Below are 57,671 nucleotides of genomic sequence, written 5' to 3'. Positions count from 1 at the left end.
CGGCGTCCCCGGGTCGGCCTTCGCCACGCCCAGGGCGGCCGGCACGGTCCAGCCGAGAGGGCCGGCCTGGCCGCAGTTGATCCAGTGGCGCGGCCGGTAGACGTGCAGCATCTGCGCGCCCGCGATCTGGGAGAGGCCGATCGTGGTGACGTAGCGGGTGTCGGGGCCGAAGGCGCGGTTCATCTCCTCGTACACGCGCTGCGGCTTGATCGGGATGTCGTCGAAGTGCGTGCGGCGGTGCAGCGTCGCCTTGCGTTCCCGGGCGGACGCCGCCCAGGCCGAGCGGTCCGGCAGCTCGCCCGCGGCCCGCAGCTCCCGGGCCACCTCGACGAACAGCTCGAGCGCGGCGCCGGCGTCGGAGGTGATCCCGTAGTCGGGGGCGAAGATCTTGCCGATCTGGGTGGGCTCGATGTCGACGTGCACAAAGGCGCGGCCCTTGGTGTAGACGTTGATCCGGCCGGTGTGGCGGTTGGCCCAGCGGTTGCCGATGCCGAGGACGAAGTCCGACTCCAGGAAGGTCGCGTTGCCGTAGCGGTGCGAGGTCTGGAGGCCCACCATGCCCGCGTTGAGCTCGTGGTCGTCCGGGATGGCGCCCCAGCCCATCAGGGTCGGCACCACCGGGGTGCCGGTGAGTTCGGCGAACTCCACCAGCAGACCGGCCGCGTCGGCGTTGATCACCCCGCCGCCGGCCACGATCAGCGGCCGCTGGGCGGCGGTCATCATGGCGAGGGCCTTCTCGATCTGCCGGCGGGTGGCGGCGGGCTTCCAGACCGGCAGCGGCTCGTACGTCTCGGGGTCGAACTCGATCTCGGTGAGCTGGACGTCGACCGGCAGGTCGATCAGGACCGGCCCGGGGCGTCCGGAGCGCATGAGGTGGAAGGCCTTCTGGAAGACGCCGGGCACCTGGGCCGCCTCGAGGACGGTGGTGGCGGCCTTGGTCACGGGCGCGGCGATGGCCGCGATGTCCACGGCCTGGAAGTCCTCCTTGTGGATCACCGAGGTGGGCGCCTGGCCGGTGATGCAGAGGATCGGGATCGAGTCCCCGGTCGCCGAGTAGAGGCCGGTGATCATGTCGGTGCCGGCGGGACCGGAGGTGCCGATGCAGACGCCGATGTTGCCGTGGGCGGTGCGCGTGTAGCCCTCGGCCATGTGGGAGGCGCCCTCCACGTGGCGGGCCAGCGTGTGCTGGATGCCGCCCGACTCCTTGAGGGCGGCGTAGAAGGGGTTGATCGCGGCACCGGGCACGCCGAAGGCGGTGTCCACGCCCTCGCGCTTGAGGATCTCCACTGCCGCTCGGGCGGCGGTCATTCGAGGCATTCGGTCACTCCTGCGTCGTCCTGCGGTCCAGGTGGTCGCGCCCGGGGCTCACATTTCACATTGCGGAAGAGTTCTTTTGCCATGCGGAACTACTGTGAACATAAGGTGCCTTGGCAGGCGGGTCAAGAAGCAGATGCGAAAGCGGTGGGGCAAGCGGCCGATCGCTGCCTCCGCTGAGCGGCTCGCCGACGGTCTTCGGACTGGGTCAGCACCGCCTGTTCCCACCGCCGTCCTCCCGTCCGGCTGCCTCGCCGCGCGCACGGGTTCCGTGGTCGGATGGGGTGGTCGGCCGGGCCGTGACCGGTTGGGGTGCACGGCAGAGCAGGCACGGCACTCGCACTTCCGGGCATCACCGACCCCGGCCCTCTCGGAACGTGATCACGCCCTGTACTGCAGGCGGGCTGGGGCTCGCGGCTCGCCAGGCAGAACTGCGGCGAGGCGGCCGAGCGCTTCTCGCACTCGAAGTGCGACTTTCTTGCTCTCGCAGGTGAAGAGGTGTGCGGAAGTCGGCCGCCTCCGGCACCACCGAGGCCGGCCAGGGGTGGGCGGTCGCCGGCGGATTCTCCGTCGGCTGCTGGTACACCTGCCCACGTGTCCCTGACCGGCACGAACGGGGATTCGGAAGTCCGGCATGGCGATCACTGGTCCGTGCCTGGTCCCGACCGTTCCATCAGGGAATCAGCTGGACCCGCCCAGCACGATCTTCCACACTCGGGTCGCCACCTGGAGGTTCAGCCGGTCCTCGACGTTCGCGAGGTCGTTGCCGCTGATGTCGCGGATGCGCTTGAGCCGGTAGCGCAGCGTGCTGCGGTGGATCGCGAGGGACTCGGCGGTCTCGTCGTAGTTGCCGCCGCAGTCGAAGTAGCGGGACAGGGTCTCCGCCATGGTCGTGTGGTGCCGGGAGTCGTAGTCGATGAGCTGCCCGAGCCACTCGTTGACGAACGTCTCCAGTTCCCTGTGATCGTTGCCGGGTCCGAGGATGCGGTAGAGGCCGAGCTCGTCGAAGAACGTCGTGCCGTAGTGCTCGCGCGAGTGGCGGCGCACGTCCAGGGCGCGCTGCGCCTCCTGGTAGCGGTGGGGGATGTCGTCCAGGGAGTCGCAACGGGCGCTCACCCCGATCGTCGCGGACCGTGTCCCGGTCTCCTGGGCGAGCGCCTCGTACAGCGCGCGGGCGTGCGGCCTGTCGTCGGCGATGAGGACGACATGGTCGGAACGTGGGGTCAGCAGCGAGCGTATGCCCACGCCGGAGGCCGCCCGACCCACGGTCTGCGCGAAGGAGTCGTCCGCAGTCCGGTCCGACCGCTGCACCACGACGACGTAGTGACTGCGGTGCAGGTCGTACCCGGCTGCCTCGGACCGGGCGTAGGCGCTCGCCTCGTCCGCCCCTGCCAGGAGGTCGTCGACCAGCTCGCGGTGCAGCCTCAGCTCCACTTCGGCCAGGTCGCGCAGGTGCGCCAGCTCCAGGGCGAGCGACGTGGCGGCGTATTCCAGCGCGAGCACGGTGTGCTCGTCGGCCTCGTTCCGGGCATCGACCAGGGCCAGCACGCCCAGGATCTCGCCGTGCGGGCGGACCAGGGTGACCAGTCGGTCCTTTATCCGCACCGGCCCGGCCTCCCGGGCGACAGCGCGCAGCATTTCGTCCTGGCGCAAGGGGTCCGGTTCCGGATAGGGGTCGGGTCGGCTGGGCCCGGTCCAGGACCTCAGTCGACCGAAGCGGTCCTCGACCAGCGCGGAGAGTCCAGTGAGCCCATGCAGTGCGCGGGTGACGGCTTCCTCGCCGCCGCCCGAGGCGGCGACGTCGGCCATGAGCGCGTGAACGACGCGCTGATACCCCAGCTCGGCCGCGACCGAGATCAGCTGCCGCTGGAGGGCTGTGCGTTCCTCCCTCAGCCGGTGCAGTTCCAGCGCGTCCTCGCGTCGGCGGCGGTGTGCGAAGGCGACCGACAGTGCGGCGGCGGTGTGCCGGACGAGCGTGACGAGCAGGGAGTACTCGGCCTCGGTGGGCCGGGAGCGGGAGGTCACCACGAGGTAGCCGTGGAGCCTGTCGAGTCCGCGTAGCCCCAGGGCCCGGCCCCAGGGCCGGCCGGGTACGGTCACAGGGCCGTCCTGCCCGGCCAGCTCCCGCACCCTGCAGTCCACGGCCGCGGCATGGATCTCCCCGTTCCCCGTGCTGGGGACCAGCTCGCCGTCCACCTCGAGGTATCCGGCCTCGGCGCTGTACGGCCCGGCGGCGGCTACATGGCTCATGGCCAGGCGCAGGATCTCGCCTTCGTCCGGGGTGTCGAACAGGGCGTGGGAGAGCGCCATCAGTTCGTGAGGGGCATGGCCGGCTGGGACGGGAGCGGGTGGGCGGGGCTCTTTCCCCGCGGTCCTGGGGGGCCGCCTGGTACTGCCCCGCGGAGGGCTGCCCTCCCGGTCGGAGCGCCGGCGGTACAGGTTGTGCGCCTGGCTGCTGACCATGGGATCACTCCGTTCTCTCCAACCCTACAGGGAGGCGAGCGGTGTTTCGCGTGCCCGCTCACGGGCCGGCTCCTCAGATCCGGATGGTTCTTTTCGTACTCGTGGGGCAACCGGACCCGTGCATATCCGACTCGTGAGGCGCAGGCGTGGAGCCACTCGGCGCGCCACCCTGGAAGTGTTCGAGACTCTCCGTCCGGACTGTCAGGAAGGCTGGGCGATGAGCGGGAAGCATCGCGGGTCGGTTGCGTCGCACCCGAGGCACCCGGAAGCCGCACGTGCCGTTGACCACCTCCCTGACCACGGATTTCCCGTACAGAGTGGCGTCACCGGCCAGGACCCGCCGTGGTCGGGCGCGTGATCGGCCGGGATGGGCCACGGCAGGGCCGCCCTTCGCAAAGCTGCGAGCGGTGCGCTCCCCGGCGTCCTGATCGGCTCGCTGTCTCCGAAGAGGCTGTAGGGCGGATCGGCGGGCTGCAGATGACCGGCGGAGGTCCCACCCGAACCTGAACGAACGTGATCCGGAGAGTCGGCGCAGGCGCCGGAACGGGAGGAGTCCCTCATGGCCAAGGCAGTGGGCATCGACCTGGGCACCACCAACTCGGTGATCGCCGTGTGGGAGGGCGGCGAGCCGCACGTCGTGCCGAACAGCGAGGGCAACCGCACGACACCGTCCGTGGTGGCCTTCACCGATACCGGCGAGCGCCTGGTGGGCCAGCTGGCCCGGCGCCAGGCGATCCTCAACCCGAAGGGCACCATCTACTCGGCCAAGCGGTTCATCGGCCGGCGTTTCGACGAGGTCTCCGACGAGGCCAGGGCGGTGGCGTACGACGTCGTCGAGGGCGAAGGCGGGGCCGCGCGATTCAAGGTGCGCGACAAGCTGTACGCGCCTGAGGAGATCAGCGCCCAGGTGCTGCGGAAACTCGCCGACGACGCTTCCAAGCAACTGGGGGAGCGGGTCACGGAGGCGGTCATCACGGTGCCCGCCTACTTCAACGACGCTCAGCGGACCGCCACCAAGGACGCCGGACGGATCGCGGGTCTGGAGGTCCTGCGGATCATCAACGAGCCGACCGCGGCGGCCCTCGCGTACGGAATGGACAAGAAGCAGCACGAGACCGTCCTCGTCTTCGACCTGGGCGGCGGCACCTTCGACGTGAGCATCCTCGACGTCGGCGACGGCGTGGTGGAGGTGCGCTCCACCGCCGGCGACAGCCACCTGGGCGGCGACGACTTCGACCGCCGTCTGGTGGATCACCTCGCGGACGACTTCCAGAAGGAGAACGGAATCGACCTGCGCAAGGACCCGCAGGCCCTGCAACGCCTGTTCGAGGCGGCCGAGAAGGCCAAGACCGAGCTCAGTTCGGTGACGCAGACGCAGGTGAGCCTGCCGTTCATCACCGCCGACGCCTCGGGCCCCAAGCATCTCACCGACACGATCATGCGGTCCACGTTCGACCAGATCACCAGCGACCTGGTGGAGCGGTGCCTGGGACCCGTCCAGCAGGCCATGGCCGACGCCAAGGTCGGCGAGAGCGACATCGACGAGGTCATCCTCGTCGGCGGTTCCACACGGATCCCGGCCGTCCAGTCCCTCGTGCGCCGGCTGACCGGCGGCAAGGAACCCAACATGAGCGTCAACCCCGATGAGGTCGTCGCCCTGGGCGCCGCAATCCAGGCCGGGGTGCTCAAGGGCGAGGTCAAGGACGTCCTGCTGCTCGACGTCACACCCCTGTCGCTGGGTGTCGAGACACGCGGTGGCGTGATGACGAAGATCATCGAGCGGAACACCACCATCCCCGTCCGTCGCACCGAAACCTTCTCCACCGCCGAGGACAACCAGCCCGCCGTCGACATCGTCGTCCTCCAGGGCGAGCGCGAACGGGCCGCCGACAACCGGGTGCTCGGCCGGTTCCAGCTCACCGACATCCGCCCGGCGCCGCGGGGCGAACCGCAGGTCGAGGTCACCTTCGACATCGACGCCAACGGCATCCTCAACGTCAAGGCACGTGACCGGGACACCGGCAAGGAACAGGGCATCACCATCAGCGAGAGCTCCAACCTGGACCGCAGCGAGGTCGAACGCATGGTCCAGGAGGCCGAGCGCAACCGGGGCCAGGATCAGGCACTCCGCGAGGCCGTCGACGCCCGCAACGAGCTCGACGCCGTCGCCTACCAGGTCGAGAAGCGCCTCGCCGAACTGGGCGACGCAGCGCCCGCGCACGAGAAGGCACGCGCCGAGATGCTCGTGTCCGACGCCCGGGCGGCGGTCAAGGAAGAGGCGGGTGTGGAGCGCGCGCGGCCCCTGACCTCCGAACTCCAGCAGGTGCTCGCCGGGCTGGCGGCCCATCAGGGCGCCGCTGCCACGGGCGGTCCCGGCCAGGACACCACCGGGGGCGGCGCGGCCGGTGGCCCGGGCGGCGGTGGCGGTGACGACGACGTCATCGATGCCGAGTTCGACAAGGACTGAGGCGTGCCATGCCCAGCCGCGCCCAGGAACCCCACCAGGCCGCGTCGGAGTCGGTCGAACCGGTCCGGGAAGGCGCCGTACGCCCTCCGCGCGGGGATGTGCCGCAACCGGACCCGTCGCCCCGGCCGGTAGCGGCGAACGACGAACCGGGACCCGACGCCGCCGGCCCCACGCCTGACGAGGACGAGTACACGACCGCGATCCAGGAACTGGAGGACCGCTGGCGGCGCGCGCTCGCCGACCTCGACAACCTTCGCAAGCGCCACGCCCGGGAACTGGAGCGGGAGCGGAGGGTCGAGCGTTCCCGCACGGCGGCCGCCTTCCTGCCCGTCCTCGACAACCTCGAGCTCGCCCTGACCCATGCCGGCGCCGATCCGGATGCGATCGTGGAGGGCGTCCGGGCCGTTCGCGACCAGGCGGTGAACGTCCTCGAACTGCTCGGCTACCCGCGGCACGCGGAGACCGGCGTCGCCTTCGACCCGGCCCGGCACGAGGTGGTCGGCGTCGTCCAGGACTCCGACGCCCCACCGGGCACCGTCGTCGAGATGCTGCGCCCCGGCTACGGGGACGGCGAGCAGCAGCTCAGGCCCGCCGCCGTGACGGTCGCGAAGCGGGAGTGACCGGTCATGGCACGGGACTTCTACGAAGTGCTGGGCGTGTCGCGGACCGCGAGCCAGGACGAGATCCAGCAGGCATACCGCAAGCTCGCCCGCACGTCACACCCCGACGTCAACAAGGACCCCGGGGCGGAGGAACGTTTCAAGGACCTCAACGAGGCATACAGCGTGCTGTCGGACCCGAAGACCCGTGCCCGTTACGACCGCTTCGGCGAGGACTTCCGCAAGATCCCCGAGGACTTCGACGAACGGGTCGCGGCCGGAGCGGGCGGCGGCTTCCGCGCTCCGAGGACCGCGGGCGCGGGCGGCCCCCGCGTCCGGTACGCCACCGGCTTCGGCGACGACTTCGGAGCGGAGGGCATCGACATCGAGGATCTGCTCGGCTCCATGTTCGGAGCCGGCACCGCCCGAGGCGGCGTCCCCGGAGCCGACCAGGAGGCAGAACTGCCGCTCACCGTCGAGGAGGCGTACCGGGGCGGCCGTCGCACCGTCACGCTCGCCGGTCCCCAGGGGCAGCCGCGGCGGTACGGGATCGACGTGCCACCCGGTGTCACCGACGGGCAGCGCATCCGGCTGTCGGGCGAGGGCGGCCGCAGCAGTGGTGACGCCCCCGCGGGCGACCTGTACCTGCGGGTACGCATCCAGCCCCACCCCCGGTTCCGGCTGGACGGCCGCGACGTCCACGTACAGCTCCCGGTCGCCCCCTGGGAGGCGGCCCTGGGCGCGACCGTGCCGGTGCCCACCCCCGGCGGCGGCACGGCCAAGGTCACGGTGCCCGCGGGCTCTTCCAGTGGCCGGCGGCTGCGGCTGCGCGGCGAGGGCATGCCGAACCTGCGAGGCGCGAACGGCGACCTGTACGCCGAACTCCGTGTCATGGTGCCGCCCGCCCTCGGTGACCGGGAGCGCGAACTCTTCGAGGAGCTCGCCGCCACCTCCTCGTACGACCCCAGGAGGACGCGATGAACGACCGACCCGTGGCAGCGGCAGGCATCGGCCGGGCCGAAGTGGGTGCCCGCCCGGTGCGAGCGGGAACCGACATCACCGCCTCGACGGCTGTCCGGTACGAGCTCGTGCCCGTCCCCAGGCTCTCCCTGGACGCCGTGGCCCGTCGCTCGGGCCTCCACCCCGATCTGATCCGCCGGTTCGTCGCCCTCGGCCTCGTCGACGCCGAACGCGATGCCTCGGAGCACCTGGTGTTCGACCCCGCGGCCCCGGCGGTCCTCGCCCGCATCCAGCGGCTGCGCACCGGACTCTGCCTCAACTACGCATCCATCGGCCTGGTGCTCGACCTGCTGGACCGCATCAGCCTGCTCGAAGCCGCCCTGCGCCGCGCCGGCACGAGGAGTGAAACACGCTCATGGACATGAACAGTCTCACCCAGAAGTCCCAGGAAGCCCTGCAGGAGGCTCAGACCGCGGCCGTCCGCATGGGGCAGACCGAGGTCGACGGGGAGCACCTGCTGCTCGCGCTTCTCGACCAGGAGGACGGTCTGATCCCGCGGTTGCTGCAGCGGGCCGGGATGGAGCCGAAGGAGCTGCTCGCCGCCGTGCGCGGGGAACTCTCCCGCCGTCCGAAGGTCACCGGCCCCGGCGCGGCACCTGGCCAGGTCTTCGTCACCCAGCGCCTCGCCCGCCTGCTCGATGCAGCCGAACGGGAGGCCGAACGTCTCAAGGACGAGTACGTGTCCGTGGAGCACCTGCTGCTCGCCCTGGCCGAGGAGGGCTCTTCAACCGCCGCCGGGCGACTGCTCAAAGGGGCCGGCATCACCAGGGACTCGTTCCTGAGCGCGCTCACCCAGGTCCGCGGCAGCCAGCGCGTCACCTCCGCCAACCCCGAAACGGCCTACGAGGCTCTCGAGAAGTACGGCCGCGATCTCGTCGCCGAGGCCAGGGACGGCAGGCTCGACCCGGTCATCGGCCGGGACGCCGAGATCCGCCGCGTCACCCAGATCCTCAGCCGCAAGACCAAGAACAACCCCGTCCTCATCGGCGACCCCGGCGTCGGCAAGACCGCCATCGTCGAGGGCCTCGCCCAGCGCATCGTCCGCGGTGACGTTCCCGAAGGACTCAGCGACAAGACGGTGTTCGCCCTCGACATGGGCTCCCTGGTCGCGGGCGCCAAGTACCGCGGTGAGTTCGAGGAACGCCTCAAGGCCGTGCTCAGCGAGGTCAAGGCAGCCCAAGGACGCATCCTGCTCTTCGTCGACGAACTGCACACCGTCGTCGGCGCGGGCGCCGCCGAAGGGGCCATGGACGCGGGCAACATGCTCAAGCCGATGCTCGCCCGCGGTGAACTCCACATGATCGGCGCCACCACCCTCGACGAGTACCGCAAGTACATCGAGAAGGACGCGGCCCTCGAACGCCGCTTCCAGCAGGTGCTGGTCGACGAGCCGAGCGTGGAGGACACCATCTCCATCCTGCGCGGACTGCGCGAACGCCTGGAGGTCTTCCACGGCGTGAAGATCCAGGACACCGCGCTGGTCTCCGCGGCCACCCTCAGCCACCGCTACATCACCGACCGGTTCCTGCCCGACAAGGCCATCGACCTCGTCGACGAGGCGTGCGCCCGGCTGCGCACCGAGATCGACTCGATGCCCGCCGAACTCGACGAGATCACCCGCCGCGTCACCCGCCTGGAGATCGAGGATGCGGCCCTGTCCAAGGAGACCGACCCCGCCAGCAGAGCCCGCCTCGAGGAACTGCGCAGGGAACTGGCCGACCTGCGCGGCGAGGCCGACGCCAAGCGCGCCCAGTGGGAGGCCGAGCGGCAGGCCATCCGCCGTGTGCAGGAGCTGCGCCAGGAACTGGAGCAGGTCCGCCACGAAGCCGAGGAGGCCGAACGCGCCTACGACCTCAACCGAGCCGCCGAACTGCGCTACGGCCGCCTTCAGGACCTGGAGCGCCGGCTCGCCGCAGAGGAGGAGCAACTGGCCGCCAAACAAGGGAGGAACCGGCTGCTGCGCGAGGTCGTCACCGAGGAGGAGATCGCTGAGATCGTCGCCGCCTGGACCGGCATCCCCGTCGCCCGTCTCCAGGAGGGCGAACGCGAGAAACTGCTGCGCCTCGACGAGATCCTGAGCGAGCGGGTCATCGGCCAGGACGAGGCCGTCAAGCTCGTCGCCGACGCCATCATCCGCGCCCGCTCCGGCATCCGCGACCCACGCCGCCCCATCGGCTCGTTCATCTTCCTCGGCCCCACCGGCGTCGGGAAGACCGAGCTGGCCAAGACCCTCGCCCGGGCCCTTTTCGACTCCGAGGAGAACATGGTCCGCCTCGACATGAGCGAGTACCAGGAGCGTCACACCGTCAGCCGGCTCATGGGCGCCCCACCCGGATACGTCGGCTACGAGGAAGGCGGCCAGCTCACCGAGGCCGTACGCCGCAAGCCGTACTCGGTTGTGCTGTTCGACGAGATCGAGAAGGCGCACACCGATGTCTTCAACACCCTGCTGCAGATCCTCGACGACGGCCGCATCACCGACGCTCAGGGCCGCACGGTCGACTTCCGCAACACCGTGATCATCATGACGTCCAACATCGGCTCCGAGTACCTGCTCGACGGCGCCACCGCCGAGGGCGAGATCAAGCCCGACGCCCGCGCCCTGGTGATGGGCGAGCTGCGCGGGCACTTCCGCCCGGAGTTCCTCAACCGCGTCGACGACATCGTGCTGTTCAAGCCGCTCGGTGAGCGGCAGATCGAGCGCATCGTAGAGCTGCAGTTCGACGAACTGCGCCGCCGTCTCGCCGAACGCCGCATCACCGTCGAGCTCACCGACGCTGCACGGCAAGTGATCGCCCACCAGGGCTACGACCCGGTGTACGGGGCCCGCCCGCTGCGCCGCTATATCTCCCACGAGGTCGAGACGCTGGTCGGGCGGTCCCTGCTGCGCGGCGACGTCCAGGACGGCGCGACGATCCGTGTCGACGCCGAACACGGAGAGCTGGTGGTCACCTACGCCCAGCCCGAGGCCGTGGAGGGCGCGCGGGCGGCATGATCACCGTGCAAGCCGGCGACGGCACCTGCCCGCACTGCGGTGCACCAACCGGGTGCCGGCGGCCGCCGAGGGTGCCCCAGGTGCGGCAACCGCAAGCGGCTGCCGCCGTGGATGGCCGACACGGGCGACGACGACCTCACCGACGTCGCCGAACAGGCCCCCGTGCCCGTCGCCGTGGACCTACGGGCCACCTGGTACGGCCTCTGCCGCATGGTCTCCCCTCACTGGAGAAGGTCGACCTGCGGTCCCCCGCCTCCATCCCGAGGCCGCGCAGCCGGTTCGCGACGCGGGCGGAGCGCTCCGACATCGCGGCGGACGGGACGGCGGACTCGGAGCTGTCCTCCGGGGCGATGTGCGGAGCGGGGCGGTCGTTGCCGCGGGCGATGACGTCGAACCAGTCCAACGCCCAGTCGGAGTGCTCCGGCCACGGCCGGCGGAAGCCCTCGCAGGCCGCCTGGCAGTCCTCGCGGTGGCGCAGCCGGAAGTCCCGCGCCGTCCGGAACTCCTCGGTCCGGCTGGTGGCCTTCGTGTGCCCTCCTCGCGGCCGGCCTCTCTGGAAGCATCCTGCGGCAGTGCGGGGGCTTTCACCACCTCCGTTCGGGAGTCTGGGAAAGCGGCACCGGCGCGGCGGCCCGGACAGGCACACCGGGTCGGGCGGGCGGCCACCCCCGGCACCCGCCGAAGCCTCACGCCGGCGCGCTGAGGGCAGCCGGGAAGCTCCCTCACGCCCTCCGGACCCGCCGGCCCCGGCATCCCGGCGGATGCGCATTCCCCAGGGCCCTTCCACTTCCGCATCGGGGACTTGCGAAGCTTCTTGCATAAGAGGTCGCGCGGATAGGCGGGGTGGAGAATGGAGCGGGTCGAGGGCCGAGCCCGGCAAGGCCAAGAAGGGAGACGCAGCGGAGCTGCGGCGACCGACGACAACGCCGCCGGGCGAGAGCCATCGACCCGCGACGCCGGCCCGCCTATCCGCGCGGCCTCTAACATGGCCCCGGACACGACATGAGGGGAGCGGCGACCGTGGTGCAGGTCTTCGACGTGCCGGCCAGACCCCGACCCGATCAGGTGATCGGGCGAGGGGATGTGCTGGAGCGGGCCCGCGGGCAGCTCGGTCGAGGGGGCAGTCTCCTGTTGTGCGGACCGGCCGGTATCGGGAAGTCCACCCTGCTGCGGACCCTCGCCGAGGAATGCGGCGGCGAGCCCACGGTGCTGCGCTGTTCCGCGACCGAATCCGAATCGCACCTTCCCTTCCTCGCCCTGGTCGACCTGCTCGGCCTGGTCGCCGGCCAGGTCTCCGACCGCCTGCCCGGACCTCAGCGGGCCGTGCTGGAGGCGGCGCTCACCGGGCGCGGGGAGACCTCGCTGCAGGGGGACGGGCTCGCGCTGCGGCTGGCCGTGCTGTCGGTGCTGCGGGCGCTGGCCGCCGAGGGCCCGGTACTGATCGTCGTGGACGACCTGCAGTGGATGGACCCCGCCAGCGCCGAGCTCCTGGCCTTCGCGGCGCGCCGGGTCGGCGAACTGCCCGTGCGGGTGCTGGGCGCCGTCCGCGTCACCGACCCGCAGGACCAGCACGACCGCCATCTGCGCGCCTTCCCGCAGGACGTGCTCGCGCTGCGGGTGCCGCCGCTGTCCCGGCCGGCCGTCTCCGAACTCCTCGACGCGCGCGGGCACGGAGGGCTGTCCCGCGCGGTCGTCAGGGACATCCACCGCACCAGCGGCGGAAATCCGCTGTTCGCCCTGGAACTCGCCCGCGCCCTCGCGGAGAGCGGCACACCGCCGCGCCCGGGGGAGCCGCTGCCCGTGCCGACCTCGCTGCGCGCCCTGGTGCTCAACCGGCTGGAGATGCTCTCCGCGGAGACCCGCCGGACGCTGCTCGTCGCCAGCGCGGGAGCCCGCCCGACCCTCGCGACCCTGCACAGCGCCGGGCGTGTCAACGCCAAGAGCGAGACGGGGGTGGCCGCCTCCCTCGGCTTGGTGGAGATGGACGACCGGGACGGCGCCGGGCTGGTGCGTTTCGCGCATCCGCTGATATCCGCGGCGCTGTACGCGGAGGCGACCCCGGAGGACCGGCGCAGCGCCCATGCCGCGCTGGCCGGGGCCGCGGGCGACCCGATCGAGCGGGCGCGGCATCTGGCGCTGGCGACGACCGGCAAGGACGAACGGGTCGCGGCGAGCCTGGCAGAGGCCGCGGACGACGCCCGGGCCCGCGGCGCCCCCTCGATGGCCGCGCAACTCGGCCTGCTGGCCGCCCGGCACACCCCCGAGGACGCGGCGCCCACCGCGAACGAGCGGCGGTTGCGGGCCGCCGAGGACGCGCTGACCGCCGCGGAGCCCGAACTCGCCCGTGCCACGGCCCACGAGGTGCTGGCGCGGGCCACGGTCCCCGCGGACCGGGTGCGGGCGTGGAGTGTGGTGATCGACTCGGCCGGACAGGCCATGTGCGAGGTGGACGACGTCTTCCCGCAGGCCCTGGCCGACGCGGGGGACGACCCGCGGCTGCAGGGGCGGGTGCGCTACCAGCTCGCCTGGCGGGCCCTGATGGACGGCCGCGTCCTCGAGGCCCGCTGTGAGGCCGCCCGGTCGGCGGAGCTCGCCGCGCAGGCGGGCGACCGCCGCACGGAGTTGCTGGCGCTGTCCTTCAAGGCGCTCAACGAGACCTTGATGGGGCACCCCGACGCCCCCGGAACGCTGGCTCTGGCCTCCGCCGCGCCGCAGGACCCGGACGTCGCCACGGATCACAACGGCCCGGTCTACATCCGCTCCCGCTACCTGGTGATGAACGACCAACTCGACGCGGCACGAGCCGCGTTGGCGCGGCTGGCCGGGGAGGCACGGCAGCGGGGCGCGGTGGAGACCGAGGTCCACTCCGTGCGGGGCCTCGCCGAGATCGAGCTGCGCTCCGGCCGCTGCGGCGCGGCGCTGGACCTGGCCCGCGAAAGCCTCCGGCTGGCCGAGGACACCGGCATCGGCGAGGGCTTCGCGCTGCAGATCACGGCTGACCGGCGGGCTCGGTGAGGCGCGCGAGGTCATCGACGAGACACGCCGGCACGCGCTGCGGCTCGGCCGGCGCGGCATCCTCGCCGTCCTGGACCGCGCCGAGGGGATGCTGCTCGCCGCCCAAGGTGACGCCGACGGCGCGGTGGCGGTGCTGACCGGGGCCCGGCAGCGGCTGGCCGCGCTCGGCTACGGCCTGGAGGAGGCCCGCGCCGTCCTCGCGCTGGCCCGGGTCGAGGCGGACCGGCGCAACCTCAGGGCGGCGCATGCGGGACGGGAGGAGGCGGACCGGCTGTTCCGGCGGGCCAGGGCCCTGCCGTGGCTGGAACGGCTCGGACCGACCCCGGGGGGCCGGGAGGCACCGGAGGGCCGAGAGGCACCGGAAGCGGCGCTGCCCGAGTTGGAAGGGCTCGCCCGGATGGAACGCCAGGTGGCGGCGCTCGTTCTGGAGGGCGCCACCAACCGGGAGATCGCCGCGACGCTCTTCGTCAGCGTCAAGACGGTCGAGGCGACCCTGACCCGGGTCTACCGCAAACTGGGCATCCGCTCACGGGTGGACATCGTGCGGCTCGCCGCGGGCCGCCGGGCCGGCTGAGGGCCCTGCCCCCGCGGCGTCGCGCATCCCCCGCACGAACGGAACCACCCCACGGGCCGCCCACGGGCCGTTCGCGCTGATCCCGTGGCCTCGGCCCGTCGCCGGTCACGCTCCCTCGTCGTGGATCGCCGCGCAGCCGCGGCACCGCCTCAGCGGCCGCCGCGTTCCTCGGCTTCGACGGCCGCGTGGATCCGGTCGAGGACGGGGCGCAGGGCCTCCAGCTCCCCCGGCTCCAGCGGGTCCAGGACCATCCGGCGGACGGCCTCGACATGCGCGGGCGCGGAGGCCACCAGCTTCTCGTACCCCTCCGGCGTGAGGATCGCCAGCGTGTAGCGGCCGTCCTCGGGATCCGGCTCGCGGCGGACGAAGCCCTGGTGCTCCAGACGCCTCACCACGTGGGACAGCCGCGACAGGGACGAGCTCGCCCGGTCCGCGAGGACGCTCATTCTGATGGTGTGCCGCACCTGCTCGGAGAGCATCGCGAGGACGTGGTACTCCATCCAGTTCAACTGGGCGTCGCGCTCCAGCTCGCGCTCCAGTGCCGGCAGGAGCCGGGACATCACCCGGGCCATCGACATCCACGCGGTCAGCTCGCCGCCCCGCAGCCAGCGCGGCTCCCCCGCGGCGGTCGCTTCCCGTGCCGGTGTGTTCTTCGTCATGCCTCCCAGGCTATCGAATAGCTTGAAGCTTCAAGTCGATCTGTTACAGTCCACTTGAAGCTTCAAGTTGAAGCTTCAATTCATACCCTTGCATCGACAGATCGGGAGTCACGCCACATGACCAGGATCGGCATCATCCTCGGCAGCACCCGCCCCGGCCGCAACGGCGAGAAGGTCGCCCACTGGGTCCTCGAGCAGGCCGGAAAGCACACCGGCGACGCCACCTTCGAGCTCGTGGACCTCGCCGACTACCCGCTCCCCCACCTCGACGAGCCCATCCCGCCGGCGATGGGCCAGTACCAGAACGCCCACACCAAGGAGTGGGCCGCCAAGATCGCCAGCTTCGACGGCTTCATCTTCGTCACCCCGGAGTACAACCACTCCACCTCGGGCGTGCTGAAGAACGCCATCGACTACCTGCACGCCGAGTGGAACCACAAGGCGCTGGGCGTCGTGTCCTACGGCTCCGTGGGCGGCGCCCGCGCCGCCGAGCACCTGCGGCTGATCGCCGGTGAGCTGAAGATGGCCGACGTGCGCTCCCAGGTCGCGCTCTCGCTCTTCACCGACTTCGTCAACTTCAGCGAGTTCGCCCCCGGCGAGCACCAGGCCGCGAGCCTGTCGACCCTGATCGACGAGGTCATCGAGTGGAGCAGCGCCCTCGCGCCGCTGCGCGGCTGATCCCACGCGGCTGATCCACAGCACACCGGGGCCGGGCGGAGTGATCCTCCACCCGGCCCCGACGTGCACCCGCGTGTCGGGCGGCGCCGCGCGGACGCCTCCTCACGTGCCGGTCAGATGCTCCGGCCGCACGGGGACGCGGACGAGGGCGCGCCCGGTCGCCGCGCGGATGGCCGCGACGACGGCCGGGGTCGAGGACAGGGTCGGGGCCTCGCCGACGCCGCGCAGCCCGTACGGGGCGTGGTCGTCGGCGAGTTCGAGCACGTCGACGGGGATGGGCGGCGTGTCGAGGATGGTGGGGATCAGATAGTCGGTGAAGGACGGGTTCCGGACCGTGCCCCGCTCTCCGACCAGGATCTCCTCCATGACGGCCAGCCCCAGGCCCTGGGTCGTGCCCCCCTGGATCTGCCCGACGACCGACAGCGGGTTGAGCGCCTTGCCGACGTCCTGGGCGCAGGCGAGTTCGACGACCTTGACCAGACCCAGTTCGGTGTCGACGTCCACGACGGCACGGTGCGCCGCGAAGGAGTACTGGACGTGCCCGCGGCCCTGCCCGGTGCGCAGGTCGAAGGGCTCGGTGGGGCGGTGCCGCCACTCCCGTTCGATGTCGATCACCTCGTCGCCCAGCACCTCGGCGAGCCCCGCCAGCACCTCCCCGCTCTCGGTGACGACCTTCCCGCCCTCCAGCCGCAGCCCGGCGGTGGCCCAGGCAGGGTGGCTCGCGCCGAACACGGCGCGGCCCAGCTCCAGGACGCGTGCGCGCACCGCCTCGCAGGTGTGCCGCACCGCGCCGCCGGTGACGTACGTCTGCCGGGACGCGGAGGTGGAGCCGGCCGAACCGACCTGGGTGTCGGCGGGATTGATGGTCACCTGGGCGACGCCGAGCTCGGTGCGGGCGATCTGGGCGTGGACGGTGACGCCGCCCTGGCCGACCTCGGCCATCGCGGTGTGGACGGTCGCCACCGGCTCGCCGGCGATCACCTCCAGCCGGACGCGGGCCGTGGAGTAGTCGTCGAAGCCCTCGGAGAAGCCGACGTTCTTGATTCCGACGGCGTAGCCGACGCCGCGCACGACGCCTTCGCCGTGGGTGGTGTTGGACGCTCCGCCGGGCAGCTCGCGGATGTCCACGCGCCCGCCGGCGCTCTCCCACTCCCGCTCGGGCGGCATCGGCATCGCCTTGACGCGGCGCAGCAGTTCGGCGACGGGCGCGGGGGCGTCCACGACCTGTCCGGTGGGCATGACGCTGCCCTGGGACATCGCGTTGATCTGACGGAACTCCACCGGGTCCATGCCGAGTGCGGCGGCGAGCCTGTCCATCTGCGCCTCGTAGGCGAAGCAGGCCTGGACCGCGCCGAAGCCGCGCATGGCGCCGCAGGGCGGGTTGTTGGTGTAGAGCGCGAGCGCCTCGATGTCGACGTCGTCGATCACGTACGGGCCGGCGCCCAGGGAGGCGGCGTTGCCGACGACGGCCGGGGAGGAGGAGGCGTAGGCGCCACCGTCGAGCACGATGCGGCAGCGCATGTGGGTGATCTTCCCGTCGCGGGTGGCTCCGTGCTCGTAGTGGAGCCGGGCGGGGTGCCGGTGGACGTGCCCGAAGAAGGACTCGAAGCGGTTGTAGACCATCTTGACGGGCTTGCCGGTGCGCAGCGCCAGCAGGCAGGCGTGGATCTGCATCGACAGGTCCTCGCGCCCGCCGAAGGCGCCGCCGACGCCGGAGAGCGTCATGCGGACCTTCTCCTCGGGCAGGCCGAGGACGGGGGCGATCTGGCGGAGGTCGGCGTGCAGCCACTGGGTGGCGAGGTAGAGGTCGACGCCGCCGTCCTCGGCGGGGACGGCGAGGCCCGACTCGGGGCCGAGGAAGGCCTGGTCCTGCATGCCGACCTCGTAGTCGCCGGTGACGATCACGTCGGCGCGCCGGGCGGCCGCGTCGGCGTCGCCGCGGACGATCGGCTGGCGGTGCACGATGTTGGGGTGCGGGACATGGCCGCTGTGGCGGTCGGTGCGGCCCTCGTGGAGCAGCGGCGCGTCCGGGGCGGTGGCGGTCGCCTCGTCGACGACGACGGGCAGTTCCCGGTACGCGACGCGGATCTCGGCGGCCGCGCGGCGGGCCGTCTCGGGGTGGTCGGCGGCGACCAGCGCGACCGGTTCGCCGTGGTGGCGGACCCGGCCGTGGGCGAGGACGGGGGTGTCCTGGATCTCCAGTCCGTAGTGCCGGACGTCCGTGGGCAGGTCGTCGTAGGTGAGCACGGCGTACACACCGGGGCGCGCCAGCGCCCGCGAGACGTCGAGGGAGACGATCTCGGCGTGCGCGTGCGGGCTGCGCAGCGTGTGGCCCCAGAGCATGTCCTCGTGCCACAGGTCGGAGGCGTAGGCGAACTCGCCCGTGGTCTTGAGGACGCCGTCGGGGCGCAGCGTGGACTCGCCGACGCCGCCCCGGGTCTCGCTGCCCTGGGTGGTGGGTGTGGGGGTGCGGGTCACGCCCATGGCGGTCAGGCCTCCGTCGCCGTGCGGGCGGCCGCGAGGCGGACCGCGTCGAGGATCGTCTCGTAGCCGGTGCAGCGGCACAGGTTCCCGGACAGGGCCTCGCGGATGTCGGCGTCGGTGGGCTGCGCGGTGCGCTCCAGCAGTTCGTCGGCGGCGACCAGCAGCCCGGGGGTGCAGAAGCCGCACTGGACGGCTCCCGCGTCGACGAAGGCCTGCTGGACGGGCGACAGTTCCGTCGCAGGGCCCGCAGCAGACGCCTGCCATCGCCGCGCGGTGCCCGGATCGGTTCCGGGACCGGTCCGGGGACCGCCCGCGGCCCGCCGCTTGGCGTAGTCGGCCAGGCCCTCGACGGTGACGACCTCCCGGTCCTGCACCTGCCCCGCGGCCACCAGGCAGGCGCACACCGGCACGCCGTCCAGCCGGACGGTGCACGAACCGCACTCGCCCTGCTCGCAGGCGTTCTTGGAGCCCGGCAGGCCCATGCGCTCACGCAGGACGTACAGCAGGCTCTCGCCCTCCCAGACGTCGTCGGCCTCCTGACGCCGCCCGTTGACGGTGAAACTCACGCGCATCGCACACCCCTCTCCCCGCCGCGGAACTCCTCCCACGCCCAGCCGAACGTGCGCCGGGCCATCACCCCCAGCGCGTGCCGCCGGTACGCCGCGCTCCCGCGCACATCGTCGATCGGGCTCGCGCACCCCGCGACCAACTCCGCGAACCGGCCCACCACGGACGCCGGGACAACCCCCGCGCCCTCCCACAGCCCCTCCTCCTCCAGCGCCGCGGCCAGGAACTCCTCGGCCGCGGCGGCGCGGATCGGGGTGGGCGCGGCCGAGCCGATGCCGGTGCGCACCGTCCGGGTCGCCGGGTGCAGGGCGAGGCCGAAGGCGCAGACCGCGATGACCATGGCATTGCGCGTGCCGACCTTCGAGAACTGCTGGGGCCCGTCGGCCCGGGCGATGTGCACGGCCCGGATCAGCTCGTCCGGGGCAAGGGCGTTGCGCTTCACCCCGGTGTAGAACTCGTCGACCGGGATGAGCCGGGTGCCGCGCACGGACACCGCCTCCACCTCGGCGCCGGCGGCGAGCAGCGGCGGGTGCGAGTCGCCCGCCGGTGAGGCGGCGCCGAGATTGCCGCCGACGCTGCCCCGGTTGCGGATCTGCGGCGAGCCCACGGTGCGCGCGGCGAGCGCGAGGCCGGGCAGTTCCCCGCTCAGGGCCTCGATGACGCGGGCGTAGGGGACGGCGGCGCCCAGTCGTACGGTCTCCTCCCCCACTTCCCATGCGTACAGGTCGCCGACGCGGTTCAGGTCCAGCAGGACACCGGGCCGGCGGTGGCCGAAGTTGATCTCGACCATGACGTCGGTGCCACCCGCGATGGGCACGGCCGAGGGGTGCTCCGCCTTGGCGGCAAGGGCCTCCTCCCAGGTCGCGGGACGCAGAAAGTCCATGAGCGCTCTCTTCTTCGTCGAGGGGCGGTCGGCTGGTCGTGTCCCGTTCACGCTCTGTGATCCAGTACACGGCGAGCGCGGTGCCGGGTGCAGTCACCGAAGACATGAAGCACATCGCTGGTCGTTAAGCTGGCCTTGTAGGTTCCTCCGAAGGACGCGCACGTGAAATCTGTCGGCATCGTCGCCGCAACACCGGGGCGACCGGGCGTGCGCCACCCTGGTACCGGCTCCGACGAGGAAACGTTCGAGACAAGGCGACGACGATGCGGCTGCGCGCACTGCTGGACACCGATTCCCTCGGCCTGCGGCTGCTCGGCGGCGAGGAGGAGCTGGACCGCGCGGTGCGGGGCGTGATGACCACCGACCTCAAGGACCCCAGCCGCTACCTGTCCGGCGGCGAGCTGGTGCTGACCGGGCTGGCGTGGCGCCGCGGGCCGGAGGACTCGGAGCGCTTCGTGCGGATCCTGGCCGCCGCCGGTGTCGCCGGGCTCGCGGCGGGGGAGGCCGAGTCCGGCCCCGTCCCGGACGACCTGGTGCTGGCCTGCGCCCGGCACCGGCTGCCGCTGTTCGCGGTCGACGAGGAGGTCGCCTTCGCCTCCGTCACGGAGCACATCGTCCGCCAGGTCTCCACCGAGCGGGCCGGGGACCTGGCCGCCGTGGTCGAACGGCACCGCAGGCTGATGACCGCCGGGCCCGGCGGCGGCGGTCCCGACGCCGTCCTGGACCTGCTCGGCAGCGACCTCGACCTGCGCGCCTGGGTGCTGTCCGCCACCGGGCGCCGGATCGCCGGCGCGATCCACCCGCTGCCCGCCGGCGCGGGGGCCCAGCTCGCCGCCGAGCACCTGGCCGCCGCCCGGTCCGGCCGCCGCGCGCCGTACCGCGCGCACGTCGCGGGGCGCCCCTTCTCGCTCTTCCCCGTCCGCGGCGGCGTCCCGGCCGACGACATCCGCGGCACGCTGCTCTCCGACTGGTTCCTGGCCGTCGAGGCCGACGCGGGTGACTGGCCGGCCGAGCGCCTGGACCTGCTGGACGGCGTCACCCAGCTCATCGCGGTGGAGCGCGAACGTCGGGACGCCACGCGCACCGTGCGCCGCCGGCTCGCCACCGAGGTGCTGGACCTCGTGCAGACCGGCGCGGCGCCGGGCGAGATCGGCGCCCGGCTGCGCCTGGCCGCCCCCGTGCCGGCGCCGGGGCTCGGCGCCGCGCCCCACTGGCAGGTCGTCGTCGCCCGCGTCGACTGGGCGGGCGACGGGCCCGCGGCGGGCCCGGCCGCCCAGGCCCTGCTGGAGGAGGCCCTGGTCGACCCGGGCGCTGTCGGACCCGACTCCGCCGACCTCGTCGCCGTCGCCCACACGGGCGAGGAGGCGACGGCCCTCGTCCCGTCGTCGTCGCTGGAGTCCGACGGCGCCGCCCCCGCGCTGACCGCCGAGGGCCTGCTCTCCGTTCTGATCGGCCCCCTCTCCCCGGGCCTCGGCGAGGACGGGCGACTCACCATCGGTGTCAGCTCCGCCGTCCACTCCGCCGACGGGCTGCGGGGCGCCCTGGAGGAGGCCCGCCACGCCCGCCGCGTCGCCGCCGCCCGCCCGGGCCGGGTCTGCGTCGCCGGCCATGAGGAACTGGCCTCCCACGTCCTGCTGCTGCCGTTCGTCCCCGACGACGTCCGCCGCGCCTTCACCGCCCACCTTCTGGACCCGCTGCGCGCCTACGACCGGCGGCACCGCGCGGAGCTCGTGCCCACGCTCGAGGCCTTCCTCGAGTCCGACGGCTCCTGGACCCGCTGCGCGAACCGGCTGCATCTGCACGTCAACACTCTGCGCTACCGCATCGGCCGGATCGAGCAACTGACGGGCCGCGACCTGTCGCGCCTCGAGGACAGGCTCGACTTCTTCCTGGCCCTGCGCATGAGCTGACGCGCCCCGGGCCGGAGCGGCACCGCACGGACCGCACCGTCGGCGACGGCGGCAGCCGCGTCGCCGGCCTGGGGCGCGAGGTGCCGCCGAAGGCGGGAAACCGATCACACGCCGTCCGCCCTCTTGGCGTGGCACCCGGTGTCGTGCTGGACTTCCGGCAACCGGCTCAATGGCGCGCTTCGGGGAGGGCAAGTGGCGGACATCGCCATGTCGGACGCAGAAGTGGGACCGAACGCGGCGGGTGGCGGTACGCCGCCCGACGTCTCGCGGCTGCGGGGCCGCGGGTGCTGGACGGAGGCCGCGCAGCTGCTCGCACCGCACGCGGAGCGCTTGCCCGGGGCGGCGACACGGCGGGCGGCGTTGCTGATCGAGCGCTGCATGTACACCCTGGACGGCTGGGCGGAGGCCGAGGACGCCCTGCGCACGGCGGAGGCACTGGCCCGTACGGACGACGAGCGCGGCGAGGCCGCCTGCGAACGCGGCAACCTGGCGTATCTGGCGACGCTCTTCGGCCTCCGCGACCGGGCCGACGAGGCGCGGGCCGCCCTGATGCGCAGCGCCGCGCTGCTGCCTCCCGGTGCGGCGGGGCGGCCGCTGCTGGACTTCCGGCGCGGGCTGGTCGCGGAGAACCTGGGCGAGGACTCGGCCGCGGCGCGTGCCGCCTACCGGCGGGCGCACGCGGGTGCGGTGGCCCACGGCGACCTGCTGCTGACCTCGTACACCTGGCGGCATCTGGCCGGGCTCGCGGCCCGCGACGGGGATGTCGCCGAGGCGCGCCACGGCTTCGCCGAGTCGCTGCGGATCCGGGTGGAGCTCGGCTACGCGGTCGGTGTCGCGCCCGCCCTGGCGGCGCTGGCCGGGGTCACCTCGGATCCCGAGGCCGAGCGGCTGCGCGCGGAGGCGGCGCGCCTGGTCCGGACGCTGGGCGGGGTGCCCGTGTGGCTGGCCGAGGAGCTGGAGGTGGACGCGGGCTGAGCCTCACGTCCCGCAGACGTGCCCGCGCACCAGTGACTCGACGGCCGCGAGGTCCCCGCCGGCCAGTGCCTCCAGCAGCGCCGCGTGCTGTGTGGCGTCGGTGACCAGGCGGGCGCTGGTGCCGCGCGCGGGAGCCGCGCCGGGTCGGGCGCACCCGTGGTCCTCGGTGACCGGCCACTGCGCCCTGCGGTGCAGCTCGTCCGCCACGGCGACGAGCTGCCGGTTGCCGGAGAGCTCCAGCAGGGCGCGGTGGAAGGCCCGGTCCGACTCTGCGTAGACGGCGCGGTCGCCCTGGGCCGCGGCGGCCACCGTGGCGTCGGCGAGCGGGCGCAGCTGCTCCCAGCGGGCCGCCGGGAGGGTGCGCGCCATGCGCAGGACGACGGGGACCTCCAGCAGCGCGCGCACCTCGGCGAGCTCGGCCATGTCCCGGCTGCTGCGCTCGGCCACCCTGAAACCCTTGTTCGGCATGGCCTCCACCGCGCCCTCACGGGCCAGCAGTTGCATCGCCTCGCGCACCGGGGTGGCCGAGACCCCGAAGCGCTCGGCCAGCGCGGGCGCGGAGTACACGGCCCCGGGGCACAGCTCGCCACTGAGCAGGGCGCCGCGCAGAGCGCCCAGCACCTGGTCGCGTACGGTCTGCCGCTCGGGCAGCCGGCGCGGCCGGGGGAATCCTCCGGCGCGGTCCGGGTCGCTCTCGGCACCGGGCTCGGCGTGCGGGTGGGCGCCCCGGACCCGCTCGTCGCCGCCAGGGGGCGACCCGGGCGCCGCGGGGCGCCGCGGGGCGCGAGGGGCGTGGTCCACAGGGCCTCCTTGGGGCAGTCGTGTGCGCCGGCGCACTACCCGGGGGTGGCTACGCCGCCCTCTATTGCAACACGCTGAGCGACCGGCCTCGCGCGCCCGGGGGACGGCCCGGCCTCCCCATCGTCCGGGACCGGCCGTGTCTCGGGCCGCGGTAGGTCTGGCCGCGGCACGCGTCCCGCTCACATGTTCCATACCCGAGGACCGGTTCGAGCATTTCGGTGATCTCACCACCACGCCGAACCTCTTTTGAGTCGTCTTGACCTGAAACCGCGTCACACCCGCCACGCCTTCGCCAATATGGCGCGCTGACGCCGTTTCGCGGCCCGAGCGCGACGGTACCGCGACGCAAGGAATCACACGATGAGACTTACGGACATAACGCTGGACTGGGCGCTCCCGGGCGCCGCGGGTCTGCTGGTCCTCGCCGCCGCGGCGGTGCTCCTGCACAACCGCAAGGCCCGCAAGGCGGACGCGGGCCAGGCCGATTCCTGGGAGCGCGCGGAAGAACGGCGCCGCAAGAAGGAGGCCGTCTACGGCACGGCCTCCTACGTCCTGCTCTTCGGGTGCGCCTCGGTCGCAGCGGCGCTCTCCTTCCACGGCCTGGTCGGCTTCGGCCGGCAGAACCTCGGCCTGTCCGGCGGCTGGGAGTACCTGGTGCCCTTCGGGCTGGACGGCGCCGCCATGTTCTGCTCGGTCCTCGCCGTCCGCGAGGCCAGCCACGGTGACGCGGCGCTGGGCTCGCGGCTGCTGGTGTGGCTGTTCGCCGGCGCGGCGGCCTGGTTCAACTGGGTGCACGCGCCCCGGGGAGGCGGCCACGCCGGCGCCCCGGAGTTCTTCGCGGGCATGTCGCTGTCCGCGGCCGTGCTCTTCGACCGCGCCCTCAAGCAGACCCGCCGGGCAGCCCTGCGCGAGCAGGGGTTGATCCCGCGGCCGCTCCCGCAGATCCGCATGGTCCGCTGGCTGCGTGCGCCCCGCGAGACGTACGGCGCCTGGTCGCTGATGCTCCTCGAGGGCGTCCGCACTCTGGACGAAGCCGTCGAGGAGGTCCGCGAGGACCGCGCCCGCAAGGAGCAGGAGGGCCTGCGCCGCCGCGAGCACGAGCGCCTGGAGCGCGCCCGCATCAAGGCGATCAACCGGCAGCACCGCATCTGGAACCGCGGCGGCAGCAAGTACGAACTCCCCTCCTCGGCAGCGGCCGGTAGCCAGGCCGGCGCGGAGCCCGCCATAGAAGCGGACAAGGCGGGACTGCCGCGGCGATCCCGTCCCGCCCTGTCGCCCGTGCGTGAGGAGACCCGCGCGACCATCGACCTCACCGCCGAGGACGACACCACGGCTCTCCCCAAGCTGGACTCACTGGAGCGCAAGCTCGCCGACCTGGAGCGCCAGTACGGCTGACAGCACGTGCCCCGGTCCGGATTCCCGGCCGGGGTGTCGGCGCCTCGCGGGACACTCGGTATGGCGGCTCGACGGCCGTGCCCTTGGGGGGACGGCCGTGTCCTCCCTTGGAGCGGCGGCCGGTCGTGGCGCGCGGCCGCGGGAAGGTGGTGCGGCGGCCGTTCGCCGGCGGTTCAAGCGACCCCGGCGTCGAGTGCGAACCAGACGATCTTCCCTGTGCCGTCGCCGTCGGGGCGGACTCCCCAGGCGTCGGCGAGCGACTGGACGAGCTGCAGTCCGCGCCCGGAGGTGCGGCGCTCGGAGGGGGCGCGCAGCCGAGGGTGGCGGGTCGTGAAGTCGCGCACCTCGACCGTGAGTCGGCTGCCGCTGCCGGACTGCAACGTCACGGTGAGAACGGCGCCGCGGTCGGTGTGGCACAGGGCGTTGGTGACGAGTTCGGTGGTGAGGAGTTCGGCGGTACCGGCCAGGGCGGGTACGCCCCAGCGCCGTAACGCCTCGCGCAGCATCCTGCGGACGTCGCCGACGGCCGGCAGATCGGCGGGCCGAAGGGGGCGGTGCAGTCGGCGAACCCCGTCGGGCCCTTCGGTCTCCGGGCCGTCACGTGGGACACGTGGAGCAGGCGGGACAGGCAGGGCGGGGTGAACGGGGTGGGCTGGCTGGACCGGCTGAACCGGCTGGACTGTCTTCGAAGGCTGTGAGTGCCGTGAGGACTGGACAGGCTGACGTTCCATCGGCTCCGCTCCGGCCGCTGACGCCCTTTCGGGGTCGAACATCGACGCGCAATGCATGCCCCGTCGCAGCCACGCTCAGTCATGTACTGACGACGGATCGTCCCGTCCCTCCATTGCATGCACTGCATGCAATGGATACACTGCTGGGGTGCAGCAGACAGACGCCGCGCACTCGCGGCTACGGGAAATGATCCTTGAGGGGGTGTACGCCCCCGGCCAGCGCCTGACCGAGCTCGAGGCCGCGGCGGTGCTGGCCATGAGCCGCACCCCGGTGCGCGAGGCGTTGCGGGCGCTGGTCTCCGACGGGCTGGTGCGGGCCACGGGGCGCGGGGTGAGCGTCGTCGACCTGGGGCCGCAGGCGCTGCGGCACGCGTACGAGGTGCGGGGCGCGTTGGAGGGGCTGACGGCGGAGCTGGCCGCCGAGCGGCAGCGGCGTGGTGAGATAGCGCCCGCCGAACTGACCGCCCTGGAGCGACTCGTGGCGGACGCGGAGGAGGCCGCGGACGACGGCCGGCCGGTCGACGCCGCCCGGCACAACCGGTGCTTCCACACCCGGATCGCCACACTCTCGGCGAACCCGGTGGCCGCCGGGTCGCTCGAGCGGCTGTGGGACCAGATCCATATCTCCACACGGCGGTCGCCGGCTGCGCCGGAGCGCCGCGGCCACATCGCCGCGCAGCACCGCCGGCTGCTGGCGGCGATCGCCGCCGGCCGCGCCGACGAGGCTCACGCGGCCGCCCGTGAGCACGTCAGGGACACCTGTGCCGCCCATGAGCGGGACGAGACGAACAAGGAGGGTTGACCGTGCCGGACATCAGCAAGCGCCACACCTACACCACCGAAGTCGTCTGGACGGGGAACCGGGGCTCGGGCACCAGTGCGTATCGCGCTTACGGGCGGGAGCACGAGCTCACCGCTCCCGGCCTGCCCGTTCCCCCGATACCCGGCAGCTCCGACCCCGCCTTCCGCGGCGACCGGGCCCGGTGGAATCCCGAGCAGCTGCTGCTCGCCGCGCTGTCGCAGTGCCACATGCTGTCGTATCTGCACGTGTGCACCGCCGCAGGCGTGGTGGTCACCGGCTACACCGACCGGGCGGAGGGAACTATGGAGGAGACCGGCGACGGCGGCGGGCACTTCACGGGTGTCCTGCTGCGGCCTCGGGTGGAGGTGTCCTCCGCCACCATGGTGGACGCCGCTGTCGAACTGCACTCCGAAGCCCACCGGCTGTGCTTCATCGCCGGCTCGGTCAACTTCCCCGTGCGCCATGAGGCAGAGGTCGCCGTCGCCTCGGACGGCTGACCTCCCCTCGTGGAGCGGGCGCCGGTCAGAGCAGGCCCCGCAGGACGTTGCCCTCGGTGGTGAGGTAGTTGGAGCGGTAGTCGAAGCGGCGCGCTCGAGCGAACAGCAGGTAGTAGTACTTCGCGTTCTCGCTGAACCAGTAGCCCGGGGTCAGGTCGCCCAGCTTCATGGGACGGGCGGTCACGTCCCGGACGACGGTGTAACCGTTGGCCACCTTGCAGTACCGCCTCTGCCGCCGGAACATCTCGGCGGCCCGCTGCCGGTAGATCTCCTTGCCCGTGACCAGCCACAGGAAGAAGCAGGAGTCCACGTACTCCGGGCGCAGCGGATAGGAGGGATCCAGGGCGCGCATGCCGCGGTAGTCCAGGCTCTCGGGCGGCAGACGGAAGGAGCGCAGGACGGCGGTCCAGCTGTTGTGGTAAGCCTCGCCCTCGGCGATGTGTCCGCTCTGGGCGAGCAGTCCGGCGTAGAAGGAGGTCAGTTCGGACTGTGCGTGCCCGGTGGCGGCGCCCGTGCGCATGTCCGCCTGACGGAACCAGAGCCGTCCCGAGCGGCGCTCGGAAAGGTGCCTGAGCACACCCGCGGTGAGCGTGGTGTACCAGGTGCGCAGGTCCTTGTCGCCGTACAGCTCCCAGCCGTCCCAGAGGTACTCGTAGAAGGAGTCGACGGGCGGGTCGAGGGTGGCGGTGGTGCCGGTCCACGCGCCCGTCTCGACGTTCATGCTGGTGCCGAGCAGGTTCAGCCGCGAGCGGTGGTCGTAGACGGCGAGCAGGGCCCGCTTCGCCGCGTTGTAGTACTTCCGGTTCCCGGTGAGCCGGGACAGCTCGCCGAACTCGGTGATGCAGGTGCCGATCTCCGCGAGGTGGTTCTCCTTGCCGGAGACCGCTCCGGTGGACAGGTTCACATAGCGGTAGGGGGCCCCGGTGGGCGACCGCGTGAAAGCTGGGAGCAGCCGGTCCGCCAGTTCGCGGGCGCGGTCGAGCAGCACCGGGTCCTTGGTGGCGAGGTGCCCCGACAGGAGTCCGCCGACCAGGCGGATGATCGCCTCGAAGACCTGCACGGGAGCGTCCTGTTCGAGCACGAGGTCGTCGCGCACCCACCGGACGGCAGCGTCCAGCTCCTCGTCCAGTTCCATCAGGTAGAGGGTGTCCAGCGCCTCGACGATCGTCAGGCCGAGGGTGCTGCCGGGGATGAAGAAGTCCGAACCGGTGCCGGTCAGCGGCCGCAACTCGTCGCGTCCCCAGGCGAGTCTGCGGTAGGCGTCCCATGCGGTGCGGAACTCGGCGACGGACGCGCGGGCGAGTGCCGCGTACGGGTCGGCGGAGGCCGCCGCGGTGCCGGGCAGGGACAGAGAGGGGACGGCGGCGAGAGGGGCGAGCCGGGCTGCGGTACCGAGGAATCTGCGCCGGGAGAGTCCGCGGGGACGCGCGATGTTTCTCATGCCCCGAAAACCCCGTCCGCCTTCCGGGCGTTACGGGACACCGCCGCATTGACGGGGAATCCATCCGGTGAGCCGACGCGAGGAGCTGAGATGCACGACGACCGACTGCTGGTCGAGGGCCGTCTGACCAGGGCCATGGACCAGTTCGTCCGGCCCGCCCGCTACGCCGACCGGGTGCCCCTGGTCATGTCGGCGTGGCATGTGGAGGACCGGCGGGAAGATCCCCTGCCGGTCGCCGAGGCGCTGAAGGCGTGGTCGGACGGAGAGTTCGAGCCGTTCTCCGTGGGCACCCCCTGGGGGCCGCCGTGGTCGACCAGCTGGTTCCGGCTGGAGGGCACGGTGCCGGCGGCTTGGGCGGGCCGCCGGGTCGAGGCCGTGATCGACCCGGGGTTCGGCGAGAACGGCCCGGGGTTCGTGGCCGAGGGCATGGTGTACGACGCCGAGGGCGTACCGGTCAAGGGCGTCCATCCGCTCAACCGCCACGTGCCGGTGGCTCGTCCGGCCGCCGGGGGCGAGCGGGTGAGCCTGCTGCTGGAGGCCGCGGCCAACCCCGCCGTGCTGCGGGACTGGCGGCCGACACCGCTGGGCGACGTGCTGACGGCCGGGTCCGCCCCGCTCTACCGCTTCGACACCGCCGAATTGGCCGTCCTGGACGAGGAGGTCTGGCACCTGGAGCTGGACGTGGAGGTCCTCGAGGGCCTGATGCACGAGCTGGAGTTCCACGATCCGCGCCGCCACGAGATCCTGCGGGCGCTGGAGGACGCCCTGGACGCGCTCGACCTGCACGACGTTCACGGCACCGCCGCGGACGCCCGTCGCGCCCTGGCCGAAGTGCTGTCCCGGCCGGCGCACGCCAGCGCGCACCGCGTCTCGGCGACCGGCCACGCCCACATCGACTCGGCGTGGCTGTGGCCACTGCGGGAGACCGTCCGCAAGGCGTCCCGCACCTTCGCGAACGTCACGGCGCTCGCCCGCGACTACCCCGAGCTGGTCTTCTCCTGCTCGCAGGCCCAGCAGTACGCCTGGGTCAAGGAGCACCAGCCGGTGGTCTGGCAGCGCATCCAGCAGGCCGTCAGGACGGGTAACTGGGCGCCCGTCGGCTCCATGTGGGTGGAGTCCGACGCCAACATGCCCGGCGGCGAGGCGCTGGCCCGCCAGCTCGTCCACGGCAAGCGCTTCTTCCTCGACGAGCTGGGGGTGGAGACGGAGGAGATCTGGCTGCCGGACTCCTTCGGCTACACCGCGGCCTTCCCGCAGCTGGCGAAGCTCGCGGGGGTCCGCTGGTTCCTCACCCAGAAGCTGTCCTGGAACCAGTCCAACAAGATGCCGCACCACACGTTCTGGTGGGAGGGCATCGACGGCACGCGCGTGTTCACGCACTTCCCGCCCGTCGACACCTACAACTCGCAGCTCTCCGGCCGCGAACTGGCCCACGCGGTGCGCAACTTCGCCGAGAAGGGGCGCGCCACCCGCTCCCTGGTGCCGTTCGGCTGGGGCGACGGCGGCGGCGGTCCGACCCGGGAGATGCTGGAGAAGGCGCGCCGACTGCGCAGTCTGGAGGGTGCGCCCCGGGTGGACATCGAGAAGCCGGCCGCCTTCTTCACGGCCGCAGAGACCGAGTACGGCGAACGGGCCCCGGTGTGGTCCGGTGAGCTCTACCTGGAGCTGCACCGGGCGACGTACACCACGCAGGCCAAGACCAAGCAGGGCAACCGGCGCAGTGAGCACCTGCTGCGCGAGGCCGAGTTGTGGTGCGCGACGGCCGCGCTGGACGGCTCGTCCTCGTACGCCTATCCGTACGAGGAGCTGGACCGGATCTGGAAGACGGTGCTGCTGCACCAGTTCCACGACATCCTGCCGGGCAGTTCCATCGCCTGGGTGCACCGCGAGGCACGCGACACCTACGCGCAGGTGCGGGAGGAACTGGAGGAGCTTGTCGCGGCGGCGGTGCGGGCACTGGGCGCCGGCGGTGGTCAGGGTTCTCCCTTCGTGCTCAACGCCTCGCCGTACGCGCGGCAGGAGGTGGTCGAGCTGGACGCCGCCGCGGCGGGCGCCCTGCCGCAGGGCGGCGACGCGCAGCTTCTGGGCGACGGCCGGGCGGCGGTGGCCGTCAGTGTGCCGGCGCTGGGCTGCGCGGCCGTCGAGGGAGGGGCGGACACCGCCGTGGAGCCGGTGGGCGCGATGCGCGAGGACGGCTGTCTCGTGCTCGGCAACGGCCTGCTTCGGGTCGCCGTCGACCGCGACGGTCTGCTGGCCTCGGTCCGGGACCTGAGCGCCGGCCGGGAGGTGCTGGCTCGGGGGGCGCGGGGCAACCTGCTGCAGTTGCACCCCGACCACCCCACCCGGTGGGACGCCTGGGACATCGACTGCCACTACCGGCGCAAGCACACCGACCTTACCTCGGCGGAGTCCGTGGAGCTGGTGGAGGAGGGGCCGCTGCGGGCCGCCGTCCGGATCGTGCGCACCTTCGGCGGCAGCCGGATCGTACAGGAGCTGCGGCTGACCGCCGGCAGCCGCCGTCTGGACGTGCTGACGGAGGTCGACTGGCACGAGTCGGAGAAGGTGCTGAAGGCGTCCTTCCCGCTGGACGTGCTCGCCGAGCGCTCCACCGCCGAGATCCAGTTCGGGCATGTGCACCGCCCCACCCACGCCAACACCGGCTGGGACGCGGCCCGGTTCGAGATCTGCGCCCACCGCTGGCTGCACGTCGGCGAGCCCGGCTACGGGGTCGCGCTGCTCAACGACTCCACGTACGGCCACGACGCGGGACGCTCCGGCACCGACACCACCGTCCGGCTCACCCTGCTGCGCGCTCCGCACAGCCCCGATCCGCACACCGACCAGGGCGCCCACCGCTTCCGCTACGCCCTGCTGCCCGGCGCGACGGTGGGCGACGCGGTCGCGGAGGGGCTCGCCCTCAACCTGCCGCTGCGGCAGGCGCGGTCACTGGCGTCGCGGCAACCGCTGCTGCGGGTCTCGCACCCGGCCGTCACCGTGGAGTCGGTCAAGCTCGCCGACGACCGCTCCGGCGACGTGGTGGTGCGCCTGTACGAGTCGCGGGGCGACCGCGCCTCGGGCACGCTCACCACGGAATTCCCGCTCGCCGGCGCCCGGGTCACCGACCTGCTGGAGCGCCCGCTGGAGGAAGCCGCACGCGAGGGCCGCGCGGTGGCCGTCACGCTGCGCCCGTTCCAGATCCTGACGCTGCGGTTGACTCCCGGGCCGCGTCAGTCGTCCCAGACGGCGACCGCCGTGCGGTCGCCGTCGTAGCCCTCGACCCTGGTCCGGGTGTCGCCGAGGAAGGCCTCAAGGCCCGGGGGCTCGGCGGCGCCCCACCGCTGCGTCAGGTGGGCGGCGAGGGCGGGCTCGCCGCGCAGCGGCCCGGCCAGGCCGCCGCTGCACAGCAGCAGGGTGTCGCCGGGGCGGGCCACTGTGGCGCGGAAGCGGAAGCGTACGGCAGGGCCGTCTCCCGACTCGGGGTCCTCCGGTTGCCAGGGGTCGAGGTCCTGCCACTCCCCGCCGCGGATGCGGTAGAGCCCGCCGTCGCCAGTCCCGAAGAAGAGCCGGATGCGGCAGTCGGGGTCGGCGGGCAGGAGGAGGCAGCGCAGGGTGGCGGTGTACTCGGCCGGGTCCAGACCCAGTTCCTGTCCGCGGGCCCGCAGCCGTCCGCGGCAGCGGTCGGTGAGCCGGTGCAGCCCGGACTTCAGGGAGCCCCGGCGAGAGGAGCGGATGTCCTCGCCGAGCCGGGCCCGGCTGCGGCCCACCGCTGCCGCCATCCACCTGCAGACGTCGTGGGCGGCGCGGTGGGCGGTGGCCGAGTCGCGCGGCCCGGTGGCGACGGCGACCAGCAGGAGAGCGTCGTCGCCGTCGCCGAAGCGTGCGGTCAGCACGGCGTCGCGGCGCGGCTCGCCCCGCAGGCGGGCGGTGGCGCCGCGCACCGAGGCCGTACGAAGTGTCAGCAGTCCGTAGCGGGCGCCGTCGAGTTCGGTGTCCGGGACGAGGTCGTCGAGTGCGTCCGGGTGCGCCTCAGGCCAGGCCGTGGGCTCGGGGTCGTATGTGGCCGAGCCGTCGCCGAGGTAGGGCGCCTCGGGGCGGGCCTGATCAGGCCCGGCTGCCGGGGCGGACGCGGCGGCGGGGATCTCTGGCGGCAGGGGTCCTGGGGGTTTTGGAGGGCCAGGGGGTGCCGCGGGCCTCCGGGGATCCGCGGCGGACCCTGCGGCCGGGACCCAGCCCGGGGGCAGCGCGGGCGGTTGCGGGGCCTGTTCGGCCGCTGTCCGCGGGTGGGGCGGGCCCTGGTGCTGCCAGGGGCGCGCGGCGGGTGGGACGGTTCCCGGCGGCGGGACCGGGCGACGCAGCCGCAGAGTGTCGGGCGAGCCCGCGTCGTCCGTGTCGGTGCCGCCGGGGCCGCCGCGGGATGGGCCGCCCGGGGCCGCCGTCCGATCCGTCGGCCACGGGTCGGCCTGCCGCGGCACCGCGTCGCGGCCGTCCGACCCCTCGGCCTCCGTCACTTCGCCGTCGGCAGCTTCGCTGTCGCCCCCTTCGCCGAGGGCGGAGAGCGCCGAGCTGTAGCGGTCGTCGAGCGTGTCGCCGACCTCCCGGCCGACGGAGTCCGGCTGCCCGTACAACTGCCGCCACCACTCGTCCTCCTGGCGGCGGCCCGTCTCCCCCTGCTGGCTCATGCCCCCAGTGTCCACCGGCGGCTGCGCGTCGGAACAGGGTTCGGGCACACGAACGGTCCGACGTACGAGCCCCTCCTCGGGCCGCACGTCGGACGATCCAGCAGGGACACCCTGCCAGGACAGGGCCCTGAGCAGCACTGCCGTACGGGTACGCCGGGTACGCCGCCGCCGAGGGGCGCCCCGAGTCGGCGCGCGCCGCACATACGGACAACTCGGCGCACGTACATGCGAGTTGTTCCACCAGGCGTGTGAGAGGGCACGGCCGAGGGAAGGTCACGTTCGAACATCGAAGGTGAAGGCGCGGTGAAACGCGCCTCGAACGGGCTGGAGGAGCCATGGTCTATTCGATCGTCCTCGGCGTCGTCATCGTCGCGCTCGGCCTCGGCAGCATCGTCTACACCTTCTGGCACGAGGGCAGCCCGCTGACCCTGCGCCGTGGCGGCGAGCGCCACAACGGACCCGGATGACCGCCGGCCCGGCACCCTGCGAGGGGGCCGGGCCGGGTCCGGTCAGTACACCTTGCGGTGACCGCCGCCGCGCTTGCGCTCGTACATCTCGCGCCCCGCGGCGGAGCGCGTCTTCCACTCGCGCCGGATCTCGGCGCGCAGCCGCGCGTCGGTGCGGGAGGCGATCCACGCGTTCTCACGGAGCAGCTTGCGGTAGCTGTCCAGCCGGCGGTGGGTCAGCGTGCCGTCCTCCAGGGCGGCGAGGACCGCGCACCCGGGCTCGGAGTCGTGCGAGCAGTCGTGGAAGCGGCATGCGCCGGCCAGTGCCTCGATGTCGGAGAAGGTCTGGGTGAGACCGGCGTCGGCGTCCCACAGTCCGACCCCGCGCAGCCCAGGGGTGTCGATGATCACCCCGCCGCCGGGCAGCGGCAGCAGGTCGCGCGTGGTCGTGGTGTGCCGGCCCTTGCCGTCGCTGTCTCGGATGGCCTGCACCTCCTGGACCTCGCGGCCCAGAAGTGCGTTGGTGAGCGTGGACTTGCCCGCCCCCGACTGCCCGAGCAGCACGGACGTGATGCCGCCCAGCGCCTGCGCCACCTCCGGCACCCCCTCGCCGGTGGCGGCGCTGACGACGAGGACCTCCACGCCGGGCGCCGCGCCGCGGGCGTCGTCCGCCAGAGGAGCGGGATCGTCGACGAGGTCGGCCTTGGTGAGGACGACCAGCGGCTGCGCACCACTGGTCCACGCCAGGGACACGAAGCGTTCGAGGCGCCCGAGGTCGAGTTCCGCGGCGATCGACACGGCGATGACCGCCAGATCGACGTTGGCCGCGAGGACCTGTCCCTCCGAGCGCTTGGAGGAGGTGGAGCGGACGAAGGTGGTGCGGCGCGGCAGCAGCGCGCGTACCGCGGGGCCGCCGGCCGGGGCCTCGTCGACGGCGACCCAGTCGCCGGTGCAGGCGATCCGCAGGGGATCGCGGGTGAAGACGTCTTCGGTGTCGGCGCGTACGGCCTTCAGACCGTGCTCGCCGTCGGGGAGGACGACGTCGCACAGCCCGCGGTCGACCCGGACGATGCGGCCGGGTGTGAGTCCCCGCTCCGCGTGGACGGCGAAGTCGATGTCGTGTGCCGAGTCCCAGCCGTAGGCGGTGAGCGCGGTGAACGGCTGCGGGACGGATCCGTTGGTCAACGGAGGAGAGCCCTTCGGGAGGGCGGTCGCGTGGTGCTGTGCCGTCGGATGCTTGGCGACGGGCCGGGTCAGCCGGCGACCGCTGAGGTGATGTCGATGATCTTCTGAATGCGGGCAGCGCCCATCGCGGCGACAGTCATCGTCCACACCTCCCAATTCGCTCGTGGTCTGACGGAAACACCCTAGCCGGTACGCCGGAGGACCCCGCAACGGTTTTTCCGGCGGGCTCACGCCGTCTCGCTGTAGCGCTCCCCCGCGTACTGCCGCACCACCGGCAAGACGGTCTCCGCGCCACCGGGCAGCCGGTCCAGCCGCACCAAGGAGAAGGCCTTGTGACCGTCGATCAGGTATGAGGGGTCGTCGTCCGGACGGCTGCCCGGCAGCGGCCACACCACCAGCCACAAACCGGTTTCGCCCGAGGTCGGCGAGCGGTGGACCGTGACGGCCGCGATGTCCCTCCATGCGAAGAACGACTCGTCATTGCCCGCCTGGCGCATGCCGATCCCCTCCGGCCCGACGCGCAGGCGCAGCGGTTTGCGCCAGCGCCCGTACGAACGGCCCGCGAGGCACCAGCAGCAGATCGCGCCGGGCGGCGCGACGGCGGCGAAGGCCGCGGGGCCGACGACGCGGCCGTGGACGAGTTCCCAGAACGAGTAGCTGTGGACGACGGCGATCGCCGCCCAGACCAAGGTCCAGGTGCCCGCCCGCCGCCCGTCCACGAACTGCCGTTCCTCCCCGAGCACGCGCGATTCCGGCCCCGAAACGGTCACCGGGACCGGCGGGCGCACCGAACGCGGCGCCGTCTCGAAGGCGGCGCCGCCGTGCTCGGCGAGCACAGCCGTCAGTTCGCGAACGCTCTGGTCCAGGTCCTCGCAGTGGACGAGCGTGTAACGCCGCCGGTCGCCGAGGGTACGGTCGGGCTTGCGGGGGAAGGCCACACCCGGCGCCGGCCACAGCATGAGTCGCGGCTTGGGCGGCGAGGTGGTCTCGCTGTCCCCTCTGTTGGGGACGTGCCAGAGGGAGACCGCGTCGATCTGCTCCCATGCGAGCTCCGCGTCGTGCAGCGTGATGCCGAACGCGTCGATCCGCAGCCGGAACGGCCGCCGCGCCTTGCGCAGGTCCTTCGCCCCGGCCCAGGCCGCGAGCCCCCCCCAGGAAGCCCAGCACCAGGGGGCCCGTCGCACTGCGCGAGGCGAGCAGCCACACCACTGCCACCCCGACCGTCGCCAGGCCTCCGGTCACCCATCGCCGGCCTCGTCTCACGAGCGTCCGCTCCACCGAGAACTCCACCGCTCCACCCCCTTGACGGCCCCACCCGCGTCTCATGATGCGCACACCGGTGCGTGCGGCTGCCGCCTCGAGCCGGGTGTTGCCCAACCGTGACGCCCGCCCCGTCGGCGGCTTCGAGCGTTCGCCGTCCCGTCACCGGTCATCCACCCGAGGAGGCGTCGGTGACGCGGGACATCGGGTTCCGCGGTGGGGCGCGGGTTCGGCATGCCTCGTGTCGAGCCCCGCGTCGTTGCGGTCGGGCACGCCGATCCCCATGTCCAGGTCGGCCGCCAACAGTCGGGTCGGGGGCGCGCCCCTGAAGTGCCGGTCCCGTTGTCACACCCTCGGAACGCCACGCCGTCGGGCGATCCACCGGGACCGGTTCTCTCACGCGCCGGAGCCGTCATCCCGAGCGCCGCTTGCCGGGGGCGTGCACTCGTGGGCGCTGATCCAGTGCCCGGCGTTCTGCGGCAGGGGCTGGGAGCCGGCCTCAGCCCGGAAGGTCAGGGTGAGGTGACGCCTGTCGTCTCGACCCGCAGGGCCAGCCGGCCAGGTGGTCGGTTGAGAGTCACAGGGCTGAGGCGGCGACCGGACGACGCGAGTTCCGCGGTGCCCCGGGCACGCGTGAGCGGCCCCGCGGACGTGGGCCAGTGCCCTCGTTCCCGGGACATAGAGCTCTATGGCGTCTCGCCGGATCTGCGCGCTGATCAGCGTGACGCGACGGCAGCGGCGGACACAGAACTCGGCGTCTGCGGAGGAGAACAGATGGGGCCAAGGGCGCCGCCTGCCGACTCGACCGATGTCCCGCGGCGGCCCGAACACGGCCTGGACGTCGTGGAGCGTCGCGCCGCGGTGCAGCGGACCGGTGGCTGCTGTACGGCCGAACCGGGCCAGGGTGCGTGGAGCGGTCACCTCGCGGAGTGCCGGGCGGCCGCTGTGGCGTCCACCGAGTCGCCGGCTGCACGCGGCCGACGGCACGCCCCTGTCCAGGAGCGGGAACGTCGCCGCGCGTCCGATTCGTTCAAGCCGTCCCGGGCTGCCCGGCCCTAGCGTTGCGGCATGACTCTTCGTATCGACGTCGTCGAAATCGTGGTGTCCGACATGGCCGCCTCCCTGGCCTTCTACCGCCGGCTGGGGCTGGAGATCCCCGCCGCGGCGGACGCCGAACCGCACGTGGAGGCGGCACTGCCCGGAGGACTGCGGCTGGCGTGGGACACCGAGGAGACGGTCCTGTCCTTCGATTCCTCGTGGACGCCGCCGCGGGGTGGCCACCGGATGGCGCTGGCCTTCGCGTGCGACGGTCCGACCGAGGTGGACGCGGTCTTCGCCGACCTGACCGAGGCCGGATACACAGGGCACCTGAAACCCTTCGACGCGCCCTGGGGAATGCGGTACGCCACGGTCCTCGACCCGGACGGGAACCCGGTGGACCTCTTCGCACGGCTGTCATGACCGGTGCACGACCTGGGCTCCCGGACCCTCGCCACCCCCCGAAGCGTGCGGCCCGGTGGAGGTGTGTCCGGCGGACGGCCGGGCCGTGCACCTACAGCAGTCCACCGAGCGGGAGGCCTGCGAGGGCGCGGACGTCCCGGGCGAGATGGGCCTGGTCGGCGTAGCCGGCGCGGGCCGCGACGTCGGCGAAGGTGTGGCCCTGGCGAGCCAGGCCCAGTGCGCGCTGGAGGCGCAGGATGCGGGCGAGGGTCTTCGGGCCGTAGCCGAAGGCGTCCAGGCAGCGGCGGTGGAGCTGGCGCGCGCTGAGCCCGGCGTCCTCGGCGACCGCGGCCACGCGGGCGCCGGCCGCCAGGCTCGCGGCGATCGCCGGTCCCCACGCGTCCGCCACGTGGCGGACGCCGCGCGCCAGGAGCAGCGACTCCAGGGCGGCGCCGGGGTCGGCGGCCGCGGCGACGCGCTCGGTGAGCCGGCGCGCCTCGGCGCCGGGCCACAGCGCGTCCAGCGCCACCCGGCGGTCGCGCAGTTCGTGCGCGGGCACGCCGAGCACGTCGGGCCCGACGCCGGGGGCGAAGCGCAGCCCCGCGTAGCGCGTGCCGGGCGGGCTGCCGGACAGGTGGGCGGCGGTGTCGGGGCCCGCCGCGAAGAGCCCGGTGTCCTCGCCCCAGATCAGGTCGGTGCACCCGTCGGGCAGCACGCGGGCGGCCCTGGCGCCCGCTGTCCGCGTCCACAGCACGGCGCCGGGCACGGAGGAGCCCCTTTCCCGGTACACCGCTCCAGCATGGCACCGGCCACTGACACCGCCCGCATCCGGGCGCGGTCCGGCCCTTGCTATGACGAGGAACGGCCGTGGCCGCCCGGGGCCTTCCGCGCCCCGCCGTGCCCGGCCAGGGCCGCCGGACGGGAGCGCCTCAGTCGCGCGGCTGCTTGCCGCCGTCCTTGCCCGAGGGGCGGCGGCCGCGCAACCGGGACCGTACGTCCTCCGGTGGCAGGAAGCCCGCCCAGCGTTCGGGGAATTCGGCCGGCGCGTCCTCCGGGCCGACCTCGTCGTCCGGACCTGCGTAGAACGCGGCGCGGCGGGCGGCCGCCTCGGCGACCAGGTCTGCGGCGGCGCGTACCCTGGCCCGGGCGTTCTCCTCGCGGGCGGCCGCCGTCTCGATCGACGGCCACACCCGGTCGATGGCGGCGTTGACGGCGGCTCCCACGAGTACCGCGAAGGCCGACACGAAGATCCACAGCAGTACGGCGACGGGCGCGGCCAGCGACCCGTAGATGGTCGGGCCCTCGACGGTCTGGGTGAGGTAGATGCGGAGCACGAAGCTGCCCAGGACCCAGATCAGCAGGGCGACGGCCGCTCCCGGCATGTCCTCGTACCAGGGCGACCGCACCGGTACCGAGACGTGGTAGAGCGTGGTGAGGAACGCGATCGACAGCACGATGACGACCGGCCAGTACAGTATCCGGATCACGGCCTCGCTCCACGGCAGCAGCGACACCACCACGTCCGGCCCGATGACCATCAGCGGCATGACGACCGCGCCGATCACCAGGGCCACGACATAGAGCAGCAGGGCCAGCAGCCGCGTCTTGATGATGCCGCGCCTGCCCTCCAGCCCGTACATGATCGTGATCGTGTCCACGAAGACGTTGAGGGCGCGCGATCCGGACCACAGGGCGATGAGGAAGCCGATGGAGATCACGTCGGGCCGGCCGCCGCCGAAGACGTCGTCGACCAGGGGCCGCAGCAACTGGTCGACGCCCTTGTCGGACAGGACGGTTGCGGCGGCCGTGAGGATGTTGCCGCGGATGTTGTCGATCGTGTCCGTGCCGATGACCTCGTCGACGTAGCCGATGGCGCCGACGAGGCTCAGCAGCAGCGGCGGCAGCGAGAGCAGCACGAAGAAGGCCGCTTCGGCGGCGAGTCCGGTGACGCGGTACTCCATGCACGAGTTGACCGTGTCCTTGAGCAGCAGCCAGCCGACCTTGCGCTTGGATACGTTCCGGTAGAGGGCCTGCGCCCGGTGGAGGCGGCCTCGCCGGGGCCGCTCGGGTGTTTCGTCTGCTGCCTGCACGCGCCTACCGTAACTGCCATGAGTCCTCCCACACACACCGTGACCAACCAGGCTCCGCCCCTGGTCGGGTATGACGTGTACGCCGCCGACACCACCCTGGTGGAGGGGGTGGCACGGCATGTGGCGCCCGAGCTTCGGGAGGAGGTCCACCGGGAGCTCGGCGACATCGGCCGGGCCGCCGGTTCCTCGCAGGCGCGGGGGTGGGCGGAGGCCGCCGACGCCCACCCACCGGTGCTGCGCACCCACGACCGGTACGGGCACCGGATCGACGAGGTGGAGTTCCACCCCGCCTGGCACCGGCTGCTGGGGCGGGCCGTGTCCTCCGGACTGACCGACGCCTGGTCGCGCCCCGGCGGTCACCTGCGGCGCGCGGCGGGCTTTCTCGTGTGGTCGCAGGCCGAGGCCGGGCACGGCTGCCCGGTGTCGATGACGCACGCGGCGGTGCCGGCGCTGCGGGCCGACCCGGAGCTGGCCGCGGAGTGGGAGCCCCGGCTCGCGTCGCGGGTGTACGACCCCCGGCTCGCGGCGCCCGGGGGCAAGCCCGGGGCGCTGTTCGGCATGGGGATGACCGAGAAGCAGGGCGGCTCGGACGTGCGGGCCGCCACCACACGGGCGGAGCCGCTGGCGGAGGAGGGCACATACCTGCTCACCGGGCACAAGTGGTTCTGCTCCGCGCCGATGTCGGACGCCTTCCTCGTCCTGGCGCAGGGCCCCGGCGGGCTGACCTGCTTCCTGCTGCCGCGAGTGCTGCCGGACGGCTCGCGCAACGTCTTCCTGATCCAGCGGCTCAAGGACAAGCTGGGCAACCGCTCCAACGCCTCGGCGGAGGTGGAGTTCGACGGTACGTGGGCGCGCCGGGTCGGCGAGGAGGGGCGCGGGATCGCGACCATCATCGAGATGGTGGCGGCCACCCGGCTGGACTGCGCGACCGGTTCGGCCGCGCTGATGCGGCAGGCGGTGGCACAGGCGGTGCACCACGCCGGGCACCGCTGCGCGTTCGGCGGGCTGCTGATCGACAAGCCGCTGATGCGCAACGTCCTGGCGGATCTGGCGCTGGAGTCGGAGGCGGCCACGACGACCGTGTTGCGGCTGGCGGCCGCGTACGACACGGACGACGAGCAGGAGCGGCACCTGCGGCGGCTGGCGGTGGCGGTCGCCAAGTACTGGATCACCAAGCGCTGCCCGCCCCTGGTGGCCGAGGCCCTGGAGTGCCTGGGCGGCAACGGCTACGTCGAGGAGTCGGGGCTGCCGCGGCTGTTCCGCGAGTCGCCCCTGAACTCGGTGTGGGAGGGTTCGGGCAATGTGCAGGCCCTGGACGTGCTGCGGGTGCTGCAGCGGGAGCCGCAGGCGCTGAACGCCTTCCTCGGCGAGATCGGCCTGGCGCGCGGCGCGGACCACCGGCTGGACCGCGCGATCACCTCGCTGCTGACGGAACTGGCCGATCTGGAGGGGATCGAGGCGCGGGCGCGCCGGGTGGTCGAGCGCATGGCGCTGGTGCTGCAGGGCTCGCTGCTGGTGCGGTTCGCCCCGGCGGCGGTCGCGGACGCCTTCTGCGCCTCACGGCTCGGCGGCGACTGGGGGGCGACCTTCGGCACCCTGCCGAACGGCCTGGATCTGGCGGCGATCGTGGAGCGGGCGCGCCCGCCGGTGTGAGTTGGGGGGCGGGTGCGGCGGCGGTCCGCCCGAGGTCCCGACGGAGGGACGGGACCCGCGGGGAAACGTTCCGCCGCCGCGCCGCACGGAGGGTGGTGCCGCGCCGACTCGGCACCACCCCCGGCCTCGCCTCACCGTCGTACGGATTCAGGGCTCCGTACGAGTAGCGTGATGCGCCGTCACTGTCCGTCAACTGCAGGCATATTCGCAACCGTTGCAGACGGTTGCAAGGTATTGGCCTGATATCCCATCGCGGGGAACGGCTCGGCGGCACCATATGCAGTGGTGTGGCAGCACCGAGCCGTCGCTGTCACTGCCGGGGCGCGTACAGCGCGGCGCACACGGACGCGGGGAGCACCATGAGCCAGGTTCCGATCGACGCACGGTCGTTGTCGGTCCATTCAGCGGGGGAACCGCGCCGTTCCGCGCGGCTGCTCGCCGGCATGCGGGACGCCGCCTTGAGCGGCGGACCGGGCGGTACGGTGCCCAGGCCGATCATCCAGGACTCCTGGCGACGTGCCCTCGACCTCGGTGTCGACCCCGACAACGGCAGTCAGACCGGCGTGCTGACCGCCGACGAGATCGAGGTGCGCCGGCGCCGCACCCCGCTGGGCGACGTACTGCCGGCACTGCGCGACGGGCTGGTCTCGGTCGCCGACGAGGCCCGGCACATCATGGTGGTGACCGACCCCGAGGGGCGGGTGCTCTGGCGGGACGGCAGCCTGGCCGTGCGCAGGAGCGCGGACCGGCTCGGCTTCGCGGAGGGTGCGTCGTGGTCGGAGGAGGCCGTCGGCACCAACGCGATCGGCACCGCCCTGGTCACCGGTCGCCCCATGCAGGTGCACTCCGCCGAGCACTTCGTACGGGTGCACCACCAGTGGACGTGCGCCGCCGCCCCGCTGCACGACCCGCGCGACGGACGGCTGCTGGGCGCGGTGGACGTCAGCGGGCCCGCGGCCGCCATGCACCCCACGATGCTGTCGCTGGTGACCGCCGTGACGAGGGTCGCCGAGGCCGAACTGCGCAGCCGGCACTGGGCGGCCGTGGACCGGCTGCGCTCGGTCGCCGCCCCGCTGCTGGCCCGGATGCCGGGCCGGGCGGCGGTCGTCGACCCCAACGGCTGGACGGCGGCCGTGACCGGGATGCCGCCCGTCGAGCGGATCACGCTGCCCGCCAACCCGAGCGCCGGACGCACCTGGGTGCCCGCACTGGGCACCTGCACCCTGGAGCCCCTGCCGGGCGGCTGGCTGGTACGGGTCGGCCCGCCGGAGGAGGCGCCGGCGGCCGGGCACGTGGTGCTGGACCTCGGCCGTCCCCGTACCTGGACGGTGAGCGTCTCCGGTGCGGCCGGCGGCTGGTCGCAGGAGCTCAGCCCGCGCCACGCCGAACTCCTCTTCGTGCTCGCCCTGCACCGGGACGGCCGCAGCGCCGCGGAACTCGCCGGCGACCTGTTCGACGACCCGTCCCGCACCGTGACGGTGCGCGCCGAGATGTCCCGGTTGCGCCGCACCCTCGCCGGGGTGCTCGACCACCGCCCCTACCGCTTCGCCGACGGAGTCCACGTCGAGGTCGTACGCCCCGCCCATCCCATGGACCTCCTCCCCCACTCGACGGCCCCCGCCGTCCGCGAGGCACGCCTGCGGCAGTGACCCGGTCGGACTCCCTGTCCCGGCCACCCCGCACCCCGACCGCCCACCGCAGCGAGCCGCCGACCCGCCGACCCCCCGGGGCCGCACAATGTGGCGCATGAGCACTAGCGTCACCGTGACCACCTGGTCCCTGGAGCAGACCTCCCATGCCGACCTGCGGCCCTCCCTGGAGCCGGACCCCGCGGCCGCGGGCGTCCGCATCGCGCGGGCCGAGGTGCCGTGCCCGGAGTTCAGCCGCTTCCTGTACACCTCGGTGGGCTCGGACTGCGCCTGGACGGACCGCCTGCCGTGGTCGTACGAGCAATGGCGGTCCTTCCTGGAGCGCCCGGGCGTCGAGACCTGGGTGGCGTACGACCGGGACACCCCGGCCGGCTACATCGAGCTGGACCCGCAGGACGACGGCCAGGTCGAGATCGCGTACTTCGGGCTGCTGCCCGCCTTCCGCGGTCGGCGGATCGGCGGGCACCTGCTGTCCGTCGGGATCGCCCGCGCCTGGGACCTGGCCGAGCGCTGGCCGGACCGCGCCCCCACGAAGCGGGTGTGGGTGCACACCTGCAGCCTGGACGGTCCGCACGCGCTGGCCAATTACGAGAAGCGCGGCTTCCGCATCTTCCGCACCGAGACGGGGGAAGAGGACAGGAGGCCCGTGACGGGGCCGTGGCCAGGAGCCCGGTAGGGGCCGGCCAGGGGGGAGGGCGGGGCGTGGACGTCGTCGGGGTCGGGGCGCTCAATCTCGACCTCATCACCGGGGCGTCCGCCCTGGACGGCAGGCAGGTGCTGGCCAGGCTCGGCGCGCGGATGGGGCTGCGGCGTCCGCTGGAGAGCGGCGGCGAGCGCATGGTCGACGAGCGAGCCGTTCACGCCGGGCTGGAGTGGCTGCGCGCCCAGGGGGTGCCGCTGACGCCGGAGCCGGGCGGCTCGGCCTTCAACGCCCTCCACGCCCTGAGCCGTCTGGGGCGGGGGCTGCGACTCGGCTACGTGGGCGTCGCGGGCCGCGACCCCCTGGGGGCGTCGGGCCCGTCGGCGGTCCTCGACGGCCTCGGCATCGACCGGCGCTTGGTGGCCGGGGACCCGGACCGGCTGTGCGGGATCTGCCTGTCCGTGCACGACGCCGGGGAGCGCACGCTGCTGACCCACACCGGCGCCAACACGGGGATCGCCGCCCATGTGCGGGAGCGTTTCACGGAGATCGCCGGCTACCTGGCGGCGGCCCGGGCGGTGCACGTCACCTCCTTCCTGGATCCGGACGGCGGGGCGGCGCTGCACCGGCTGCTGGTGGAGGTGCGGCGGCGTTCACCCGGGACCCTGATCTGTTTCGACCCCGGGCACATCTGGTCGGCGGAGCCGACCGACGATGTGCTGGCCATGGCGGCGATGAGCGACTACCTGCTGGTCAACGGGCGGGAGTTCGAGCGGCTGGCCCCCGTACGGACCCGGCGGGAGGGCGCCGCCGTGGTCAAGTACCCGGACCGCGTCGAGGTCCACCGGCCCGGCTCCGTGGAGCTCTACGGGCACCGCCCGCTGCCCGACGGGCAGGTCGAGGACGCCACGGGGGCGGGCGATGTCTTCGCGGCGGGGCTGCTGGCGGCGCTGGTCGCGGACCGGTCCCTGCTCGGTGCGGGCGTGCGGCTGGGCGCCGCGCTGGCGGCCCACAAGCTGCGGCATGTGGGGACCCGCGGGCACGACGGTTTCCGGGCGATCGCGGCAGGTTTCCTGAGTCCGGGGCGTCCCGTCGGGTGACGGGCACCGCCCATATCTCGGAATGCGGGATGACAACGTCCATCATATGGATAACGGTGGACTGGTCCGAGTAACGCATGCCACGCTTTCGGCATGTCTCGCACTGGAATCGCCTTGGTAGGTCGACTGCACGTCGATCTCGGACGTATGTCCAGCGCCATCTGTCCGGCGTGCTGAGCACTCGCCGCCGTCCCCTCAAGGACTGATCCCGGCCGTCCCCGGCCCCGCGGGCGCGACGACGCGCCCCCGCTCCGCGCTGTCCGCGGCGTCTGGCGTGCCCGCTGGCCAAGGGGGCTTTTTGCGCTACCACCGCCTCTCTCCATCCTGCAGAAGGACCGCATCGCCATGGCTTCCACCCCTGACCAGCCGAAGGCCGCCGTGCCGCACCGCAAGGTGAGTCGCCACCGCGGCGAGGGCCAGTGGGCGGCCGGCCACATGACCCCGCTGAACGCCAACGAGCAGTTCAAGCGGGACGACGACGGTCTCAACGTGCGGACACGCATTGAGACGATCTACCGCTACCGCGGATTCGACGCGATCGACAGCGCCGACCTGCGCGGCCGTATGCGCTGGTGGGGCCTGTACACCCAGCGCAAGCCAGGAATCGACGGCGGCAAGACCGCGATCCTGGAGCCGGAGGAACTGGACGACAAGTTCTTCATGCTCCGGGTCCGCATCGACGGCGGCCGGCTCACCACCGGGCAGCTGCGCGTCATCGGGGAGATCTCCCAGCAGTTCGCCCGCGGGACGGCCGACATCACCGACCGGCAGAACATCCAGCTGCACTGGATCCGCATCGAGGACGTGCCCGAGATCTGGCAGCGGCTGGAGGCCGTGGGCCTGTCGACGACCGAGGCGTGCGGCGACACCCCGCGCGTCATCCTCGGCTCGCCCGTCGCCGGGATCGCCGAGGACGAGATCATCGACGGCACGTGGGCCGTGGACGAGGCGCACCGCCGCATCGTCGGGAACAAGGAGTTCTCCAATCTCCCCCGCAAGTTCAAGTCGGCGATCTCCGGTTCGCCGCTGCTGGACGTGGCCCATGAGATCAACGACGTCGCCTTCGTCGGCGTCCGCCACCCCGAGCACGGGCCGGGCTTCGACGTGTGGGTCGGCGGGGGGCTGTCCACCAACCCCAGGATCGGGGTCCGGCTGGGCGCGTGGGTGCCCCTGGAGGAGGTCCCGGACGTCTTCGAAGGCGTCATCTCGATCTTCCGCGACTACGGCTACCGGCGGCTGCGCAACCGCGCCCGGCTGAAGTTCCTGGTCGCCGACTGGGGCGCGGAGAAGTTCCGCCAGGTGCTGGAGGACGAGTACCTGGGACGCAGGCTGACCGACGGCCCCGCCCCCGACCAGCCGGTCGAGCAGTGGCGGGACCACGTGGGGGTGCACCGCCAGAAGGACGGCCGCTCCTACGTCGGTTTCGCGCCGCGCGTCGGCCGGGTCGACGGCGCCACGCTCAGCAAGATCGCGGAACTGGCGGAGGCGCACGGCTCCGGCCGGCTGCGGACCACCGTCGAGCAGAAGATGATCGTGCTGGACGTCGAGCAGGACCAGGTCGACTCCCTCGTCGCCGGCCTGGAGGCGCTCGACCTGCAGGTGCGGCCCTCCCCCTTCCGGCGCGGCACGATGGCGTGCACCGGCATCGAGTTCTGCAAGCTGGCCATCGTCGAGACCAAGGCGCGCGGGTCCCTGCTGATCGACGAACTCGAGCGCCGGCTGCCCAAGTTCGACGAGCCGATCACGATCAACGTCAACGGCTGCCCCAATGCCTGCGCCCGGATCCAGGTCGCCGACATCGGCCTCAAGGGCCAGCTGGTGCTGGACGACGAGGGCAACCAGGTGGAGGGCTTCCAGGTGCACCTGGGCGGCGCGCTGGGCCTGGAGGCCGGTTTCGGCCGCAAGGTCCGCGGCCTGAAGGTCACCGCGGACGAACTGCCGGACTATGTCGAGCGCCTTCTGCGGCGCTTCCAGGCCGAGCGCGCGGACGGCGAGCGCTTCGCGCAGTGGGTGACGCGTGCGAGCGAGGAGGCGCTGTCGTGAGCGAGCGTGCCGCACCCTTCCACTGCCCCTACTGCGGGGAGGAGGACCTGCACCCCGCGGAGCAGGGCCACGGCGCCTGGGAGTGCCGGGCGTGCAACCGCGCCTTCCAGCTGAAGTTCCTGGGTCTGCTGGCCCGGGGGCTGCGTGGCAGAACCCCCGACGGAGGCGATGCGTGAACAGCGTGCAGCGGCACACCCCGGAGGAGATGCGCGAGCTCGCCGAGCGGGCGGGCCGCGATCTCGAGGACGCACCCGCGCTCGACGTCCTGCGTTGGGCCGTCGGCACCTTCGGGTCCCGGTTCTGCGTCACCTCCTCGATGGAGGACGCGGTCGTGGCGCACCTGGCCGCACGCGTCGTGCCGGGCGTCGACGTCGTCTTCCTCGACACCGGCTACCACTTCCCGGAGACCATCGGCACCCGCGACGCCGTCGCCGCCGTCATGGACGTGCGGGTCATCACCCTGACGCCGCGTCAGAGCGTGGCCGAGCAGGACGCCGAGTACGGGCCGCGGCTGCACGACCGCGACCCCGACCTGTGCTGTGCGCTGCGCAAGGTCAAGCCGCTGGAGGAGGGTCTGACCGGCTACGACGCCTGGGCGACCGGCCTGCGGCGCGACGAGTCCCCCACCCGGGCGAACACACCGGTCGTCGGCTGGGACGCCCGGCGCGGCAAGGTGAAGGTGTCCCCCATCGCCCGCTGGACGCAGGAGGACGTGGACGCCTACGTCACCGAGCACGGCGTGCTCAGCAACCCGTTGCTGACGGACGGTTACGCCTCGGTCGGCTGCGCCCCCTGCACCCGCCGGGTGCTGGCCGGCGAGGACCCGCGGGCCGGCCGCTGGGCGGGACGGGCCAAGACCGAGTGCGGGCTGCACGGCTGATGACGGCACGGCAGGCGCGACAGACGCCGCGGGAAGCGCAGAAGGCGCAGCAGGTACCGGCAGGACAGTGGGAGCGGGCGGATCAGGCCTCCCGGGAGGAGTCGATGGGCGTGACGGGCACAGGGGCCACGGTGTGGCTCACGGGGCTGCCGAGCGCGGGCAAGACGACGATCGCCCGTGCGCTGGCCGCCGGGCTGCGCGGCGACGGGCACCGCGTGGAGGTCCTGGACGGCGACGAGATCCGTGAGTTCCTCTCCGCCGGGCTGGGCTTCAGCCGCGAGGACCGGCACACCAATGTGCAGCGGATCGGTTTCGTCGCCGAACTCCTCGCCTCCCACGGGGTCAAGGTGCTGGTCCCGGTCATCGCGCCGTACGCCGACAGCCGGGAGGCCGTCCGCAAGCGCCACGAGGCGCGGGGCACGACGTACCTGGAGGTGCATGTCGCCACCCCGGTGGAGGTCTGCTCCGTACGGGACGTGAAGGGCCTGTACGCCAAGCAGGCCGCGGGCGAGATCTCCGGCCTGACCGGTGTCGACGACCCTTATGAGGCTCCCGAGGCCCCCGACCTGCGGATCGGGACCGAGGACCACACCGTCGAGGACTCAGCGGCGCTTGTCACGGCGCTCCTGGTGGAGAGGGGACTCGCGTGAGCGACCTGCTCGCGGCCGCCGGGCCGCAGCCGACCGGCGGGCGGCGCGTCCGCCAACCGGACGGACACGGGGGCACCATAGACGTGCGTGCCCTGGGCGCGAACGAAGGGGGCACGGCGTGACCACGGTCGTCGCGGCCGGCGAGAACACCGGCAACCCCTTCGCGCTGTCCCACCTGGACGCGCTGGAGTCGGAGGCGGTGCACATCTTCCGGGAGGTGGCGGGCGAGTTCGAGCGGCCGGTGATCCTCTTCTCCGGCGGCAAGGACTCCATCGTCATGCTCCACCTGGCGCTGAAGGCCTTCGCCCCAGCGGCGGTGCCCTTCTCGCTGCTGCACGTCGACACGGGTCACAACTTCCCCGAGGTGCTGGAGTACCGGGACCGCACCGTGGCGAAGCACGCCCTGCGGCTGCACGTCGCCTCGGTGCAGGACTACATCGACGACGGACGGCTGCGCGAGCGTCCCGACGGCACCCGCAACCCGCTGCAGACCGTGCCGCTGACCGAGGCCATCCAGGAGAACCGCTTCGACGCGGTCTTCGGCGGCGGCCGCCGCGACGAGGAGAAGGCCCGCGCCAAGGAGCGGGTGTTCTCGCTGCGCGACGAGTTCTCCCAGTGGGACCCGCGCCGCCAGCGCCCCGAGCTGTGGCAGCTCTACAACGGCCGGCACGCCCCCGGTGAGCACGTGCGGGTCTTCCCGCTGTCCAACTGGACCGAGCTGGACGTCTGGCAGTACATCGCCCGCGAGGGCGTCGAGCTGCCGGGGATCTACTACGCCCACGAGCGCGCGGTGTTCCGGCGCGGCGGCATGTGGTTGACCGCGGGCGACTGGGGCGGCCCGAAGGACGGCGAGCCGGTGGAGACCCGGCTGGTCCGCTACCGCACGGTGGGCGACATGTCCTGCACCGGCGCGGTGGACTCCGACGCCGCCGACATCGAGGCCGTCATCGCCGAGATCGCCGCGTCCCGGCTCACCGAGCGAGGCGCCACCCGGGCCGACGACAAGCTCTCCGAGGCCGCGATGGAAGACCGCAAGCGCGAGGGGTACTTCTAGCCATGACCACCGGCACCGCCGCCGAGCAGCTCTCGGCCACCTCCCTGCTGCGCTTCGCCACCGCGGGCTCGGTCGACGACGGCAAGTCCACGCTGGTGGGCCGGCTGCTGCACGACTCCAAGTCGGTGCTCGCCGACCAGTTGGAGGCGGTCGCACTGGCCTCCGCCCGCCGCGGCCAGGAGGCCCCGGACCTGGCGCTGCTCACCGACGGCCTGCGCGCGGAGCGCGAGCAGGGCATCACCATCGACGTGGCGTACCGCTACTTCGCGACGCCGCGTCGGCGCTTCATCCTGGCGGACACGCCGGGGCACGTGCAGTACACGCGGAACATGGTCACCGGCGCCTCGACCGCCGAGCTGACGGTGATCCTGGTGGACGCCCGCAACGGCGTCGTGGAGCAGACCCGCCGGCACGCGGCGGTGGCCGCGCTGCTGCGGGTGCCGCACGTGGTGCTCGCGGTGAACAAGATGGACCTGGTCGACTGGTCGGAGCCGGTCTTCGCGGCCATCGCCGAGGAGTTCACCGCTTACGCGGCCTCGATCGGCGTCCCGGAGGTCACCGCGATCCCCATCTCGGCGCTGGCCGGGGACAACGTCGTGGCCCCGTCGGCCACCATGGACTGGTACGGCGGGCCGACGGTCCTCGAGCACCTGGAGACCGTGCCTGTCGGCAGCGACCCCAGCGGGCACCCCGCGCGTTTCCCCGTGCAGTACGTGATCCGCCCGCAGACCGCGGAGCACCCGGACTACCGCGGCTACGCGGGGCGGATCGCCTCGGGGGTGCTGCGCGTCGGCGACCCGGTGACGGTGCTGCCGTCCGGGCTCACGAGCACGATCAGCGGCATCGACGCGCTCGGCACCCCGGTCGACGCGGCATGGGCGCCGCAGTCGGTGACCCTGCTGCTCAGCGACGACCTGGATGTCTCGCGCGGCGACCTGATCGCGCCGTCCGACGCCGCCCCAAAGACCACGCAAGACGTCGAGGCGACCGTGTGCCACCTGCACGAGCGGCCGCTGACGGTCGGCGCGCGCGTGCTGCTGAAGCACGGCACGCGCACGGTCAAGGCGATCGTGAAGCGCCTGCCGTACCGGATCGACCTGACCCGGGGGCTGGAGCACCAGGACGAGCCGGGCGGGCTCGGCGTCAACGACATCGGCGCGGTGGTGCTGCGCACCGCCGAGCCGCTGCCGCTGGACGCGTACGCCGACTCGCGGCTCACCGGCTCCTTCCTGCTGATCGACCCGGCGGACGGCGCCACGCTGACCGCCGGCATGGCGGGCGAGGCCTTCGCCGTCCGCACCGCCACGGCCGCCGACCGCGCGGCCGCCGACGACGAGGGGTGGGATTTCTGATGGCGTTCGACGACGCCTTCGCGGGTTTCGCCAAGGAGGGCGGTCGCGTCGGCAGCGGCGCTCTGGGCAGCGGCACGGGCGGTGTCACGCGATGTGCGCGTTGACCCCGGCCGAGCACCGTACCCGCGCCGCGCACGCGGCGCCGCACCACCGACCACCAGACAGCCACCACCCCGGCGCGCCCTAGGGCGTGTTTCGAAAGTCCCGCCTGTCCCGCGACGCCCGGCACGGCACCTCGCTGCGTTGTCGAATCGTCCGAGTAGCCCACTACGAGGACGACTCTCCGCCTTGCGATGCACCGCACCAGACGCCGCGGGACCCGCCCTTCGGGCGGCCGGCGCTACTTTCGAAACACGCCCTAGCGGGCGCGAGCCGGGGCCATCGAGAGGACCGCCTCCCGTGACTGCCGATCGCATTACCGCCCCGAGAACGTCCGCCCGTCGCCGCCTCATAGCGGGCGCCGCCCTTCTGCCGCTACTGGCCCTCGCCGCGTGCGGCTACGGCTCCGAGAAGAAGGACGACACCACCAGTGCGGCCGCGAGCAGCGGCACCAGCAAGAAGCTGTCCGCCTCGACGGTGAAGATCGGCTACTTCGCGAACCTCACCCACGCCACCGCGCTGGTGGGCCTGAAGGAGGGCTTCTTCGCCGACGAGCTGGGATCGGGCACCACGATCAAGGAGTCGGTGTTCAACGCCGGCCCGGCCGAGATCGAGGCCCTCAACGCCGGTTCCATCGACATCGGCTGGATCGGCCCCTCCCCCGCGATCAACGGCTGGACGAAGTCCGGCGGCAAGAGCCTGAAGATCATCTCCGGCTCGGCCTCCGGCGGCGTGAAGCTGGTCGTCGACCCGGACAAGATCAAGACACTGAAGGACGTCAAGGGCAAGAAGATCGCCACGCCCCAGCTCGGCAACACCCAGGACGTGGCGTTCCTCAACTGGATCGCCGAGCAGGGCTGGAAGGTCGATCCCACCAGCGGCAAGGGCGACGTCTCCGTGGTCCGCACGGACAACAAGGTGACGCCCGACGCCTACAAGACCGGCTCCATCGACGGCGCGTGGGTGCCCGAACCGACCGCCTCGAAGCTGGTGGCCGAGGGCGCGAAGGTGCTCCTGGACGAGAGCGACCTGTGGCCGGACAAGAAGTTCGTCATCACCAACGTGATCGTCTCCCAGGCCTTCCTCAAGGAGCACCCGGACGTCGTCGAGGCCGTGCTGCGCGGCTCGGTGAAGACCAACGCCTGGATCAACGCCCACCCGGAGGAGGCGAAGGCCGACGCCAACGCCCAGCTGGAGAGGCTCTCCGGCAAGCCGCTGCCCGCCGATGTGATCGACCCGGCGTGGAAGAGCATCCAGGTGATCGACGACCCGCTGGCGTCCACCCTGCGGACCGAGGCCGACCACGCCGTCACCGCGGGCCTGCTGGAGAAGCCCGACCTCGAGGGGATCTACGACCTGACGCTCCTCAACAAGGTCTTGAAGGCTGACGGGAAGCCCACCGTCGACGACGCCGGTCTCGGCGGCTGACCCCCGGCAGCACCCGATGAAGCCCGCAACCCCAGCCCTCAGGAGGTGACGCCATGGCCACCGCACTCACCGACCAGCCCGCCGTGACGGCCGACACGGCCCCCCACGCCGCCCGGCTCGAGCACGTCTCGAAGTCCTTCGGCCGTCCCGGCGCGCAAACGCACGTGCTGGACGACATCAGCATCGACGTCGCCCCCGGCGAGTTCGTCTGCCTCCTGGGGGCCTCGGGCTGCGGCAAGTCCACGCTGCTCAACCTGGTCGCGGGACTCGACCGGCCGACCGCCGGGGGCATCGACACCCCCGGCGGCCGCCCGGCCCTGATGTTCCAGGACCACGCCCTGTTCCCGTGGCTCACCGCGGGCAGGAACATCGAACTCGCCCTGCGCATGCGCGGTGTGCCGCGCGCCGAGCGGCGCCCGGAGGCCGAGCGGCTGCTGGAGGTCGTCCGCCTCAAGGGCGCGTACGGCAGGAGGGTGCACGAGCTGTCCGGCGGCATGCGGCAGCGGGTCGCGCTGGCCCGGGCGCTGGCGCAGGACAGCAGGCTGCTGCTGATGGACGAGCCGTTCGCGGCGCTCGACGCCATCACCCGCGACGTCCTGCACGAGGAGCTCACCCGCATCTGGTCCGAGACCCGCCTGTCGGTGCTGTTCGTGACCCACAACGTCCGTGAGGCGGTGCGGCTCGCCGAGCGGGTCGTGCTGCTCTCCTCGCGGCCGGGACGGATCGCCCGGGAGTGGAAGGTCGACATCCCGCAGCCGCGCCGCATCGAGGACTCGGCCGTGGCCGAGCTCTCCGTGGAGATCACCGAACACCTCCGGGGGGAGATCCGCCGCCATGGCCAGCACTGAGACGAAGGCGCACGCCGCGCACGCCACCGACGCCGCGAAAACCGCGCCCTCCGGGGATCTCGCGGGGATCGGGGCCGGGCTCGACGCCCTGGAGACGCCCTCCGCCCCGCGCGTGCCGCCGGCCCGCGTGCTGCTGCAGAAGGCCGTCCCCCCGCTCGTCGCCATCGCCCTGGTGCTGGTGGTGTGGCAGCTCGCGTACCACTTCGAGGTCAAGCCGCACTACCAGCTCCCCAGTCCCGCTGACGTGGGACGGGCCCTGCAGGACAAGTGGCTCGACGGCACCCTGCTCGGCTACGTCTGGACCAGCCTGTCACGCGGCGCACTGGGCTTCGTGGCCTCCGTCGTGATCGGCACGCCGCTCGGCCTGCTCGTGGCGCGGGTAAGGGTGGTGCGGGCCGCGATCGGGCCGATCCTGTCGGGCCTGCAGTCCCTGCCGTCGGTGGCGTGGGTGCCCGCATCGATCATCTGGTTCGGGCTGTCGGACGCCACGATCTACTGCGTGGTGCTGCTGGGCGCGGTGCCCTCGATCGCCAACGGCCTCGTCGCGGGCGTCGACCAGATCCCGCCGCTGTTCCTGCGGGCCGGGCGCACCATCGGCGCGACCGGCGTCCACGCGGTGCGGCACGTGCTGCTGCCCGCCGCCCTGCCCGGTTACCTCGCCGGCCTCAAGCAGGGCTGGGCGTTCTCCTGGCGCTCCCTGATGGCCGCCGAGCTGATCGCCACCTCCCCCGACCTCGGCGTGGGCCTGGGCCAGTTGCTCGAGCAGGGACGCGAACTGTCCGACATGCCGAGCGTGCTGGCCGCGATCCTGCTCATCCTGGTCGTCGGCATCGGCATCGAACTGCTGGTCTTCGCGCCGCTGGAACGCACGGTGCTGCGCGGCCGCGGCCTGCTCGCTCGAGGCTGACCATGACCGCGCGCCACGTCCTCCTCGTCATCGCCCACGGCAGCCGCGACCCGCGGCACGCCGCGACCGTCCACGCCCTGACCGAACAGGTCCGTGCGGCCCGCCCCGGACAACGGGTGGAGACGGCCTTCCTCGACCACTGCGCCCCCGACGTGCCGCAGGTCGTGGACCGGCTGGCCGCGGAGGGCGTGCGCGACGTGGTGGCCCTTCCCCTGCTGCTGACCCGTGCCTTCCACGCCAAGTCGGACATCCCGGCGGTGCTGCGCGAGTGCGCGGCGCGGCACGCCGGGATGCGGGTGCGCCGGGCGGGCGTGCTCGGCCCCTCACCGCTGCTGCTGGGCGCCCTGGAGCGGCGGCTGCGCGAAGCCGGGCTCGGCCCCGGCGACCGCCCCTCGACCGGGATCGTCCTGGCCTCGGCGGGCTCCTCCGACCCGGAGGCGATCGCGGTGATCGAGGACATCGCGCGGGAGTGGCGGCGTACCGGTTGGCGCGACGTGCGGCCTGCCTTCGCCTCCGCATCCCTTCCCACCACCGACGAGGCGGTGCGCGCCCTGCGCGCCGAGGGGGTGCGGCACATCGCCGTCGCGCCGTACGTCCTCGCGCCGGGCTTCCTGCCCGACCGCATCGCCCGCGGCGCCCAGGCCTCCGGGGCGGACGTCCTCGCCGACGTCCTCGGCGACGCCCCCGAGGTCGCCCGGCTGCTGCTGCGCCGCTTCGACGAGGCGCTGCTGCCGCGCGTGTCGCTCGCGTCGGCCTGAGGCGGCGGCAGCCTCTCGTGGCCTCAGGGCGCGAGAGGCCGGGACAGCCGAACGACCCGTCCCACCCCGCCCCATGCCCGTCCGCCGAGCGCCGCCGGGCAGTGCGGCGCGGGCCGAGCGGAATGTCGTGTACGGCCCTCAGGCGCCGCGCAGGGCGTCCGCGAGGGGGCCGTCTCCGGTGACCTTCGCGCCGCCGTCGAGCAGGGTGCCGCCGAGGTCCTGGACGGCGCCCGCCGGCAGGGCCAGCACCGCGTCGGGACGTTCGGCGGGGCCGTCCGCGTACGACGGGGTCACACCGCCCAGTTCGATGTGGAAGGCGCCCTCGTCGAGGCGGACCTCGACCACCCCCGCGAGCGCCCCGGGCAGCGCTGCGAGATGCCGCATGAGGGGCACGGCGGCCCAGTGCGCGCGGACGGCGTCGGTGGGCCGGGGTTCCCGCAGTTCCGGCGCGCCCCACTCGGCGAGGGCGCCGAGCACCGAGAGCAGTCCGCGGCCGCGCGGGGTGAGTTCGTAGACGTACGCGGCACCGGGCGGCGCGAGGCGGCGGCGGTTGACCAGGCCGTCGCGCTCCATCTCCTTGAGCCGTGAGGCGAGGACGTCGGTGCTGACGCCGGGCAGGTCGGCGTGGAGGTCGGTGTAGCGGCGGGGGCCCGCCAGCAACTCCCTGACGATCAGGAGCGTCCAGCGCTCCCCGACGGTGTCCAGGGCCCGGGCGACGGCGCAGTACTGGTCGTAACTTCGGCGCGGCATGATCCCCAGTGTAGACAAGGAGTTGGACTTTCCAAGCACGTACTTGGTAAAACCAAGGAGAGCAGTCGCACCGAGCAGGATCGCCGGACCGGGTCGGGAGGCCGTCGCATGGAGTACAAGCAGTCGAGCAAGCTGGCCGACGTCTGCTACGAGATCCGCGGGCCGGTGATCGAGCACGCCAACGCGTTGGAGGAGGCCGGCCACAGCGTCCTTCGGCTCAACACGGGCAATCCGGCGCTCTTCGGCTTCGAGGCGCCCGAGGAGATCCTCCAGGACATCATCCGCACGCTCCCCGCCTCGCACGGCTACAGCGACTCGCGCGGCATCCTGTCCGCCCGGCGGGCGGTGGCCCAGCACTACCAGGAGCGCGGGCTCGCCGACGTCGGCGTGGACGACGTCTTCCTCGGCAACGGGGTGTCGGAACTGGTGCAGATGGCCGTCCAGGCCCTCGTCGACGACGGCGACGAGGTGCTGATCCCGGCCCCGGACTTCCCTCTGTGGACGGCCGTGACGAACCTGGCCGGCGGCAAGGCCGTTCACTACCTCTGCGACGAGCAGGCGGACTGGTTCCCCGACCTCGACGACATCGCCTCGAAGATCACCAGCCGTACGCGGGCGCTGGTCATCATCAACCCCAACAACCCGACTGGCGCGGTCTACCCGCGCGAACTCCTCGAGGGCATGCTCGACCTGGCCCGGCGCCACCACCTGGTCGTCTTCGCCGACGAGGTCTACGACAAGATCCTCTACGACGACGCCGTCCACCACACGGCGGCCCAGCTCGCCCCCGACGTGCTGTGCCTGACCTTCAGCGGGCTGTCCAAGGCCTACCGGGTGGCGGGCTTCCGCTCCGGGTGGCTGGTCGTCACCGGCCCTCGGCAGCACGCCAGGAGCTACCTCGAGGGCCTGACGATGCTGGCATCGATGCGGCTGTGCCCCAACGTCCCGGCCCAGCAGGCGATCCAGGCCGCGCTCGGCGGACGGCAGAGCATCAAGGACCTGATCCTGCCCGGGGGGCGGCTGCACGAGCAGCGTGACAAGGCATGGGAGAAGCTGAACGAGATCTTTGGCGTCAGCTGCGTCAAGCCCAAGGGCGCGCTGTACGCCTTCCCCCGGCTGGACCCGAAGGTGCACCGGATCCACGACGACGAGAAGTTCGTGCTCGACCTGCTGCTCCGGGAGAAGATCCAGGTGGTGCAGGGCACCGGCTTCAGCTGGCCGCGCCCGGACCACTTCCGCATCCTGACCCTCCCCCGGGCCGACGACCTGGACGCGGCGATCAGCCGCATCGGCCGCTTCCTCGCGGGCTACCGGCAGTGACACCTCCCGGGGGCCGGGCGCCCCGCACTGACCAGCGGCTACGGCAGGGCGGCGGAAAACCGTCGGCGCTCGTCCAGCGGGTGCTCGCCGAACCGGTGTGGACGAAGAAGCTCACCGACGAGGACCGGCGCGGCCTACCGCACTGTTCTGGCGAACGACCCGTTGGCCAATGCTGAGCCTGCGCATCGTCTCCCGGCCCAAAGGGGCCAAGGGCTTCGTCGTGTTGCCCCGCCGTTGGAAAGTCGAGCGCACGATCGGCTGGTGCATGAACGCCCGCCGCAACACACGCGACTACGAACGTCTCCCGCAGCACTCTGAAGCCCACCTGAACTGGGCACTCATCACCATGATGACCCGACGCCTCACCCGCAAAAGCCCCCGCACCGACTGGACCAAGAAGGTCGGGCCAGCAGGTTAGCCGCGCCAAGGTGGTCAGCTCACCCGGAGGATGCCCTTCAATTCGCTCAGGCTGTCGATCCGGTAACTTGCCTGGGAAAAGTCGTTGTCCTTCGTGAACTCGTTATGGACAACAGCGCAGTCGATACCGGCCGCAACCGCCGAGGTCAGTCCTCTGGCCGAGTCCTCCACCACCAGAGTCTCCTCCCTGGTTGCGCCGAAGCGCTTCAGCCCGGCCAGGTACGGTTCCGGGTGCGGCTTGGCGAGTTGGTAGTCTTCGCGAACAATGACGAAATCCATGAACTGCCTGATCTGGCGCTTCTCATGGATGATGTCGAAGTCGGCCCGTTTCGCGGTCGTCACGATGGCCATGCGGATGTGCGCCGACAGTTCGGCAAGAGTGTCGACGACGCCCTCGATCTCAATGGCCTCAGTCCTCAGGTACTCCTGGTAGTAGCCGTTGCGGGCCTCGCGAACCCGGCTGAGGGTCCGGTCTTCGATGCCGGCCGCCTTGGCTTGGGCCCATGAGCCCGATCCACGGGCCATGTCCTGAAGGTACTGATCCTTGTCCAGCGTGAAACCGGCCTCCGCCAGGGCGCGTTCCGCGGATTTGAAATACCAGAACTCGGTGTCGACCAGGACGCCGTCATGATCGGAGAGGATGTACTTCTTCACAGCCTCATTCCCTCCGGAGGCCGCAGCGGCTAGGCGTGCCGTCGCAGACCGCTCCCCGGTGGTGCTCCGCCTCAGCCCCAGTAACGACCCACGCGCCAC

General features: G+C 72.7%; 46 protein-coding genes and 3 pseudogenes (1 of these 49 running past the window's edge). 32 read left to right on the top strand and 17 right to left on the bottom strand.

Annotated elements, in window-relative coordinates; genetic code table 11:
- Nucleotides 1-1,317 carry the 5' portion of a glyoxylate carboligase gene (gcl, locus tag AC3ET4_RS01285; RefSeq protein WP_431944886.1) on the bottom strand. The gene continues 471 nt to the left of window position 1, outside the view, so only the first 1,317 of its 1,788 coding nucleotides appear in the window; it begins with the start codon at nt 1,315-1,317; its stop codon lies beyond the left edge, outside the window.
- Nucleotides 1,318-1,995: 678 nt separating this feature from the next.
- The gene (locus AC3ET4_RS01280; protein WP_431944884.1) at nt 1,996-3,624 is read right to left on the bottom strand and encodes a PucR family transcriptional regulator; all 1,629 of its coding nucleotides are present in this window, start codon (nt 3,622-3,624) and stop codon (nt 1,996-1,998) included.
- A gap of 712 nt (nt 3,625-4,336) precedes the next feature.
- Between AC3ET4_RS01280 and dnaK the strand changes: the two genes are divergently transcribed.
- From dnaK to clpB, 5 genes are read left to right on the top strand one after another with little or no spacing between them, the layout of a single operon-like run.
- Nucleotides 4,337-6,244: a molecular chaperone DnaK gene (gene dnaK, locus AC3ET4_RS01275; RefSeq protein ID WP_431944882.1), complete on the top strand. Its 1,908-nt coding sequence runs from the start codon at nt 4,337-4,339 to the stop codon at nt 6,242-6,244.
- Between the two features lie 8 nt (nt 6,245-6,252).
- Nucleotides 6,253-6,864 (top strand): nucleotide exchange factor GrpE, encoded by a 612-nt coding sequence (locus AC3ET4_RS01270; protein ID WP_431944880.1) that lies wholly within the window; start codon nt 6,253-6,255, stop codon nt 6,862-6,864.
- A 6-nt stretch (nt 6,865-6,870) separates the two neighbouring features.
- The gene (locus tag AC3ET4_RS01265) at nt 6,871-7,824 is read left to right on the top strand and encodes a DnaJ C-terminal domain-containing protein (protein ID WP_431944878.1); all 954 of its coding nucleotides are present in this window, start codon (nt 6,871-6,873) and stop codon (nt 7,822-7,824) included.
- Entirely contained in the window at nt 7,821-8,228 is a 408-nt protein-coding gene (locus AC3ET4_RS01260; protein ID WP_431944876.1) for a chaperone modulator CbpM, read from the top strand. The genes AC3ET4_RS01265 and AC3ET4_RS01260 overlap by 4 nt, the downstream gene beginning before the upstream one ends.
- Nucleotides 8,219-10,858, top strand: a complete 2,640-nt coding sequence (gene clpB / locus AC3ET4_RS01255) for an ATP-dependent chaperone ClpB (RefSeq protein WP_431944874.1) — start codon at nt 8,219-8,221, stop codon at nt 10,856-10,858. Before AC3ET4_RS01260 ends, clpB begins: the two co-directional genes overlap by 10 nt.
- A 241-nt stretch (nt 10,859-11,099) precedes the next feature.
- Here clpB and AC3ET4_RS01250 read toward each other — a convergent pair.
- Nucleotides 11,100-11,336 (bottom strand): annotated as a pseudogene (locus AC3ET4_RS01250) (AMP-dependent synthetase); the annotation flags it as partial.
- A 524-nt stretch (nt 11,337-11,860) separates the two neighbouring features.
- Here AC3ET4_RS01250 and AC3ET4_RS01245 point away from each other — a divergent pair.
- A pseudogene (locus tag AC3ET4_RS01245) lies at nt 11,861-14,447 on the top strand (ATP-binding protein).
- Between the two features lie 149 nt (nt 14,448-14,596).
- Here the strand turns inward: AC3ET4_RS01245 and AC3ET4_RS01240 are convergent.
- Nucleotides 14,597-15,106, bottom strand: a complete 510-nt coding sequence (locus tag AC3ET4_RS01240) for a MarR family winged helix-turn-helix transcriptional regulator (protein WP_431944872.1) — start codon at nt 15,104-15,106, stop codon at nt 14,597-14,599.
- A 117-nt stretch (nt 15,107-15,223) separates the two neighbouring features.
- On the opposite strand from AC3ET4_RS01240, the gene AC3ET4_RS01235 reads away from it, so the two are divergent.
- Entirely contained in the window at nt 15,224-15,784 is a 561-nt protein-coding gene (locus tag AC3ET4_RS01235; protein ID WP_431944870.1) for an NADPH-dependent FMN reductase, read from the top strand.
- A 102-nt stretch (nt 15,785-15,886) separates the two neighbouring features.
- Here AC3ET4_RS01235 and pucD read toward each other — a convergent pair whose 3' ends face one another.
- Genes pucD through AC3ET4_RS01220 form a run of 3 tightly spaced genes read right to left on the bottom strand, consistent with a single transcriptional unit; the run spans nt 15,887 to nt 19,718 of the window.
- On the bottom strand, nt 15,887-18,268 hold the full coding sequence (gene pucD, locus AC3ET4_RS01230; protein WP_431944868.1) for a xanthine dehydrogenase subunit D: 2,382 nt from the start codon (nt 18,266-18,268) through the stop codon (nt 15,887-15,889).
- A 5-nt stretch (nt 18,269-18,273) separates the two neighbouring features.
- Nucleotides 18,274-18,840: a (2Fe-2S)-binding protein gene (locus AC3ET4_RS01225; RefSeq protein ID WP_431944866.1), complete on the bottom strand. Its 567-nt coding sequence runs from the start codon at nt 18,838-18,840 to the stop codon at nt 18,274-18,276.
- The gene (locus AC3ET4_RS01220) at nt 18,831-19,718 is read right to left on the bottom strand and encodes an FAD binding domain-containing protein (protein WP_431944864.1); all 888 of its coding nucleotides are present in this window, start codon (nt 19,716-19,718) and stop codon (nt 18,831-18,833) included. Before AC3ET4_RS01220 ends, AC3ET4_RS01225 begins: the two co-directional genes overlap by 10 nt.
- Nucleotides 19,719-19,981: 263 nt before the next feature.
- Between AC3ET4_RS01220 and AC3ET4_RS01215 the strand changes: the two genes are divergently transcribed.
- Together AC3ET4_RS01215 and AC3ET4_RS01210 are read left to right on the top strand one after the other, a co-directional pair.
- Nucleotides 19,982-21,628: a PucR family transcriptional regulator gene (locus tag AC3ET4_RS01215; RefSeq protein ID WP_431944862.1), complete on the top strand. Its 1,647-nt coding sequence runs from the start codon at nt 19,982-19,984 to the stop codon at nt 21,626-21,628.
- A gap of 207 nt (nt 21,629-21,835) precedes the next feature.
- Complete coding sequence (locus AC3ET4_RS01210; protein WP_431944860.1) at nt 21,836-22,603, top strand: hypothetical protein; 768 nt, start codon at nt 21,836-21,838, stop codon at nt 22,601-22,603.
- Between the two features lie 3 nt (nt 22,604-22,606).
- On the opposite strand, the gene AC3ET4_RS01205 is transcribed toward AC3ET4_RS01210, so the two are convergent.
- Nucleotides 22,607-23,404, bottom strand: a complete 798-nt coding sequence (locus AC3ET4_RS01205; RefSeq protein WP_431944858.1) for a GntR family transcriptional regulator — start codon at nt 23,402-23,404, stop codon at nt 22,607-22,609.
- A 360-nt stretch (nt 23,405-23,764) separates the two neighbouring features.
- Between AC3ET4_RS01205 and AC3ET4_RS01200 the strand changes: the two genes are divergently transcribed.
- Nucleotides 23,765-24,799 carry a DUF2637 domain-containing protein gene (locus AC3ET4_RS01200; RefSeq protein WP_431944856.1) on the top strand — a complete coding sequence of 345 codons (1,035 nt, stop codon included), beginning with the start codon at nt 23,765-23,767 and terminating at the stop codon, nt 24,797-24,799.
- Between the two features lie 173 nt (nt 24,800-24,972).
- On the opposite strand, the gene AC3ET4_RS01195 is transcribed toward AC3ET4_RS01200, so the two are convergent.
- Nucleotides 24,973-25,332 (bottom strand): ATP-binding protein, encoded by a 360-nt coding sequence (locus tag AC3ET4_RS01195; RefSeq protein ID WP_431945077.1) that lies wholly within the window; start codon nt 25,330-25,332, stop codon nt 24,973-24,975.
- A gap of 346 nt (nt 25,333-25,678) precedes the next feature.
- On the opposite strand from AC3ET4_RS01195, the gene AC3ET4_RS01190 reads away from it, so the two are divergent.
- Nucleotides 25,679-26,332 (top strand): GntR family transcriptional regulator, encoded by a 654-nt coding sequence (locus AC3ET4_RS01190; protein WP_431944854.1) that lies wholly within the window; start codon nt 25,679-25,681, stop codon nt 26,330-26,332.
- 2 nt (nt 26,333-26,334) lie between these two features.
- The gene (locus tag AC3ET4_RS01185; protein WP_431944852.1) at nt 26,335-26,829 is read left to right on the top strand and encodes an OsmC family protein; all 495 of its coding nucleotides are present in this window, start codon (nt 26,335-26,337) and stop codon (nt 26,827-26,829) included.
- Between the two features lie 25 nt (nt 26,830-26,854).
- Here the strand turns inward: AC3ET4_RS01185 and AC3ET4_RS01180 are convergent, their stop codons facing one another.
- Entirely contained in the window at nt 26,855-28,270 is a 1,416-nt protein-coding gene (locus AC3ET4_RS01180; protein WP_431944850.1) for a glycoside hydrolase family 47 protein, read from the bottom strand.
- Between the two features lie 90 nt (nt 28,271-28,360).
- Here AC3ET4_RS01180 and AC3ET4_RS01175 point away from each other — a divergent pair, with 90 nt between their 5' ends.
- Nucleotides 28,361-31,540 (top strand): alpha-mannosidase, encoded by a 3,180-nt coding sequence (locus tag AC3ET4_RS01175; RefSeq protein ID WP_431944848.1) that lies wholly within the window; start codon nt 28,361-28,363, stop codon nt 31,538-31,540.
- On the opposite strand, the gene AC3ET4_RS01170 is transcribed toward AC3ET4_RS01175, so the two are convergent.
- Nucleotides 31,498-32,949, bottom strand: a complete 1,452-nt coding sequence (locus AC3ET4_RS01170; RefSeq protein ID WP_431944846.1) for a protein phosphatase 2C domain-containing protein — start codon at nt 32,947-32,949, stop codon at nt 31,498-31,500. The two genes, AC3ET4_RS01175 and AC3ET4_RS01170, sit on opposite strands and share 43 nt — an antisense overlap.
- A gap of 335 nt (nt 32,950-33,284) precedes the next feature.
- Here AC3ET4_RS01170 and AC3ET4_RS01165 point away from each other — a divergent pair, with 335 nt between their 5' ends.
- On the top strand, nt 33,285-33,416 hold the full coding sequence (locus tag AC3ET4_RS01165) for a hypothetical protein (protein WP_431944844.1): 132 nt from the start codon (nt 33,285-33,287) through the stop codon (nt 33,414-33,416).
- Between the two features lie 42 nt (nt 33,417-33,458).
- Here AC3ET4_RS01165 and rsgA read toward each other — a convergent pair whose 3' ends face one another.
- Both rsgA and AC3ET4_RS01155 read right to left on the bottom strand, forming a co-directional pair.
- Nucleotides 33,459-34,580, bottom strand: a complete 1,122-nt coding sequence (gene rsgA, locus AC3ET4_RS01160) for a ribosome small subunit-dependent GTPase A (protein ID WP_431944842.1) — start codon at nt 34,578-34,580, stop codon at nt 33,459-33,461.
- 227 nt (nt 34,581-34,807) lie between these two features.
- Entirely contained in the window at nt 34,808-35,764 is a 957-nt protein-coding gene (locus tag AC3ET4_RS01155) for a hypothetical protein (RefSeq protein ID WP_431944840.1), read from the bottom strand.
- 1,144 nt (nt 35,765-36,908) lie between these two features.
- On the opposite strand from AC3ET4_RS01155, the gene AC3ET4_RS01150 reads away from it, so the two are divergent.
- Nucleotides 36,909-37,301: a VOC family protein gene (locus AC3ET4_RS01150; RefSeq protein ID WP_431944838.1), complete on the top strand. Its 393-nt coding sequence runs from the start codon at nt 36,909-36,911 to the stop codon at nt 37,299-37,301.
- A gap of 91 nt (nt 37,302-37,392) precedes the next feature.
- Here the strand turns inward: AC3ET4_RS01150 and AC3ET4_RS01145 are convergent, their stop codons facing one another.
- A complete protein-coding gene (locus AC3ET4_RS01145) occupies nt 37,393-38,070 on the bottom strand; it encodes a helix-turn-helix domain-containing protein (protein ID WP_431944836.1) in 678 nt (225 codons plus the stop codon).
- A gap of 139 nt (nt 38,071-38,209) precedes the next feature.
- Nucleotides 38,210-39,370 (bottom strand): YihY/virulence factor BrkB family protein, encoded by a 1,161-nt coding sequence (locus tag AC3ET4_RS01140; RefSeq protein WP_431944834.1) that lies wholly within the window; start codon nt 39,368-39,370, stop codon nt 38,210-38,212.
- Between the two features lie 18 nt (nt 39,371-39,388).
- Here AC3ET4_RS01140 and AC3ET4_RS01135 point away from each other — a divergent pair, with 18 nt between their 5' ends.
- The 15 genes from AC3ET4_RS01135 (at nt 39,389) to AC3ET4_RS01065 (ending at nt 54,431) form a co-directional block, all read left to right on the top strand.
- A complete protein-coding gene (locus tag AC3ET4_RS01135; RefSeq protein ID WP_431944832.1) occupies nt 39,389-41,023 on the top strand; it encodes an acyl-CoA dehydrogenase family protein in 1,635 nt (544 codons plus the stop codon).
- A 359-nt stretch (nt 41,024-41,382) separates the two neighbouring features.
- Nucleotides 41,383-42,672 carry a helix-turn-helix domain-containing protein gene (locus AC3ET4_RS01130; protein ID WP_431944830.1) on the top strand — a complete coding sequence of 430 codons (1,290 nt, stop codon included), beginning with the start codon at nt 41,383-41,385 and terminating at the stop codon, nt 42,670-42,672.
- A 97-nt stretch (nt 42,673-42,769) separates the two neighbouring features.
- On the top strand, nt 42,770-43,348 hold the full coding sequence (locus tag AC3ET4_RS01125) for a GNAT family N-acetyltransferase (RefSeq protein ID WP_431944828.1): 579 nt from the start codon (nt 42,770-42,772) through the stop codon (nt 43,346-43,348).
- A 26-nt stretch (nt 43,349-43,374) separates the two neighbouring features.
- Nucleotides 43,375-44,412, top strand: a complete 1,038-nt coding sequence (locus AC3ET4_RS01120) for a carbohydrate kinase family protein (RefSeq protein ID WP_431944826.1) — start codon at nt 43,375-43,377, stop codon at nt 44,410-44,412.
- Between the two features lie 93 nt (nt 44,413-44,505).
- Nucleotides 44,506-44,589, top strand: coding sequence for a putative leader peptide (locus AC3ET4_RS01115; protein ID WP_431945075.1), 84 nt, complete (start codon nt 44,506-44,508; stop codon nt 44,587-44,589).
- A gap of 168 nt (nt 44,590-44,757) precedes the next feature.
- A complete protein-coding gene (locus AC3ET4_RS01110; RefSeq protein WP_431944824.1) occupies nt 44,758-46,455 on the top strand; it encodes a nitrite/sulfite reductase in 1,698 nt (565 codons plus the stop codon).
- Nucleotides 46,452-46,631: a hypothetical protein gene (locus AC3ET4_RS01105; protein ID WP_431944822.1), complete on the top strand. Its 180-nt coding sequence runs from the start codon at nt 46,452-46,454 to the stop codon at nt 46,629-46,631. Before AC3ET4_RS01110 ends, AC3ET4_RS01105 begins: the two co-directional genes overlap by 4 nt.
- A gap of 29 nt (nt 46,632-46,660) precedes the next feature.
- Nucleotides 46,661-47,335, top strand: coding sequence for a phosphoadenylyl-sulfate reductase (locus AC3ET4_RS01100; RefSeq protein WP_431945073.1), 675 nt, complete (start codon nt 46,661-46,663; stop codon nt 47,333-47,335).
- Between the two features lie 104 nt (nt 47,336-47,439).
- Nucleotides 47,440-47,985 carry an adenylyl-sulfate kinase gene (gene cysC / locus AC3ET4_RS01095; RefSeq protein WP_431944820.1) on the top strand — a complete coding sequence of 182 codons (546 nt, stop codon included), beginning with the start codon at nt 47,440-47,442 and terminating at the stop codon, nt 47,983-47,985.
- Nucleotides 47,986-48,103: 118 nt separating this feature from the next.
- A complete protein-coding gene (gene cysD / locus AC3ET4_RS01090) occupies nt 48,104-49,039 on the top strand; it encodes a sulfate adenylyltransferase subunit CysD (protein WP_431944818.1) in 936 nt (311 codons plus the stop codon).
- Between the two features lie 2 nt (nt 49,040-49,041).
- Complete coding sequence (locus AC3ET4_RS01085; protein ID WP_431944816.1) at nt 49,042-50,391, top strand: sulfate adenylyltransferase subunit 1; 1,350 nt, start codon at nt 49,042-49,044, stop codon at nt 50,389-50,391.
- 399 nt (nt 50,392-50,790) lie between these two features.
- On the top strand, nt 50,791-51,918 hold the full coding sequence (locus AC3ET4_RS01080) for an ABC transporter substrate-binding protein (protein ID WP_431944814.1): 1,128 nt from the start codon (nt 50,791-50,793) through the stop codon (nt 51,916-51,918).
- A gap of 53 nt (nt 51,919-51,971) precedes the next feature.
- A complete protein-coding gene (locus AC3ET4_RS01075; RefSeq protein ID WP_431944812.1) occupies nt 51,972-52,766 on the top strand; it encodes an ABC transporter ATP-binding protein in 795 nt (264 codons plus the stop codon).
- A complete protein-coding gene (locus tag AC3ET4_RS01070; RefSeq protein WP_431944810.1) occupies nt 52,753-53,673 on the top strand; it encodes an ABC transporter permease in 921 nt (306 codons plus the stop codon). Before AC3ET4_RS01075 ends, AC3ET4_RS01070 begins: the two co-directional genes overlap by 14 nt.
- Nucleotides 53,674-53,675: 2 nt before the next feature.
- Nucleotides 53,676-54,431, top strand: a complete 756-nt coding sequence (locus AC3ET4_RS01065; RefSeq protein ID WP_431944808.1) for a sirohydrochlorin chelatase — start codon at nt 53,676-53,678, stop codon at nt 54,429-54,431.
- A 138-nt stretch (nt 54,432-54,569) separates the two neighbouring features.
- On the opposite strand, the gene AC3ET4_RS01060 is transcribed toward AC3ET4_RS01065, so the two are convergent.
- A complete protein-coding gene (locus AC3ET4_RS01060; RefSeq protein WP_431945071.1) occupies nt 54,570-55,184 on the bottom strand; it encodes a winged helix-turn-helix transcriptional regulator in 615 nt (204 codons plus the stop codon).
- Between the two features lie 105 nt (nt 55,185-55,289).
- Between AC3ET4_RS01060 and AC3ET4_RS01055 the strand changes: the two genes are divergently transcribed.
- Both AC3ET4_RS01055 and AC3ET4_RS01050 read left to right on the top strand, forming a co-directional pair.
- Complete coding sequence (locus AC3ET4_RS01055; RefSeq protein ID WP_431944806.1) at nt 55,290-56,501, top strand: pyridoxal phosphate-dependent aminotransferase; 1,212 nt, start codon at nt 55,290-55,292, stop codon at nt 56,499-56,501.
- A 172-nt stretch (nt 56,502-56,673) separates the two neighbouring features.
- Nucleotides 56,674-56,919 (top strand): annotated as a pseudogene (locus AC3ET4_RS01050) (transposase); the annotation flags it as partial.
- Between the two features lie 14 nt (nt 56,920-56,933).
- On the opposite strand, the gene AC3ET4_RS01045 reads toward AC3ET4_RS01050, so the two are convergent.
- Nucleotides 56,934-57,572, bottom strand: a complete 639-nt coding sequence (locus tag AC3ET4_RS01045; RefSeq protein ID WP_431944804.1) for an HAD family hydrolase — start codon at nt 57,570-57,572, stop codon at nt 56,934-56,936.
- Between the last annotated feature and the right edge of the window lie 99 nt (nt 57,573-57,671).

Source organism: Actinacidiphila sp. bgisy167 (genome assembly GCF_057707665.1).
The sequence above is the reverse complement of the archived record's forward strand: the minus strand, read 5'-3'. Positions and strand labels throughout refer to the sequence as shown.

Coding starts and splice junctions, on each gene's coding strand:
- AC3ET4_RS01280 (WP_431944884.1), bottom strand. CDS start 3,624: ATGGCGCTCTCCCACGCCCTGTTCGACACCCCGGACGAAGGCGAGATC.
- dnaK (WP_431944882.1), top strand. CDS start 4,337: ATGGCCAAGGCAGTGGGCATCGACCTGGGCACCACCAACTCGGTGATC.
- AC3ET4_RS01270 (WP_431944880.1), top strand. CDS start 6,253: ATGCCCAGCCGCGCCCAGGAACCCCACCAGGCCGCGTCGGAGTCGGTC.
- AC3ET4_RS01265 (WP_431944878.1), top strand. CDS start 6,871: ATGGCACGGGACTTCTACGAAGTGCTGGGCGTGTCGCGGACCGCGAGC.
- AC3ET4_RS01260 (WP_431944876.1), top strand. CDS start 7,821: ATGAACGACCGACCCGTGGCAGCGGCAGGCATCGGCCGGGCCGAAGTG.
- clpB (WP_431944874.1), top strand. CDS start 8,219: ATGGACATGAACAGTCTCACCCAGAAGTCCCAGGAAGCCCTGCAGGAG.
- AC3ET4_RS01240 (WP_431944872.1), bottom strand. CDS start 15,106: ATGACGAAGAACACACCGGCACGGGAAGCGACCGCCGCGGGGGAGCCG.
- AC3ET4_RS01235 (WP_431944870.1), top strand. CDS start 15,224: ATGACCAGGATCGGCATCATCCTCGGCAGCACCCGCCCCGGCCGCAAC.
- pucD (WP_431944868.1), bottom strand. CDS start 18,268: ATGGGCGTGACCCGCACCCCCACACCCACCACCCAGGGCAGCGAGACC.
- AC3ET4_RS01225 (WP_431944866.1), bottom strand. CDS start 18,840: ATGCGCGTGAGTTTCACCGTCAACGGGCGGCGTCAGGAGGCCGACGAC.
- AC3ET4_RS01220 (WP_431944864.1), bottom strand. CDS start 19,718: ATGGACTTTCTGCGTCCCGCGACCTGGGAGGAGGCCCTTGCCGCCAAG.
- AC3ET4_RS01215 (WP_431944862.1), top strand. CDS start 19,982: ATGCGGCTGCGCGCACTGCTGGACACCGATTCCCTCGGCCTGCGGCTG.
- AC3ET4_RS01210 (WP_431944860.1), top strand. CDS start 21,836: ATGTCGGACGCAGAAGTGGGACCGAACGCGGCGGGTGGCGGTACGCCG.
- AC3ET4_RS01200 (WP_431944856.1), top strand. CDS start 23,765: ATGAGACTTACGGACATAACGCTGGACTGGGCGCTCCCGGGCGCCGCG.
- AC3ET4_RS01180 (WP_431944850.1), bottom strand. CDS start 28,270: ATGAGAAACATCGCGCGTCCCCGCGGACTCTCCCGGCGCAGATTCCTC.
- AC3ET4_RS01175 (WP_431944848.1), top strand. CDS start 28,361: ATGCACGACGACCGACTGCTGGTCGAGGGCCGTCTGACCAGGGCCATG.
- AC3ET4_RS01170 (WP_431944846.1), bottom strand. CDS start 32,949: ATGAGCCAGCAGGGGGAGACGGGCCGCCGCCAGGAGGACGAGTGGTGG.
- AC3ET4_RS01165 (WP_431944844.1), top strand. CDS start 33,285: ATGGTCTATTCGATCGTCCTCGGCGTCGTCATCGTCGCGCTCGGCCTC.
- AC3ET4_RS01150 (WP_431944838.1), top strand. CDS start 36,909: ATGACTCTTCGTATCGACGTCGTCGAAATCGTGGTGTCCGACATGGCC.
- AC3ET4_RS01135 (WP_431944832.1), top strand. CDS start 39,389: ATGAGTCCTCCCACACACACCGTGACCAACCAGGCTCCGCCCCTGGTC.
- AC3ET4_RS01130 (WP_431944830.1), top strand. CDS start 41,383: ATGAGCCAGGTTCCGATCGACGCACGGTCGTTGTCGGTCCATTCAGCG.
- AC3ET4_RS01125 (WP_431944828.1), top strand. CDS start 42,770: ATGAGCACTAGCGTCACCGTGACCACCTGGTCCCTGGAGCAGACCTCC.
- AC3ET4_RS01115 (WP_431945075.1), top strand. CDS start 44,506: ATGTCTCGCACTGGAATCGCCTTGGTAGGTCGACTGCACGTCGATCTC.
- AC3ET4_RS01110 (WP_431944824.1), top strand. CDS start 44,758: ATGGCTTCCACCCCTGACCAGCCGAAGGCCGCCGTGCCGCACCGCAAG.
- AC3ET4_RS01100 (WP_431945073.1), top strand. CDS start 46,661: ATGCGCGAGCTCGCCGAGCGGGCGGGCCGCGATCTCGAGGACGCACCC.
- cysC (WP_431944820.1), top strand. CDS start 47,440: ATGGGCGTGACGGGCACAGGGGCCACGGTGTGGCTCACGGGGCTGCCG.
- AC3ET4_RS01085 (WP_431944816.1), top strand. CDS start 49,042: ATGACCACCGGCACCGCCGCCGAGCAGCTCTCGGCCACCTCCCTGCTG.
- AC3ET4_RS01075 (WP_431944812.1), top strand. CDS start 51,972: ATGGCCACCGCACTCACCGACCAGCCCGCCGTGACGGCCGACACGGCC.
- AC3ET4_RS01070 (WP_431944810.1), top strand. CDS start 52,753: ATGGCCAGCACTGAGACGAAGGCGCACGCCGCGCACGCCACCGACGCC.
- AC3ET4_RS01065 (WP_431944808.1), top strand. CDS start 53,676: ATGACCGCGCGCCACGTCCTCCTCGTCATCGCCCACGGCAGCCGCGAC.
- AC3ET4_RS01055 (WP_431944806.1), top strand. CDS start 55,290: ATGGAGTACAAGCAGTCGAGCAAGCTGGCCGACGTCTGCTACGAGATC.